The following is a 57,671-nucleotide window of genomic DNA, read 5'->3' as shown; positions in this document are numbered from 1 at the left end:
CCCGCGGCGCGACGTCGGGCCGCCCCTTGCCGAACACCCGCTCGATCGTCTCCCGCGCCTCGTCGAGCCGCTTGCCGCCGGGCGTCGCCGCGGCGTGCGGCCTCCCCGGCGCCCGCTCCGCCGGCGCGCCCCCCTCGGCCTCGCCGGCGCGCGCGCCGCGGCCTTCCTCGCGCAGCTGGAACGCGAGCCGGAAGCGGCGCGGCGCCGGGGCGCCCACCTCGACGCAGGCGAGATCGAGCGTGCCGATCGCGGTGAGCTCCCCCTCGATCTGGACGCGCACCTCCGCCCGCTTGCCGTCTTCAGCGCGCGCGCGCGCCGCGTCCCCGGCGTCGAACGCCACCGCGACCGGCGGCAGGGCCTCGAACCGGTCCTCGTCGAGCGGGACGATATCGCCCGCGCGATCGGCGCGCGCGTCGTCCGACGCGAACAGGTCGAACCGGACCGGGCGGCCCACGACGAGCGCGAACGTCCGCCCAGCCGCGGCGTGCACGCTGCCCTCCTTCGCGCCGCGCGGCACGACGCAGACAGCGGGCCGCGGCCCCCCGCCGGCGGGCGGCTCGAGCCCGACGTAGTAGCCGCGCGCCGCGCCGCCCTCGATGCGCACGCCGCGGCCCGCGAGCGCGAGCCCGTAGGCGACCGCGCCCCGCGCCACGGCGAGGTCGGGATCGGCGTACGGCAGCACGTCGAGCGGCGGGCCGCCCCAGCGCTCGATGGCGCGCGCGAGCCGCTCGGCGACGCGGCGCGCGCGGAAGACGCCGCCGTTCAGGAGCAGCGCGGTCGGCCCGCGCGACCCGGGGGCGTGGCGCGCGAAGAACCAGGCCACGTGCCGGGTGATCGCCACGTCGCGCTCGTACGGCAGGCCGAACGCGACGAGCCCGCCCCGCCCGCGCTGCGGGCGCGCGTCCGCCGGCGCCTCCGGGAAGAAGCCGTCGAGCACGACGCCCTCGACCTCCGCGCGGCCGAGGCGCGTCGTCAGCGCGCCGCCGACGAGCCGCGCGCCGTGCGAGAGCACGGTGACCGGCGCCTCGTCCGGCGGCGCGGGCGCGGCGCCGCCGGCGCTGGTCTCCGCGCCGCCGCCGAGCAGGCGCTCCTTGGCGGCGCGGCAGGCGAGCACGAGCTGCCCGAAGCGCGCCGGGTCGAGCTTCTCGCCGGCGCCCACGAGGCGCGGCTCGCAGAGGTGGGCGAGCGCGAGGTCCATGTTGTCGCCGCCGAGCAGCAGGTGGTGGCCGACGGCGACACGCGCGACCTCGACGGGGGGAGCGCCGGCGGCCCCGGCGCCCCGGGCGACCCGGATGAGCGACAGATCGGTGGTGCCGCCGCCGACGTCGCAGACGAGGACCAGCGCCTCGCCGCCCGAGCGGGCGAGCAGGTCGTCGAGGCCCTGCGCGCCCGCGAGCCGCATGAAGTCGTAGAACGCGGCCTGCGGCTCCTCGAGGAGCCGCGCCGACAGTCCGGCGCGGCGGGCCGCCTCGACGGTGAGCTCGCGCGCGACCTGGTCGAACGAGGCCGGCACGGTGAGCACGACCTCCTGCTCCGCGAGCGGGCGCTCCGGGAAGGCGTCGTCCCAGGTGCGCCGCACGTGGGCGAGGATCCGCGCGCTCGCGTCGAGCGGCGACACGCGCGGCAGGGCGGCCGCGTCGTCGTCCGCGCCCCACGGCAGAATGGGCGCCGTGCGGTCGACGGCGGGGTGGCAGAGCCAGCTCTTGGCCGAGGCGATGAGCCGGCCGGGGACCTCCCCGCCGCGCCGGCGCGCGTGCTCGCCGAGGGCGAAGGGCGCGTCGCCGAAGGGGTCGGCCGGCGCCTCGCCGGGCAGGGGCGCGTAGAGCAGCGAAGGCAGCAGCGGGCGCGCCTCGATCTCGGTGGCGGTCACGAGCTGCGGGATCGGAAAGACGCGGATCGCGCCGGGCTCGGCGTCGCGCTCGGCCCACGCCACGACCGTGTGCGTGGTGCCGAGGTCGACTCCGACGATCAGGCTCGGGTTCTTCGCGAGGGCGGACATGCGTGCGCGCAGCAACGATACTGCATCGTCGCGGCGCCTTCCGCCCGCAGGTCGAGCGCGCCCCGGGCCCCCCGGGCACCAGCGCCCGCGGCGGGCCGCCGCGGGGAGCCTCGCGGGCGCCCGCCGGCGCGGGGCTGGCGTGCCGGCGCATGCCCGCGCGTGCCCGCGCATGCCCGCGCGTGCCGGCGCGTGCCGGCGCGCCGCCAGCGTCCTTTTTCCGGGCGATGCCCCGTGGTAGAGGCGCGAAATGCGAGCGAACCGAGCGATCTGGCTTGTGGTCATGGCCGTCCTTGCGGCGGGGTGCGGGTCGGGGAAGGCCGAGATGTCGTTGGCGGCGAGCGCTGCCCCGCCGCCCCCGCCGCCTCCGCCTGCGCCCGTCCAGCCGGCGGCGCCCGCCGAGGCGGTCATCGAGGGGGATCGCATCAAGATCGCCCGGCCGATCTTCTACGACCTCGACAAGGACGAGATCCGGCCCGAGTCGTTCTCGGTGCTCGACGCGGTGGCGAACATCCTGCGGACGCACCCGGAGATCGTCGCGCTCACGGTCGAGGGGCACACGGACAACCAGGGCACGGTGGAGCACAACATCAAGCTGTCCGAGCGCCGCTCGAACGCGGTGGTCCGCTACCTCGTCCAGCGCGGCGTCACGACGCCGATGACGGCGCCCGGGTACGGCGCCGGCGCGCCGATCTGCTTCACGAACGACGAGGGCTGCCGCGCCATGAACCGGCGCGTCGAGTTCCGCATCAAGACGAAGTGATGCCCGGCGGGCCGGTCCGGCCGCCGCCGCTCCTTCTTCCCCGGTCAACACGTCACCTGCGCTCGCTCCTTCGCCACCGGTGCGTCGGGACAAACAGGCCAGGTTAACACAGCTCCTCCCTCGAAATCGACTGCTTTCCGCCGCCCCGCGCGTCAGCGGGCTGGTCTCGTCGGTCTCGTCGGTCTCGTCGGTCTCGTCGGTCTCGTCCGTCTCGTCGGTTACTTCAGTTACCCCCATCACTTCAGCGCCGCTCGCGCTGGTCACGTTTGGCCGCCTTCGCTGCCCGCGTCGCCTCGGCCGCGCTGTAGTGCGTGCGTGCTGCCGTCCGTGCCCCGCGGCCGGCCGCGGCTGCCATGGCGGCCTGCTTCGCCGCACGGGGCGGACGCCGCGCGAGGATGCCTGTCCGTCTGTGCGTCTGTGGGACAAGGGACTCCCAAAACTCGTTCGTGCTGCAAATTTCTATTGAACGATGTCTCCGGATCGTGGTTAATACATCACGGGAATACGCGCGCTGAGTGCGACGCGCCGGTCCGAACAACTCATTGCAGTGCATGGTGGATCATGGCGAGCGTTCGTCGTTTTCCGTTGGGGATCGCTTGTCTCGTTCTTTCGGGGCTATCGTGGTTGGCGCCGCGGCCCGCCGCCGCGCATGACGCCGATCACCTCAGGTGGGCGGAGAGCCTCGTTGATAACCTCGATCCTGAGAACAACGAGTATTCGACTTCCAGCTTCATGTCCTGGGCTGGCGTGGCCGGCGCGCGGCGTTACGCGAACCGGACGCAGTGCGCCACCTTCTTGACGGAGCTGCTCAAGCGGAGCTACGGGTGGACCGAGACGTCATTCAACGGCTGGCTGGGCAGCCGGAGCCCGACCGCCGCCACGTACTATGACGCCATCGTCGAGGAGAATGGATTCGAGAGGATCCACGACCCTCAGGACGCGCGCGCCGGCGACGTCATCGTCCTCCGTTATCCTGCGGGCGAGTCGTCGACCGGGCACGTCGCGATCCTCCGCCGGGCGCCGAGGGTGAGGCTTCCGCTCAACCCCTTCGTGGTGGGCACGTTCCAGTACGAGGTCAGCGTGGTCGACTCGACGAGCACGCATCACGGCCCGTCCGACTCCAGGATGTCCTCGGGCGGCCGGGGGGACACCGGCGCGGGCTACGGCGTGATGCGCGTCTATACGAACCTGTGGGGCGGCATCGTCGGGCACACCTGGAGCACGGCCACCACCACGACCTACTATCCGACCACGCAGCGCCAGGTCGTCATCGGCAGGCTGGTGCTCGCCGACGACGATCTGTAGCGACGTGACCACGACAGGCAGGGTCGTGTAAAATTCGCGCCATGCTGTAACTGCGTCGCCCGCCGCACACCGGCCACGCCATGGCGTGTCACCGGGGGTGTGACCGAGCGAAGTGACGCATTTCGCCCAGAAAAACGCCGACCTACGCTCCCGCGGGCCCCGTTGACAAGCAGCGGGGCGGGGATCTAGAGTGCCGGCCCTCTGAGCTCCTCGCTCGGAGGCCCCCAGACCCAACAATCATCGGCTCATCCAACCCGGGGCAGCTCTGCCGCTGGGTTTTTTTCTGCCGTTGATGGGAAGAAGCTCTTCGCTTTCGACCCAGCTTCCGACTCCACCGAACCCACGGAGACCGCGCGTCCATGAGCAATCAGTACGGCCACTTCGACGACGAGAGCCGCGAGTACGTCATCACCCGGCCCGACACGCCGCTGCCCTGGCTCAACTACCTGGGTTCGGACGAGATGTTCGGCCTCTGCACCAACACGGCGGGCGGCTACACGTTCTGGAAGGACGCCAAGCTGCGCCGGCTGACGCGCTATCGGTACAACAACGTGCCCATGGACGTCGGCGGGCGCTACCTGTACGTGAACGACGGCGGGGTCGTGTGGAACCCCATGTGGAAGCCGGTCAAGACGGCCCTGGATCGCTACGAGTGCCGCCACGGCCTCGGCTACACGAAGATCACGGGCGAGAAGAACGGCGTCGAGGTGGAGGTGCTCTTCTTCATCGTCCCCGGCGAGAACGTGGAGATCTGGCGCACCCGGGTCACCAACAAGAGCGGCGCGAAGAAGGACATCCAGCTCTTCTCCTTCCAGGAGTTCTGCTTCTTCGAGGCGCTCAATGACATGACCAACTACCAGCGCACCTACTCCATCGGCGAGGTGGAGATCGACGGGAGCGCCATCTACCACAAGACCGAGTTCCGCGAGCGCCGCTCCCATTACACGTTCTTCGCGTGCACGCGGGCCGTCGACGGGTTCGACACGAGCCGCGACGCCTTCTGCGGCAGCGTCCACCACGGCCTCCACGAGGCCCAGGTGCCGGCCAAGGGCAAGGCGACGAACTCCAAGGCGTTCGGCTGGAACCCGATCGGCAGCCACCAGGTGAGCCTCTCGCTCGAGCCCGGCGCGAGCGAGACCCTGAGCTTCGTGCTCTCGTACGTGGACCAGGGGGACCTGCCCAAGTTCAAGGCGCCCTTCGTCCTCAACAAGCAGAAGGGCAAGGAGATCCTGGCCAAGTACTCCGCGCCCGGCGCGGTGGACGGGGCGTTCGCGCAGCTGAAGGAGGACTGGGCCGGGATCCTCTCGAACTTCCAGGCCGACTGCCCGGACGAGCACGCGCGGCGCATGCTCAACACCTGGAACCAGTACCAGTGCATGGCCACCTTCAACCTCTCGCGGTCGGCCAGCATGTACGAGACCGGCATCGGCCGCGGCATGGGCTTCCGCGACTCGAACCAGGATCTCCTGGGCTTCGTGCACCTCATCCCCGAGCGCGCCCGCCAGCGCATCCTCGACATCGCCGCGACCCAGCTCAGCGACGGCACCTGCTACCACCAGTACCAGCCGCTGACGAAGAAGGGGAACGCCGACATCGGCGGCGACTTCTACGACGATCACCTGTGGCTCATCCTCTCCACGTGCGCGTACATCAAGGAGACCGGGGACAAGGACATCCTCAAGGCGGCGGTGGGCTACGCCGACAAGCAGGGCTCCAAGGAGGACCTCCTGCACCACCTGGAGACGTCCATCGCCTACACGATGAAGAAGCGGGGCCCGCACGGCCTGCCGCTCATCGGCCACGCGGACTGGAACGACTGCCTGAACCTGAACTGTTTCAGCACCGAGCCCAACGAGAGCTTCCAGACCGCGGGCGACGTGAAGGACTCGAAGGCCGAGTCCGTGATGATCGCCGGCCTGTTCCTCTACGCCAGCCGCGAGATGGCCGCCCTGTACGACTGGATGGGCCAGAAGTCCGACGCGGACCGCATGCGCGCGCACTACGCGGACATGCTGGCCGTGGTCGAGAAGGAGGCCTGGGACGGCGAGTGGTACCGCCGCGCCTACGACGCCGAGAGCCGGCCGGTCGGCAGCAAGGAGAACGAGGAGGGCAAGATCTTCATCGAGAGCCAGGGCTGGTGCGTGCTCGGCGGCGCCGGCGCGGACAACGGCCGCGCGAGGCAGGCGATGGAGAGCGTGCACAAGCACCTCTACACGAAGAACGGCATCGTGCTGCAGCAGCCGGCGTACTCGACCTACCACCTCGAGCTCGGGGAGGTCACCTCGTACCCGCCGGGCGTGAAGGAGAACGCGGGTATCTTCTGCCACAACAACACCTGGATCCACCTGGGCTGGTGTCTGCTGGGCGAGGGCGAGCGCGCGCTCGAGTACTACCTCTCCATCTGCCCCTCGGCCAAGGAGAGCCAGATCGAGACGTACCGGGCCGAGCCCTACGTCTACGCGCAGATGATCGCGGGCAAGGACGCCCCGGTCTTCGGCGAGGCCAAGAACGCCTGGCTCACCGGCACCGCGGCCTGGACCTTCGTGTCCGTCAGCCAGGGGATCCTGGGCGTGCAGCCCCAGTACGACGGCCTGAAGCTGGACCCCTGCGTCCCCAAGGACTGGAAGAGCTTCTCCATCTCCCGCCGCTTCCGCGGCGCCAGCTACGAGATCAGCGTCAAGAACTCGGGGGTGTGCAAGGGCGTGAAGAAGCTGACCGTGGACGGCAAGCCCGTCGCGGGCAACGTCATCCCGCTGTCCGCCGCCGGCAAGACGGTGCGCGTCGAAGTCGAGATGGGCTGAACGGCCCCCTGTCCGGGCGCATCGCGCGCTGGCGCTTGCCGGCGCGCGCGCCACATCCCACAGACGGCGCAGGTGAGCCGCGCGCGCGGCTCGGTCGCCTCGGCTGGCGCGCATGCGGCCAGTCGCCTCGGCCGGAGCGCGCGCGGCTCGGTCGCCTCGGCTGGCGCGCGCGCGGCTCGGTCGCCTCGGCTGGCGCGCGCGCGGCTCAGTCGCCTCCAGGTGCGGCGACCCAGCGCCCGTTCAACATGACCTGCTTCACGCGGCGCATCGCCCGGATGTCGGCGAGCGGATCGCCCTCGATCAGGACGAGATCGGCGAGCTTGCCCGGCTGGATGCTGCCGAGCCGGTCGTCGATGCCGAGGAACCTGGCGTTCTCCAGCGTGCCGGCGACGAGGACCTCCATGGGCGACAGCCCGCTCTCGACGAGCAGCTCCAGCTCGCGCTGGTAGGCCCACCCTCGCTCGGCGCGCGGCGCCGTGTCGTGAGAGCCGACCACGACCCGCACCCCGGCCCGGCGCGCGGCGCCAGCGGGCCTCCTCCTGTTCTCGAAGCCGAGCACCTGGGCCTCGGTCGCGCCGTCGCCGCCGGCGCGGCGCTCGACGAGGGCGAGGGTGGGGGCGGCCGCGTCGCGCACCCGCATCGCGCTCTCCGGGCGGGCTCGGACCGGGCCGTCGAGCAGCGGACCGGCCAGGAAGAGCCGAGGCACCGGCCCTGGCCTGCGCGCGGCGTCGTACGCCTCGACCCATTGCCCCGGCGCGCGCAGCGAGGTCACGCCGCGCTGCAGGAACAGCCCGGGCAGCCCGTCGTCGCCGTCGAGGTGGAAGTGTGCGTCGATGAGGCCTGGCAGGACCGAGAGCCCGGCGCCGGGAACGACCTCCGCGCCGGCCGGGACGTCCGTGGCGCCGCGCGCGCCCGCGGCGACGACGCGATCGCCGCGGACCACGACGACGGCGTCCCGCACGGGCGGGCCTCCCCGGCCGTCGACGAGCGTGGCGCCGACGATCGCCACGGCGTGCGCGGCGTCCGGCCGCGCGATCGCGTTGATCTCCCGTGCGGGCGGGGGCTCCGGCGACTCTTCCGGAGGAGGCCACTGCACGGGCGCGCTCGCGCAGGCGCAGAGGCCCGCGAGCGTCGCCAACAGACACACGCGCAACCGAAAGCTCATCGTGGCCTCCCCGGTGACCTGAAATGTGCGAACAGTGCGAGAACAGTGCGAGAACAGCGCGAGAACAGCGCGAGAACAATGCGAGAACAATGCGAGAACAGCGCGCGGACAAGGTGAGAACAGCGCGCGGACAACGCGCGAACGTGCGCAGGCAGTGCGCGACCGGCTCTCGGCTAGCCGCGCGCGCCGCGGGAGCTCCGCGGCGCACATGGGGCCGTGTCGCTGGCGCGCAGCGCCGGAAGCCGCAGAGCGATGTCCGGATCTGCGGCCGCGGGCGGCTGCGATGTCGCGCCGTTGATCATAGCATCTCCGGCGTCGCTGGGCCGCTAACACGAGCGCTTTTCAACTTCCACCTTCGCGTTGTCCACCTTCGGGGAGCGCTCCCGGCGAGGTCCGCCCCGATCTCCAGATTCGCTGGTGCCATCCAGGCGGCGTGACGCCGCAAACCGCCGGTCGCGCGCAGGGCCAGTCCGAGCTTCGCCGCGCAGTGTCTCGTGGGGCACAAGAAAGCTTGGAACTCGCGGCTTGCTGGATCCGGGGCGACGCCCCGCGCCCTCCGCGGCCCGCGGCGCATGCGATCGCGGGTGCCCGCACCGCGGCGATGCGCTCGGCTCACGAACGGCGACTGCCGTTCTGCCACGGCGGGACGCCGGCGTAGGGCGATCCCCGAGCCGCGCGGGCCCCGCCGGTCTCTTCCTCGCCGGCGCTCATGTCATGATGCTTTGGTCGCCCGGGGGGGCCAGGCGCCGAAAGTCGATTTCGTGCGCCGCTCGAGATAGTTGAGCGTCACAGCCCGGGTGGAGTAGGGTGCCACCGCCGGCGCGGCGGGGACGCCGTGACGGGCATGCGCCGGTGGGACCGGCTGACAAAGCGACTCTCGAAGACTGGCGCTCGTTCAAGCGCGCTGGAGGACATCATGCGTAGCATCAATCTTCTTAGCATTGGCTCGATGGCTCTCATGCTGGGCGCGACCGCGCTCTCCGCAGGGTGCGGGGACGACGACACGGGCGTCACGGGCGGCACGGGCGGCGGGACCACCGCGAGCAGCAGCACCTCCGCCACGACCGGCACGGGCGGCAGCGACGAGGGCGGCGGCGGCTCGGGCGGCAGCGACGAGGGCGGCGGCGGCTCGGGCGGCGAGGGCGCAGAGTGTGTGACCTGCTCGGCGCCCCTCCTCAGGGGGGCCGACCCGAACGAGCTGTGCGAGTCCTCGGTGGAGAAGTACACCGCGCTCACGGCGTGTATCTGCGAGGCCTGCGGCGCGGCGGAGGGCGACCCCTGCTACACCGCCTGTACCACGGAGGAGGCGGCGGACGACGCGTGTTCGGAGTGCGGCACCACGGCGGCCACCACCGCGGATGGCGCATGTGCGGACGAGGGCACCGCCTGCATCCAGGACATGGGCGAGGAGTGATCTCGACGCGCTGAGGTCTCGCGGCCCGGTCCGCTCGACCTCCGGCGATCCGCACCGCGGCCGCAGGGGCAGGCAGGCGACTGTCTCCCTGCGGCCGTTTTCGCGTCCACCGCCGGCGCTCCTCGGCGCTCCGACGCGCCGTGGCGAGCGCGGGCGAGCCCGCGCAGACGGCTATTCCACCTCGGACACGGTCACGTCGACGGTCATCGTCTCGGTGGCCGGTGTGTAGAGCGTCCCCGCCGTGGGGGGGGCGTCCAGGGTGTTGCGGCCGTAGCTGACGCGCACGTGATCGAGGCTGGCCAGCACGCCGTTCGTCGGGTCGAACCCCTTCCAGCCGATGTTCGGGAGATACAGCTGCACCCACGCGTGCGTCGCATCGGACCTGGCGCGGTTCGTGCTGACATTGCCTGTATAGATGTACCCGCACACATAGCGCGCCGGAATGCCCAGGAGCCGCGCCAGGCAGATGAACAGGTTGGCGAAATCCTGACAGACCCCGCGCCGGTTCACGAAGACGTCGTGAGGGGTGGTCGTCAGGCTGGTCGAGCCCGGCACGTACTGGTATTCGCGAAAGAGCGTCAGGTTGATCGCGAAGAGCGTCTCCAGCAGGTCCGCGTCATTCCGCTCGACGAACGACATCGCATAGTCGAAGAGCTCCTGGCGCTGGGGGTCGGGGAGCTCGACGGGGCGCACGTACGGCGCGATCATCGCCTGCTCCCAGGGCATCCAGACGAGGGGAAACGCGGGCCGGCTCCTCTTCTTCGCGAACGCGAACGGGTCGGCGTCGAGCAACTCCACGGTGGAGTCGGCCGAGATCCTGAGCGCTGTATACGGGGTGGTGACCTCGAAGCGCGTGGCCCAGTTTCCGAAGATGTCTTCGAACTCGACCGTGGGGACCTCGGGGTCGATCGCGAGCGTGTGCGAGAGCACACGCTGGTCCCAGTCGTACATCGGACACAGATGCAGCTTGTGGACGCTGCGCTCTACCGGGTGATTGTAGGTATATGTCGTCGTGTGGACGACACGTAGCTTGCGGCTCGTCACGCCTCGGAGCGCACGGACAGCTCGATCCGCCAGCGCTCGTTCGCCTTCTGCGCCTCGCGGGGGATCGCCTCCAGGAGCAGCGTCCCCACCTCGGTGACCGAGGCGCGCAGCTGCACCGGCACCATGTCCCCCTCGCGACGCCCCTCCGCGGGCAAGGTGACCTCGATGGGCGAGAGCTCCTCGAGCTCGCCGGGCTTCCAGTGCTCGAGCTCGGCCCCGGCCAGGTCGTCCCGGCGCACCGACGAGCTGAAGAAGCGGAAGCGCACCGGCTCGCCGACCACCACCCCGAACTCCTGCGGCGGCAGCGTCGCCTCGGTGCCCTCCTCCATGCCGAACGGCGCGAGGCAGAGCGCCGTGATCGGCGGCTCCAGGCCGGGCACCGCGGGCACGGCCCCCTCGATGCCCACGTAGTAGGCGCGCGCCGTCCCGCCGCGGATCCGGAGCCCTCGGCCCCGCCGCGCCAGGCCGTAGGCAGCGGCCCCGCGCGCGACGGCGAGGTCCAGGTCGTCGATCGGGAGCACCCGCGGCCGCGGCGCGCCGTCCTCCTCGAGCCATGCGCCGAGCGTCGCGACGAGCCGCTCGCGCAGCGCCGCGCTCTTCATGACGCCCCCGTTGAAGAGCACCGCCGTCGGGTGCAGGAGCAGCGGTGCGCGGCCGGACTCGGCGCTCGCCGCCTCCCGCGGGACGAAGCCCTCGAGCCGCGACGTCGCGCCGGCCTGACGGCCAAGGAAGGCCGCGAGGTGGCGGGTGATCGCCGGGTCCTGCGCGTACGGCAGGCCGAGCTGCGTCAGGCCGGCGCGCGCGCGGGTCGCGGGGCGCGCGGAGGAGGGAACCTCGGGGAAGAACCCGTCGACGAGCGTCCGCGTGATCTCGTCGCGCGTGAGCTCTGTCCGGATCGACGCCCCGAGCAGCTTCGACCCGCGGCCCGCGATCACGATCGGCGCCTCGTTCAGCGACGGATCGCCGAGCAGCCGCTCCTTCGCGACGCGCGCCGCGTAGGTGAGGGACGTCATCTGCCAGCGGTCGAGCTCCTTGCCCTCGGCCGCGAGCTTCGCCTTCACCACGTGCGCGAGGGCGAGGTCCATGTTGTCGCCGCCGAGCAGGATGTGATCGCCGACCGCCACGCGGACGAGCTCGAGCGAGCCGTCGCGCGGGACCGCGGCGATGGCGGAGAAATCGGTCGTACCGCCGCCGACGTCGACCACGAGCAGCACGTCGCCCGGCTGGAGGTGCTTGCGCCACGCCTCGCCGGCGGCGTCGATCCACGCGTACACGGCGGCCTGCGGCTCCTCCAGCAGCGTGAGGTCCTCGAAGCCCGCGGCGCTCGCCGCCTCGACCGTGAGCTCGCGCGCGGCGGCGTCGAACGACGCGGGCACCGTGATCACGATCTCCTGCTTCGCGAGGGCGAGCTCCGGGTCGTCCTTCGCGAACAGGTGGTCCCACGCCTCGGTGAGGTGCTCGAGGTAGCGCCACGACGCCTCGACCGGCGAGATCTTCTCGATGTCCTCGGGCGCGCCGACCGGCAGCGTCGGCCCGCGCCGGTCGATGCCGGGGTGGCAGAGCCAGCTCTTCGCGCTCGAGATGAGGCGCGCCGGCGCGTCGACCCCCCGCGCGCGCGCGTGCTCGCCGACGACGAACCGCCGCTCGGCGTCCCACGGCAGCGCCTGGAGACCCTCGCTCTCGTGGGGGATGTACATGAACGAGGGCAGGAGCGGCCGCGCCTCGAGCGTGCCCTGCGCGACGAGCTGCGGGACCGCCAGCACCTCGGGCGAGGGCGTGAGCCGCGGATCGGCGCCTTCCTCGGGCAGGCGCGCGTAGGAGAGCGCGCAGTGCGTCGTGCCGAGATCGATGCCGATGGTGTAGCGCGCGCTCATAGCTCGACCTCCGCGGGGGCGATGATGCTGGCGTCGTGGCCGGCGACCGGCGTCGGCAGCGAGAGCTCGTCGGCGCGCCAGCCCCGGTGGCGCAGCACCCCTCGGTATGGCGCGCTTCCGGACACGTTGCCGATGAGCTTGATCTCGGACGGGTTGTAGCCGGCCTCCAGCGTGACCCTGGCCCCCTCGTCCTCGCGCCGCACGGGCGCGAGCTTCGCGTGGCCGCGCAGCGCCTTGCGGCAGCCCTCGTGGACCATCCTCGCCGCCACGCCGACGTCCGCGTCGCCGAAGGAAGCGATGTCCTGCTCGAGGAAGTCGACCAGCCGCCCCTCGCGCTGGAGCAGCGCGAGCAGCTGGAGCGCCGAGCTCGCGGCGGGCGGCGCGGGCGGCGCGGGCGTGGCGCGCGGCGCGGGGGCGGGCTCCTTCTTCGCGGTCTCCGGGGCCTCAGCGAGCGGCGGCGCGCCGCCTTCACGAGCTCGCTCGAGCTGCTCCGGCTCACGGCGCCCGGCCGGCGGCAGGGCGGCGGCCTCGCGCGCCTGCCAGGCCCGCGCGGCGAACTGGGGATCGAACAGCACGCGGAAGAAGCACGCGAACGCGAACCAGAGCCGCGTGGACCAGGGAAGCGGGGGATCGTGGAGGTCGGCCACGGCGAGAGCCTAACGCCGAGCGTTGCGATCGGTACAGAGACCGGCGAGCGGGGCAGGAGCGCGCCTGTCCGGCGCCGCCGCGCGGGACGCGGCCGGGCGGATCAGAAGGTCGCCCGGAGGACGGGGAAGCGCAGCTCGTGCCCCTGCGTCACGCCGAATTTGAACATTTCGTCCTGCGAGTACAGCGGCCTGAGCGAGAGCGACGGCATGCCGAGCGCGACCCGGCCCGGCGTGATGTCGACGAGGCCGAGCCGGGGCTGCTCCCAGCGGCCTCCCCGGAGGAGCGGCGCCGCGTCCGTCGTGATCTGGACGTTGACGCCCGGCTGGGGGGGCTCCGCGGCCGGCTCGTTGCGGATCGGCTCGCTCTGATCCGTCTCCGGGGGCTTGTACGCGGTGGCGTTCAGGGTGACGACGAGGGTCGGGATGACCAGCGCCATGCCGCCGGCGAGCATGTAGAGCGGCACCTCCGCGGGCGGCTCCGCGGCCTCGATGAAGTAGCCGGCGACGCCGCCGCCCGCCGCGCCGAGCCCGCCGAAGACGAGGTAAGGCCAGGCGCGCTCGACCCCGATCGCGCCCATCGTCAGCATCACGACCTCACCGCCGAGCAGCGCGCCGCCGACGATCCCCTTGCCGGTGACGCTCACCCTGTCGCCCTCGCTCGCTTGCTGGGCGCTCGCGCGCCCGGGCGCGCCGGCGAGCACCGCCGCCGCCATGGACGCCCCTGCCAGACACTGCGCTGCCTTTCGATTCATGCGGTTGACCGGCATCGTGTTTTCCCTGTGTCGATTGTCGCGAAGCCTGCGAGGGCTGGAGCTCTGGACCGCCGCCGGCCGCGCGTCGCGCGACCTGCGCCCGGGCCGGCCGGCCGGCGGTCCCGCCTGGACCGTCGCGCCGTTCTCGAATTGTGAACCGCCGGCGGAGAGCGGGGACGCACGCGCCTCCTCTCTTCTCCAGCGAAGCCGGTCGCGCGAGCCTAGCACGGGTTTCAAGGCTCCGAACCGCTGCATTGCCCGTGCGGAGGATGGGTGGTATGGCTCCACCGGAACCGGGCCGTGGCCCGCCGCCGCCTGCCGCCGAGAGCGCGGCAGCCTTCGAGGGATTACCGCTATGGGCCGCATCGGACCGATGGAAATCGCCCTTCTCATTGGGCTCGCTCTGCTCCTCTTCGGCGCTGGGAGGATCGCTGACGTCGGCAAGGGCATCGGCGAGGGCATCCGGAATTTCAAGAAGGGGCTCAAGGACGACGAGGACGAGGACGCCGCCAAGCAGCTCCCGGCAAAGCCCGACGCCAAGGAAGAGGACACACACAAGCCCGTGTAGTCCTCGCGTCCGGGCGCGGCGCGTCACGTGGACGCGCAGAGGCGCAGAGGCGCGCGCCCGGCGCCGCTAGACGCTGGTCGACGCTCGCTGGCGCGCGTCTATACTCGAGCGCCGTATGCCTCACCGACTCCTGGAGCGCATCGTCAAGGCGCTCGTGGTCTCCGCCGCGTTCCCGCTGGCAGCGTACTTCGTTCTTCAGTTCGGCCCCGGAGGGCTCTGGCGAGGGTTCGAGCCGGCGCTCGCGGTCACCGGGCAGGTGGCCAAAGCGCCGTACGACCTCACCCGCCTCGAGGCCGTGAACGAGACGCTCAAGATGATCCGGGACAAGTACGTCGAGCCGGATCGCGTCAAGCCGAAGGAGATGCTGCTGTCGGCGCTGAACGCCGTGCAGCGCGACGTCGCGCAGGTGATCGTCCTCAACGAGGACCCCAACGAGGTCACCGTCCGCGTCGAGACCAGCGAGAAGAAGTTCCGGATCGACAACATCCAGGGCCCCTGGGACGTCTCCGCGCGCCTGCGCGAGGTCTTCGGCTTCCTGCAGAAGAACCTCAAGGGCACGGAGGTCGATCTCCGCGACGTCGAGTACGCCGCGTGCAACGGCATGCTGCACACGCTCGACCCGCACTCGACGTTCCTGAGCCCCGAGGCGTACAAGGAGATGAACCTCTCCACGTCGGGCGCGTTCGGCGGGCTCGGCGTCGTGATCTCGATCCGCGACCAGATGCTCACGGTCCTGAACCCGATGCCCGACACGCCCGCGGGCAGGGCGGGCCTCAAGCGGCTCGATCGGATCGTGAAGATCAACAACGAGTCGACGCTCAACATGCCGCTCGACGACGCCGTGCGGAGGCTCCGCGGCGATCCCGGCACCCCGGTCACCGTGTGGGTGACCCGCGACGGCGAGGGCGGGTGGCAGGGCCCGAAGGCGTTCGAGCTGACCCGCGAGGTGATCAAGGTCAGGTCCGTCGAGTCGCGCGCCCTCGACGGCGGCGTCGGCTATGTCCGGCTCAAGACGTTCCAGGCGACCTCGACCGCGGAGCTCGACGCGGCGCTCGACGGGCTGCGCGCCAAGGGCCCGCTGAAGGGGCTCGTGCTCGATCTGCGGGGCAACCCGGGCGGCCTGCTCGACCAGGCCGCGCGCATCGCCGACAAGTTCCTCGCCGACGGCGTCATCGTCTCGACGGTCGGCGCCTCCGAGGGGCGCGAGGAGAAGCGCGCCAAGGGCCCCGGCACCGAGCCGCTGTACCCGATCGTGGTGCTCGTGAGCGGCAACAGCGCGAGCGCGAGCGAGATCGTGGCGGGCGCGCTGAAGAACAACGACCGCGCCGTCATCGTCGGCTCGCAGACGTTCGGCAAGGGCAGCGTGCAGCTCGTGTTCCCCGACGTCACGGCGGAGAAGGCGGCCCTCAAGCTGACGATCGCGCAGTACCTGACGCCGGGCGACATCTCGATCCAGGGCGTCGGCGTCACGCCGGACATCGAGCTCGATCCGATGACGGTCGACGAGCTCGAGATGGACCTCACCGTGCAGAAGGACGGCCTCCGGGAGCGCGACCTCTCGGCGCACCTCTCGAACGCGCGGGCGGCGGCGGCGGGCAAGCCGTCCGAGGTGGTCCGCTACCAGCTCACGAGCGCCGACCGCGAGCAGATGCGCGAGCGCGGCGGCGACATCGACGAGGACTTCGCCCTCGACTTCCCGATCCGCTTCGCGCGAGAGCTCGCCGCGCGGATGCCGCAGAACACCCCGAGGCTCCAGCAGCTCCGCGCGGTGCACGATCACATCGAGCAGGTCGGCAAGGAGGAGCTGGGCAAGGTCGCGGCCGAGCTGGCGAAGCTCGGCGTCGACTGGTCCGACGCCCCCGAGGGGGCGACGCCGGCGGCCAGGTCCGAGCTCGACGTGAAGGTCGAGACCGATCGACCGAACGCCGAGGTGACCGCCGGCCAGCCGATGGAGCTCCGGGTCACCGTCAAGAACAACGGAAAGCAGCCGGTCTACCGGCTCCGCGGGACGACGGAGAGCGACAACCTGTACTTCGACAGCAAGGAGCTCATCTTCGGCAAGATCGGCCCCGGCCAGACGAAGTCCGCGAAGGCGCCGCTCGGCTGGTGCGAGGTCGAGGGGCGGAAGGTCGGCTCGACGAAGCCGAGGAAGGCCAACGAGAAGCGCTCCTGCAAGATCCCGATGGACGCCCTGTCGCGGAGCGACGGCCTCAAGGTGAAGTTCGAGGCCGCCGCCGCGCCGGAGCCGCCCCCGGTCGAGATCCGGCCCACGGTGCGCGCGCTCGACCGGCCGCTCTTCCAGTACGCCTACCAGATCGTCGACGACCGCGAGGGCAACGGCGACGGGCTCATCCAGAAGGGCGAGCGGGTCAGCATGTACCTGACCGTCAAGAACGTCGGCAAGGGCCCGTCGTACGAGACCCAGGCGAACATCGCGAACCTCTCGGGCGAGGGGCTCATGCTGCACGCCGGGCGCTTCGACGTCTCGAACATCAAGCCGGGCGACGTGCGCAAGGTGGTCTTCACCTTCGACGTGGAGCCGCAGCTGTCGGAGCCCGAGGCGACCCTCACGCTCTCGGTCGGCGATCGCGATCTCCGCGAGTTCGCCAGCGAGAAGGTGAAGATCCCGATCTCGCCCCGCCTCCAGCTCAAGGGCGGCGGCTCCACCGTGAAGGCCGGGGCGGAGGGGGCGATGCTGCTCCCGACGCCGGAGCCGAGCGCGCGCGGCTTCGGCCGGCTCCCGGCGGGCGCCGTGGTCAAGGTGCTCGGCGAGGCGCCCGGCGGGTTCCTCAAGGCCGATCTCGGCGGAGGCCGCTTCGCGTTCGTCGCGGCGCGGGAGGTGACCCCGGGCGGCGGGCCAGCGCCCGCGGCGGTCGCGTTCGAGGACGTCTACTCGCACGCGCCGCCGACGCTCGACATCGCCGCGGCGGCGCTCGCGACGACCGCCGACACGGTGAAGATCACGGGGACGGCGTCGGACAGCGAGCGGCTCCTCGACACCTTCATCTTCGTCGGCTCGCGGAAGCTCTATTACAAGTCGAACCGCGACGGCGCGGAACCGAAGAAGGCCGAGTTCTCGTTCGAGGCGCCGCTCCGGCCGGGGGTCAACGTGATCACCGTCGTCGCGCGCGAGACGCCCGACACCACCACGCGGCGCACGCTCGTGGTGCGCAAGGACGGGCCCGACGGCTCGATCTTGAAGACCCCGAAGTCCGACAACCCCGTCGACGACTGGATTGCGGAGCGCGGGGGCGAGGACTAAGGCGCCGGGCATGGACGACGGGCGCAAAGAGCGGTGCTTCGCCGGGCGACCCTGCCCGGCGGGGCAGCGCTGCGCCGGGCTGCCCTGCCCGGCGAGGATCTGGTAGCTTCGACGCGTGGGACTCCTCGCCTGGCTGGGCCTGAAGCAGGGGGGCTCGTTCCCGAACCTCGACGCCCTCCTGAAGGAGCTCCGCACGGCGCTCCCGGACGACGAGGCGGTGGTCCTCCGCTACATCGCGACCGTCATCGTCCTGCTCGGCAAGGTCGCCTGCGTCGACGGCCGCTTCTCCGACAAGGAGGACGAGCTGCTCCGCGAGCTGCTCACGCACGTCGACGGGCTCGCGCCGAGCGGCGTCGACGCGGTGTTCAACGCGCTCCAGGGCAAGCTGCCCGCGCTCCAGGAGGGCGAGGTCGATCGCTGCTACCGCGAGCTCAAGTCGCTCTGCAACGCGAGCGAGCGGGTGGAGGTCGTGCGCCTGCTGATCCGGCTCGCGGCGGCGGACGGCGCGCCCACGCCGGCCGAGCGGGCGGAGATCACGGGCATCGCGGAGGAGCTCGGCGTCCCCCTCGCCGAGATCGAGCCGGATCTCTCCGGCGGGGCCGGCGGTCAGGCCGGCTCCCCGGCGGCGCCGGAGGAGCCTGGCGGAGAGACGCGGGGGTGAGCGGGCGGCGCAGCGGCGCTGCTCAGTCGCGCGCGTCTCGCTGCTCGGCGCCGCTCTCAGGGCTCGCGGCGCGGCTCGAGAGGCCGAGCGCGCGGCGCTGCTTCAGCGCCGTGAGCGTCACGAAGAGGACGAACAGGACGGCCCCGAGCACCGCCACGAGCACGCCGAAGTTGAAGAGGTAGTGCGCGCCCTGCGCGCCGCCCACCCCCATCAAGAAGATGCCGAGCAGCGCGATGCCCGCGCCGATGACGGGATCGGGGCCGACGTCGTTCTCCGAGGTCGCATGCGAGAGCCCGCCCCCTTGCACCCCGCCGGCCTCGTTGCTCATCGGATGGCTCACAGGAGGAGCTTAGCAAACTGGTCAACGGCCCGAAACCCGCCAGCGCCTGACCCGGGCTATGCTGCGCGGGTGAGCACGCCCACGCCCCCCCTGAACGACCGTCTTTCCCGTCCCGCGTCGCCCGACTTCGCCGGGCGCCGCGTCATCAGCTTCGAGAGCCGCCGCGCCGCCGAGATGGCGTCGCTGATCCAGCGGTATGGCGGTGTGCCCGTCACGGCGCCGACGCTCCGCGAGGTGCCGATCGAGCGAAATGAGCGCGCGCTCGACTTCGCGCGGCGCCTCGCGGGCGCCGAGTTCGACCTCGTGATCCTGTTGACCGGCGTCGGGACCAGGGCGCTCGTGGCCGAGGCGGCGCCCGCGCTCGAGCCGGGCCAGGGCGACGGCGGGGCGCCGGCTCGGGACGGAGAGACGGACGCCCAGGGCGTATCCCTCATGGCCGCGGCGCTTTCCTCGGTGCAGCTCGTCGTGCGCGGCCCCAAGCCGGCCGCCGCCCTGCGCGAGCTGGGCCTGACCCGCTTCATCACCGTCCCCGAGCCGAACACGTGGCGAGAGATCCTCGACGTCGTCAGCGCGCTCGGCGACCTGAGCGGAAAGCGCATCGCCGTGCAGGAGCACGGGGCGCCGAGCCACGAGCTCTACGCCGGCCTCGAGGCGGCCGGCGCCAGCGTCACGCCGGTGCCGGTGTACCGGTGGGCGCTCCCGGAGGACACCACGGCGCTGCGGCAGGCGCTCCGCCTGCTGGCGGACGGCGGCGCGGCGATCACGCTGTTCACGAGCCGCGCGCAGGTCGAGCACGCGCTGCTCGTGGCGGCCGAGGAAGGGCTCGTCGATCCGCTGCGCGCCGCGCTCGCGCGGGGCGTGGTGGCGTCGATCGGGCCGGTGTGCACGGAGGCGCTCCGCGCCGAGGGGATCGAGCCGGATTTCGAGCCCGAGCACCCGAAGATGGGCCACCTGGTCAAGGCGGCGGCCGCGCGCGCGGGCGAGATCCTCGCCCGCAAGGGGAACCAGGCCGACGCGCCCGCGCCGGCTCAGTCGTCGCCGTCTTCGTAAGCCGACTGCGCCACCGTCGCCGGCCGCGGCTCGGGGCGGGCCGCCGGCGCGGCGGCCGCAGCGCCCGCGCGCTGCTGCGCGTCCGCCGCGTCCGCGTGGCCCCTGTCGACCAGCTCGGCGCGGTAGAGCACGCGCCCGTCCTCGGCGGTGATCTCGCCGCCGACGTCGCCCCAGGCGAAGTCGTCGCTCTGGAGCGTGCGCATCGTCGCCTTCGTCTTGCCGATGCGCACGCGGAAGCTCGTCTTCTGGCAGGCGATGGGGGCGCCGCCGACCTCGACGTTCACCGCCTCGCTGCCGAGCACCTCCTCGTTCTCGTCGGCGGCGAGCGCGGTCTTGGCCATCATCGCGTCGTAGACCGAGAGCGTCGCGGGCCGCTCGGCCCCACCGTCGATCCACGCGGCGCTGAGGATCTCGCCGCGCCGGCTCGGCGCGTCGCTCATGCGGACCCGCAGCGCCTCGGTCTCCTTGTCGCCCTCGAGGGTCACGTCGACCACGAGGACGTCGCCCTCGCGCGCGACCACCCGCTGCGTGAGGAGCAGCGGCGTCTTCCTGAAGCTGCCCGAGAACCGGTAGGCCACGTAATCGCCGGGCCCGCGCGCCGCGGCCGTCTCCTCGGCGCCCGCGGCGCTCTCGCCGGTCGCGCCCTTCGCGCGCTGCGCGACCTCGCGTCGCGCCTCGACCGCCGCCTTGACGGCGGTTCCCTGGGGGCGGCCAGCTCGAGCGTTCGTTCCGATCCCCGCGCCGCAGCCAGCGGCCAGGATCGAGGTGAGGGCGGCGAAGAGGAGCGGTCGGTTCATGCACCCCCGGTACCTGAGGGTGCCCGCCATGGCCCAGTTTCTGGCGACTCCACGGACGCGCCGAGGCCGACGGCGCGCCCGCGGCCCCGCGCGCGAGGCCGCGGACGTCGTGGCGCGCGCTCAGGGCAGCTTGCCGCTCGGGAGGAGATCGTCGAAGGCGGCGTCGAACTCGTCCGCGAGCATCTCGGCGCCGACGGCGCGCGCGGCCGGCTTCGGCAGGTCGATGCGGCGCAGCCGCTCCGCGACGCTGCCGCGCGGATCGCTGTAGCTCGGGCTCATGCGGGCGACCCGCTGGAAGTAGTAGAGCGCCTGCTCGGGGACGCCGCGCATCTCGTAGGCGTTCGCGATCTCGTACGTCAGCGCGAGCTCCTGCTCCACCGTCTTGTGCGAGGCGTGCAGCCCACGGATGAGCGCGTCGATGCCCGCCTCGATGTTGCCCATCTGGAGGTGGGTGACGCCGATCATCGACTGGCAGACGCACTCGCGCCCGGGGTCGCGTGAGGCGAGCTCGAACTCGGCGATGGCGTCCGCGTAGAGGCCCATCTCCTTGTAAGCGACCCCGAGGTCGTAGTGCGTCGACGCGTCGCCCTCGGAGATCTGCGCCGCCACGCCCGCCTTGAACTGCTCGAAGACGCTCTCGACGCTGATCTGTCGAGGATCGTCCTGGACGCCCGTGACCGAGCCCGGCGCTACCTCGAGCTCATCGATCATCTTGAGCGACTCGGCGATGTCGAACGCGCGGTCCTCGTCCGGCCGCTCGCTGCCGCGCGGGACGACCCGCGTGCCGCTCTGGTTGTCGGTGGCCGCGCGCGTCTGCGACGCGAGCTCGGTGACCTCGCGCAGCCGCTCCATGAGGAGCGGGTGGTTCGGCAGGCGCGCGAGCTGCTCCTCGAGGATGTTCCGCGCCTCCTCGAACATCCCGTGCTGCGCGAAGAACTCGACCTCCTCGAGCGCGTCCTCGTCGAGCGCGTCCGCGCGCCGCGACCCCGGCGGCACGGAGCGGCCCGAGGCCGGCCGAGCGGACGCCGGCCGAGCGGACGGCGGCCGGGACGACGCCGGGCTGTACAGGGCCGGCGGCGCCGCGAGCACGGGAGGCGGGGGCATGGAGGACGGGGAAGGCGCCGGCGGCGCCTGAGAAGCCGCGACGGCCAGGGGGTGCCCGGGCGAGCGGCTCGGGTGGACCGACGCCGTCTCCTCGTCGTCGTCCTCGACGTCCTCGACGTCCTCGACCTCTTCGAGCTCCTCGACGTCGTCGATCGGGAAGCTCGGCAGCGGCGGCTCGTTCGCGAACGGGTCGTCGAGGTGCGTGACGAGCTGCGGACGCCGGGGGAGCGCCTCGACGACGCCGTCCTCGTCGAGCGTGTACGCGGGCAGCGGCGCGTCGGGATCGTAGAGGTCCTGGCTCGGCACCTCGGACGCGTACGCGTCGTTCTCGCCGGCCGCCGGCGAGACCTCCGGCCCTGTGTGCTCCTCGTCGGCGAGCTCGTCCTCCTGCGGCACGGCGTAGCCGAGCAGGTTGAGCATCTCCGTGGCCTGCGCGTTGCCCGGGTCGAGGAGCAGCACCTCGTCGAGGAGCCGCGCCGCGTCGTCGACGGCGCCCTCGCCGGAGAGCTGCTCCGCGAACTCGAGCATCTGCTCGACCGCGCCGTCCTGGTCTCCCGCCTCGATCAGGATGTCGCAGAGCTTCTCGCGCAGCTCCCGCGCGGAAGGCAGCCGGGCGACGCCGCCCTTGAGGAGGGTGATCGCTTTGTCGTACTGGTGGTCGCGCCGGAGGTTCTCCGCGTGCGCGACGAGCTGCCGCGGGCTCGCGACCGGGGCGGTCGTGGGCTGGGACGCGCGCAGCGGGATCGGCGCCGCGGACGAGGGCTCGGCGTCCTCGACCTCGAGCTCCTCCGCGTCGGCGTCCTCGTCCTCTTCGAGCTCGACGTCGATCGACGCGCGCGTGTTCCTCGCGTTGGGCGCGAGCTGGGCGGCGAGCTGGCGGACGCCCTCGTCGTTCGGGGCGCGCGCGACGAGGGCGGCGACGAGGGTGGCGAACTGGTCGACCCGGCCCGCCTCCTTGGCGATGCGCGCCGACTCCTTCTGCACCTCGATCGCCTTGGCCGGCTGCCCGAGCAGGTCGAAGGCGCGGGCGAGGAGCGCGAGGGTCTCCAGGTCCCGTGGGTTCTCCTTGAACGCGATCTGCAGCTTGGTGAGGGCCGACATCCCGTCGCTCGGGTCGCCGCGGTCGAGGTAGATCTCGGCGGCCATGCGGGCGAAGCGGGCGTCCGGGCGGTGCTGCAGCAGGCGCTCGACGACCTTCAGCGCGTCGTCGCGGCGCCCGAGCTTGAGGAGCAGCTCGGCCGCCGTCCCGAAGCGCTGGATCGCGGCGTCGTAGTCGCGGACGCGGATCAGCGCCTCCGCGAGGCGGAGATACGCAAGCGGGTTGTTCGGGTCGAGGTCGACGACCCTCTTGAAGATGTCGATCGCGTCGCGGTCGCGCCCCGCGCGGAGCAGGCGCGTCGCGACCTCGTCGTAGGCCGTGAGCGCGTCGCTCGTGAGCCCGAGCTGCGTGTAGATCTCCGCGAGGCGCGGGACGATGTGGCCGAAGCGGTCCTCGTACTGCGGGACGTGCTTGTGGATGATCTCGCGGATCTGCTTGTAAACGGCGATCGCTTTGAGCGCGAAGCCCTGAAGGGAGTAGAACTGGCCGACGCGCTCGTAGGTGGTGATCGCCTCGACGTACTCCTCCGTCCTCAGGTAGAGGTCGCCGATCTTGAGCAGCGTCCGAACGTCCTTCGGATCCTCCGCGACCAGCTTCTGGTACTCGGCGATGGCCTTGTCGAAGCGCTTCCGCTCGACAAACTTCTGCGCGGTCTGGAGTACCTTGTCGCGATCGACCGCCACGGCGATGGGAATCTCCTACTGAGGACAGGGAGGCGTTGCTCGGGCGCCCCGTCGGCATCCCTCACCTCGCCTAAAAACACCTAGCCAATCCCGCTACCACGTACAAGCACGCGGCATCGGAAGTTGGGGAAGCTACCGCCAAGGTGCTTGTTTGCAGCATGCGCTCCCCGCGGGTCCATGTGGGGAGCGCGGGGAGCGCGGCGACCGCCTGGCACGGTGGCCTTGGCCCCGCCCCGGTCGGACGCTAGGCAGGTCCGGTCGAGGCGCGTCAAGAGCGCGCCAGGGCGCGCCGATCAGCCGGGAAATGTGAAGATCGCGGAGAAGCCGGCCAGCGCCGCCATCAACGCGAAGACAGCTCGAAGCATAGCAGTCGAGCGGCCTTCTTGCACATTTCTGCACACATGTCGGCAGCTCGCCCCCTGCGGCCGCGCCGGTGACGCGGGTGACGCGGGTGACGCGGGTGGCGCGGGTGACGCGGGTGACGCGGGTGACCACTGCGCGCCTGACCCGACGGCGCGCGCGACGGATGGCGGGGATTCAGGTCGCGAGCTCTGCTGTCATCTGTCGCTCACGTCGCCCGCGTCGCTGGCGGGCCGCCCCGAAGTGGGTCCCTGCGCACGGCTGCGAGCGCTCGAACAGGTGGTCGGAGGTGTTCAGCGTGTTCAGCGTGTTCAGCGTTCCTCGCCGGAGGGCGGGCCGGCGGGCGAGGCGCCGCGCAGGCGGGGCCGTGCGCAACGATTGCGCGCAGGGGGCGGCGGGGCGGCGGGGCGGCGAGGCGCGGAAGGGGTACCCGAACCGGTGAGCGCTTCTCGACCGCCCCGGTGAATGGACCTAGAGTTGGCCACCATGTCGCGCAGCCAGGCCTACCGCGCCCCGTTCGCTCCTGGAGAGGAAAATGCCGTCGACGCAGCGCTCTGCGAGCGCCTCCTCTCGGTCGCCCTGTCCAAGGGAGGCGATTACGCCGACCTCTTCTTCGAGTACCGGGCGGGGGGCGGGTTCACCTTCGACGAGGGCATCCTCAAGGCGGCGTCGCGCGGGGTGTCGATGGGGGTCGGCGTCCGCGTCCAGCGCGGGGACGCGACAGGCTACGCGTACACGGAGGACCTCACCTGGGACGCGATGAAGCGCGCGGCCGAGACGGCGGCGCAGATCGCGACGGGCTCCGGCGGCACGGAGAAGATCGAGCTCCGGCGCCGCGCGCTGCCGAGCCGCTACGAGCTGCCCGTCCTCTCGCTCGACGTCCCCGGCCTCGAGAAGCGCGCGCTGCTCGAGCGCGCGAGCGCCGCGGCGCTCGCCTTCGACCCCAGCATCGTCAAGGTCGAGGCCAGCTTCGCCGAGGAGGTGCGCGAGGTGCTCGTGGCCACGAGCGACGGGCGGATGGCGCACGACGTCCAGCCGCTCCTCCGCTTCGGCGTGCGGGCGCTCGCCGAGCGCAGCGGCAAGCGCCAGGAAGGCTCGAGCGGCGGCGGCGGGCGCATGACGACGGCCTACTTCGAGGGCAAGTCGCCGGAGTGGCACGCCGAGGAGGCGGCGCGGCAGGCGGTCGCGATGCTCGACGCGCGCGACGCGCCCGCCGGCGAGATGAACGTCGTGCTCGCCCCGGGCGACAGCGGCATCCTGCTCCACGAGGCCGTGGGGCACGGGCTCGAGGCGGACTTCAACCGCAAGGGGACCAGCAACTACTCCGGACAGATCGGGAAGGATGTGGCGAGCCCGCTCTGCACGGTGGTCGACGACGCGACCCTCCTCCAGTCGCGCGGCACGATCAACGTGGACGACGAGGGCCACGAGCCCGAGCGCAGCACGCTCATCGAGAACGGCAAGCTCGTCGGGTACATGCACGACCGGCTCTCGGCCAAGCACTACGGGCTCACGCCGACCGGCAACGGGCGGCGCGAGAGCTTCGCCGCCGCGCCGATGCCCCGCATGACGAACACCATCCTGCTCGCCGGCCCGCACGATCCCGAGGAGATCGTGCGGTCCGTGAAGCGAGGGGTCTTCGCGAAGAAGTTCGGCGGCGGCCAGGTCGACATCTCGAACGGCGACTTCGTCTTCTCGTTGACCGAGAGCTACCTCATCGAGGACGGCAAGCTGACCGCGCCGCTCAAGGGCGTGAACCTCATCGGCAACGGCCCCGAGGTGCTCCGGCGCGTCACGATGCTCGGCCACGACGTCGCCACCTCCGACGGCATCTGGACTTGCGGCAAGGACGGACAGAGCGTCCCGGTCGGTGTGGGCTGCCCCACAATCAAGATCGATCTCATCACGGTCGGCGGAACGCGGATCGGCTGATTTTCAAGGCTGGAGCGGCGGGGGGAAGGTAAGCCCGGTAGCGGCATGGGTGGGTTTAGCGCGGTGCGTCTTGCCGGCCAGACGCCGCACCCGTATACGGGGCGGACATGGCGCGTCGTTCGTTCATAGCCATCGTCGGACACGGACCGGACCTGGAGCGCGATGAGGGCGCGGCGTCGGTCTTGCGCTCGCTGGGCGCTGATGTGCGGACCCTCGACCTCTGGGATGATCCGCCGCGGCTCTTCCTCGATGACGAGAGCAAGGCCCGCGCGATCGTCGTCGAGGCGCTCGATCGGCCGGACCTGGCCGCCGCAGCGCTGCGCGCCCTGCGCCGCGAGCCGCGCCTCGAGGAGGTCGGCGCGCTCGTCGCGGTGAGCGTGGCGCAGATCGCGCGCATCGAGCCGTCCAGCGGCTTCGATGACTTCCTGCTGGTGCCGTACGTACCAGCCGAGCTCTACGCTCGCGTGCGCCTGGTCGAATGGCGCCGCAGCGAGTTCGCGACCGAGGAGCGGGTGAAGGTGGGCGCGATCGTCATCGACCGCGCGGCCCACGACGTCTCGGTCGGCGGCATGCACGTGCCGCTCACCGCGAAGGAGTTCGCGCTGCTCTCGTACGTGTGCGAGCGGCGCGGGAAGGTTGTGTCGCGGACAGAGTTGCTCCGGCGCGTCTGGGGGAGCCAGTACGAGGGCGGCGCGCGGACCGTCGACATCCACGTGCGGCGCCTCCGGGCGAAGCTCGGCGCGGCGCTGCCGCTCGTCACGCTGCGCGGGGCCGGGTACCGGCTCGAGTCGCCCGTCCCCGGCTCCGGCGGGCCCGAGGGGGCCGACGCGGGCAGGGCGCTCCAGCGGGGCGGAGCCGGCGCGGAGTCCCACGGCGAGGAGCGCGGCGAGCCGCGCGACGAGGACGAGGACGAGGACGAGGAAGGCGACGACGAGGGCGACGAGGAAGGCGACGAGGACGAGGAAGGCGACGACGAGGGCGAGGCGAGCGCGCGAGGGGATCGGCGCTCGGGGACGTCGGAGTCCACCTCCACGACGACCGGCCGCGAGCGGCGCGTCACGCGATGAAGTCGCCTGACCGCCGCGCGCCGCGCGCCGCCGCTGGCGCCGGCGCGGTGCGCGGCGGAGGCCGCTCGCGCCGCGCCGCGCCGCCGGTCGTCGCGATCAGCGTCGGGTGTCCGAGCGGGGTGGGCCCCGAGGTGGCGGTGGCCGGCGCTGCGTCCGTCGAGAACGTGCGCTGCGTGCTCGTCGGCGACGAGGCGATCCTCCGGCGCGCCGCGCGGCTCGTCCGGGTCGCCGCTCGCCGGCTCGTCGTGGTCGACGGGAGCGCCGCCATCGAGCAGCTCGCGCCCGGCGAGGTGGGCGTCTGGGCGGGCAGCATGCGGCTCTCGCGGCCGAGCGCGTTCGGCCGGCCCGAGGCCGAGGAGGGGGCGGCGCAGCTCGCGTGGATCGACGCGGCGACGGACCTGGTGCGCGAGGGCGTCGCGGCGGCGCTCGTCACGGGGCCTGCGTCGAAGCACGCGATCGCCACGAGCGGCGCGCCGGGGTCGGCGGACTTCCTCGGGCACACCGAGCACCTGGGCCGGCGGCTCCGCGCGCGCGAGGTCACGATGGCCTTCGCCTCGGGCAAGCTCGTGACCGCGCTCGTGACGACGCACGTGCCGCTGCGCGAGGTGCCCGAGGCGGTGAGCCCGCGCGAGGTGGCGCGCGCCGCGGTGTGGCTCGCGCGGCTGCTGTCGGATCTCGGCCGCGAGAAGCCGCGCGTGGCCGTGGCCGCGCTGAACCCGCACGCCGGCGAGGGCGGCCTCCTCGGCGACGAGGAGCAGCGGCAGATCGCGCCGGGCATCCGCCTCGCGTCGCGGCGGCTCGCGCGCTCGGGGCAGCTGGCGGAGCTCACGGGGCCCGTCGGCGCGGAGACGGCCTTCCGGCTCGCGGCGCGGGGCGCGCTCGACGGCGTCGTCGCGATGTACCACGACCAGGCCACGATCCCGAGCAAGCTCCTCGGCTTCGGCGAGGCGGTGAACGTCACGCTGGGCCTGCCGATCGTGCGCACGAGCGTCGACCACGGCACCGCATACGACCTCGCGGGCACGGGGCGCGCCGACCCGCGCGGCATGCGCGAGGCGATCGCGCTCGCGGCGCAGCTCGCGGCCGCGCGCTGACGCGCGGATCCTCGCTGGCGACCGCGCGCTGACGCGCCGGACGGCGCGTCAGCGCGTCTGAGCGCGTTCCTCGATCATGGCCATCAGCCGCTCGAGCGACGGCAAGCTCACGCCGCGCTCACGACCGAGCGCGACGATCGTGGCGCCCATCGCGAGGTGCTGCTCGCGGAGCTTCGGGCCGAAGTGGACGTCGAGGAAGCGCAGCGCCTCGGGGGCCAGGAGGCGCGCGAGCGCGGCGCCAGGCTTCAGCGTGAGCGGTCCGATGGCGCTGGTCAGGAGCTTCGTCCAGGGGGCCACCTTGCCCAGCCGCTCCGCGAGCGCCACGCACTCCTTCGTGGCGTGCAGCGCAGTGCTGAGCACCTCCTCGTTCGCGACGAGGGCCCCGGTGCCGCCGCCCGCGTCGATGGCGGCGATCAGCGGGAAGAACGCGGTCGTGGTGGCGACGTTCTGCGCGCCGACGTCGCGATCGAGCTGCGCGGGGAGATCGGCGCTCGTGAGGCGGCGCGCGAGCTCGTCCAGCAGCGGGCGCTCCGCGGGGAAGCCGCCCTCCTCGTCGATGAGCGTCGAGGCGAACCCGACGATCCAGTAGCGGACCACGCCGCGCTCATCGAGGTAGCCCGAGACGCTCGGCATCGCGGGGGTGATGCGGCGCACGGCCGCCTCCTCGAGCGCCGTGCGCTCCGGGGGCATGAGCGGCGTGAGCACAACGACGGGGACGGCTGGACCGCCGCGGAGGAGATCCGCGACCGTCCTGCGCCCGGCCTCGCGCGGCGCGGCGCCGCCGGGGTCAGCCCGGGGAGCGAGCTGATCGAAGCGGACGGCGACGAGGACGACCTCGGTGTCGGCCGGGATGTCGGCCGCGAGGCGCGGGCGCTCGAGCGTGTCGCGGCGATCGGCGCTGTTCACCTGCTCGATGACGAACGGCCGTACGTCCGCGACCCGCTCGGGACGGACCACGAACGTGACGTCGTCTCCCTGGGTGGCGAGGCGCACGCCGTAGACTCGCCCGAGCGCGCCAGCGCCCACGATGCTGATCCGCATGGCTGCCCTCGGTAGCCTGCGCGGCGCCGGGCGGGAAGAGGCCGCCGCCGGCGCGCAGCGGAACGGGCGGCTCAGAACGTGCGCTTCGAGTCGATGAGGATGGTGACCGGTCCGTCGTTCTCGACGAACACGCGCATGTCGGCGCGGAAGCGGCCGGTGGCCACCTCGAGGCCGCGCGCCCGCAGGGCGGCGACGAAGCGGTCGTACAGCGCCTCGGCGCCCACGGGCTCCATCGCGCCGTCGAAGCTCGGCCTGAGGCCGCGGCGGACGTCCCCGAAGAGCGTGAACTGGCTGATCGCGAGCACCCCGCCGCGCACGTCCGCGAGCGCTCGCGACATCTTGCCGGCCTCGTCGCTGAACACCCGCAGGCCCGCGACCTTGTTCGCGACGTGGTCGGCGTCCGCTTCGTCGTCGTCCCGGGCGGCGCCGACGAAGGCCACGAGGCCGCGCTCGATCGCGCCGACCACCTGACCGTCGACCTCGACGCGCGCGGCGAGCGCGCGCTGCACGACCGCGCGCACGGCTAGCGGTGGGCTGCGCGCGGGGCGGCGGCGGGCTCGGCCCCGCTGCCCGCGCTGAGCCCGAGCTCGCGCATCAGCTTGGCGGTGAGCTTGAAGTAGGTGCTGCGATCGTAGGGCTGGTTGAGGATGTGGAAGTCCTTGCGCACGAGGCCGACGCAGCCGAAGCAGTAGGTGCAGCCGGTGCAGTCGACCGAGCGCACGAGGTACGACGACTGCGTGCACCGCTCGGACGCGACGCAGTGGCTGCACGCGATGAGGTCGCGGCAGCCGCGGCAGTGCGTGCTGTCCGAGCAGCGCTGCGCGTCGACGCAGAAGTGGCACCGCTGCAGCGCCTTCGAGTTGCGGCAGAACGTGCAGTCCACGCAGCGCTCGCACGCGACGCACTCGACGCACCGCTCGTTGCCGGTGCCCGTCTCGAACCCCTGGATCAGCTTGCGGAGCTCGGCCTCGAATTCCGCGCGCGTCATTCCGCCTCGCCGCTCGCTGCGGAGATGCCGCCGTCCACGGCCGCGCCGGGCGCGATGGCCTGGGGGCTGGACGGCCGCGCCTGGAAGCCGGGATCGGCGGACGCGCCGCCCGCGCTCGGGGCCTCGGGCCTGCCGCTCACCTGGCGCCGCAGCCGCTCGGCGGCCTCGCGCGTCGCGGGCTCCTCCGCGAACTCCTCGATGCGCCGCAGCCGCGACTCGAGCACGGTCTTCCGCTTCGGCAGCTCGCCGACGAGGATGCCCGAGAGCTCGTCGATCGCCTGCTGGATGCGCTGCTCGTCGCTGTGCTCGAGCAGCTGCAGGTACACGTCCTGCTCCGCGGGGAAGGTGTGGCCGGCGCGGAGGAAATCGTTCGCGGCCTTGGAGATGTTGGGCCGGCCCGACGCGCAGAGCAGCTTCGACAGGAGCCGCTGGCGCTCGACGGCCTTCGGGTCGCTCTGCGGAGGCGGCGCGAGGACGATGCGCCCCGGCGTCTTGGACGCGGAGTCGCGCCCGGACTTGATGCGCCCGCCCTTGCCGTCGTCCGCCTCCGGCTCCTTGCGCGGGGAGAACAGCGCCTCGAGCGCGGCGCGGTGTTGCTTCGCCGCCTTCCGGTCCTCGCCGGTCTGTGTTGGGCGCGGCAGGCCCGCGCTGTTCGGCTGACCCCGGCCATAGGCGGTGTGGAGCTCGGGATTGTGCCAGACCTTGGTTGCGTCTCTACGAATTCGGCGCATGTCGTGCCCCTGCTGACCTCGGAGCGATCATGGACGCGCCACCGGGTTCGGCTTCCGCATCCCGCGTGTGGCGCCCCGCTTGCATCGATGGTGTGGTGAATGAGGCTGGTGCGTGTTGGACCGGGCTTCCCCCCGCGATCCGCGATGGCCCGGACGATGGTTGCTAGGGACGCGACGCCTGTGTCTCCGCCGATGGTGTCGATCGAGGAGGACGGGCCGCGCCGCAGTGCGCCGAGAGGTACCCGGCCGCGGACCGCGTGATGAGGGGCTCTGCCCCCATGCACCCCGGATCCGCGCTCACGACCCGACCGCAGTCGCGAGGCAGCTGGTTCCTACCACAGCCTCTGGTCAGCGCCGCAGAAAATTGGGCCGCCCTCCGCACTTCATGACAATCCGGTCCTCAGAGGTCCTCGATCCCCTTCTGAATTCTGAGCTTCCGCGAGGGGCGTCCTGGAGACGCTGTGTCGAGGTCGCTGACCTCGTCCCAGGTCGATTCAAGAAGCGGACCGCCGACTGCCTTTCCCAATTCCCCATCGCACGGGCGGGCGGCGACGCCATGTCTGGGAGATCCGATCCCAGGGTGGATGACATTCGCACCCGGCCCGACTGGAGCTTTCCATGATGAGCCTTCGATCCGTGAGCAGTGCGGGCGCGGCGCCGCGGGCCGCAGGGGAGGCCATGCGCAACGCGGAGCCGCGGGCGCGCCTCACGCGTGCTCGCGCTGCCGTGCTGGCAGCGCTGGTGAGCATCGCGGTGCCGGCCGTCCCGGCGGGGCCGCTGCACGCGGAGCCGCTGCCCAGGGCGCACGCCGCCGGCAAGGCCGGAGAAGGAGAAGACGCCGGCGCGGGTAAACAGGCCCGTCGCGAGCGTTCGCCGGCGAGCCCCGCTGGGGAGGAAGCGGAGCACGCGCGCCGGACAGAGACGCGGGCGAGGGCTCGCCGCGGCGACGGCGGGGACGAGAAGAAGACGAGCGGCGCGGCGAGCCGGAAGGGCCGCGCCCGCGAGAAAGCGCCGCACGCGGCGGAGAGCGCGGCCGGGAAGGAGACCGGCTCGGCGAAGGCGGGCAAGGCGAAGCGGAAGGAGAAGAAGAGGGCGGCGCGCACGGTCGAGAGCAAGCGGCGCGCGACGAAGAAGGGGGTGAGCAGGGAGGCGCCTCCGAAGCCGTGCCTCGGGCCGACGCTCTCGATCGATCGCAGCGGGATCGAGCCCGAGCGCCTCGAGCTGGTCGACTGCGCGGGGAAGCCGCGCGAGGCGGCCCGGCGCGCCCTCTCCTTGCTCGCTCGACCGTGGGGCACGCCACGGCCGGTGCTGCCCGACGAGCGCGCGTCGGCGCGGAAGACAGAGGCGGTCAGCCACAAGCGGCGGACGGCGCGGACGACGCCGACGACGCCCACGACCGCCGACAGGCGGGAGGCGGCCAGAGACAGGCCAGCAGGGGCGCAGGCCGGAGAGGTCGCGCCCGGCGTGCGGCTGCTCGATCCGGGGCTGCTCTCCCGCATCGACGCGCTCGCGCGGCAGCACCCGGGGCGGCTCGTGTCGCTCGTGAGCGGATACCGCCCGCAGAGCCAGGGCAGCCTGCACCAGACGGGGCGGGCGCTCGACCTGCGCATCGCGGGGGTGCGCAACGACGAGCTCGCGGCCGCCTGCCGCAAGCTCGCGGATACGGGGTGCGGGTACTATCCGAACAGCTCGTTCGTGCACGTCGACGTGCGCGCGCCGGGGACAGGGAGCGTCTCCTGGATCGATGCGTCCGGGCCCGGCGAGGTTCCCCGCTACGTCACCTCGTGGCCGCCGCCCCAGGAGGAGCAGCGGGCGGCGACGAACGGCGTGTCCAGCGAGGACGCCGAGGAGGTGCTCCGGCGGGAGCGCCGCGAGCAATCCGCGACGGCGGAGAAGGCGGCGCCGGAGAGGGCGGCGGGCGCGGCGCCGGAGAAGGTGGCGAGCGCGGCGCCGGTGACAGCAGCGAACGCCGTGCTGGAGAAGGTCGCGAGCGCGGTGCCGGAGAAGGCGGCGAGCGCGGTACCGGAGAAGGCGACGGGCGTGGCGCCGGAGAAGACGACAGGCGCTGCACCGGAGAAGGCGGCGAGCGCTGCACCGGAGAAGGCGGCGAGCGCTGCACCGGAGAAGGCGGCGAGCGCTGTACCGGAGAAGGCGGCGAGCGCGGCGCCGGAGAAGGCGACGGGCGCGGCGCCGGAGAAGGCGACGGGCGCGGCGCCGAAGAAGACGACGGGCGGCGCCCTGTAGTATCAAGGTGCGATGGGCATCACGATCCCTCGCCGGCACGCCTCCGCGGTCGCCGGCAGCTTCGGTCCGCTGGCGGTACATCGTCACGAGGTCGTGGCCGCGGGCGCCTCCTATACCGCCTTCACGCTGGAGCTCGCCGACTGGATCTCGGTGGCGGCGATCACCGATGCAGGGGAGTTCGTCCTGGTGCGGCAGCACCGGCACGGCGTCGACGCGGTGACCATCGAGACGGCAGGCGGCCTCGTCGATCCCGGGGAGGAGGCGGCCGTCGCGGCGCCGCGCGAGCTCCTGGAAGAGACGGGATATGCCGCGGCGTCGCTCGAGCCGCTCGGGTGGGTGCACCCGAATCCGGCGCTCCAGGCGAATCGCTGCTTCCTCTACCTGGCGCGAGGGGCGCGGCGGATCGGCGAGCCCGCGGGCGACGAGCACGAGAGCACCGAAGCGGTCTTGATGAGCGCAGAAGAGGTGACCGCAGCGATGCAGGACGGCCGGATCAGCCACTCGATCGCGGTGATCACCCTGCTGCGCGCGCTCGCCGCCACGACGGCAGCTCCGCGCTGACCGCGGCGCCTTCGAGGCGGGCAGCCGGTGCGGCTGGGTGGCGGTGGGAACCGCTCCCGAGGTCCAGAGATCGAATCTTCAGGGTGGCAGAACGGGATCGGCGCTCTGCAGAGCGAGATTTCGAGTCGCTTGAACGAAATCTCGGGTCGCGGTTCCAGGAAAATGCCTCCGGTGCACGGGATCGGAGGTCTCGAGGTCGCGCGGCGGGGTCGAGGCATATCTCCAGACCCGGCGCGCGGTTCTCGAGAGCCAGGATTTCGTTCTCGAGAGCCACGATTTCGTTCCAGAGACCCCCCTCGGCGGACCTCGAGACCCCGCTTTCCGTTCTCGAGACCCCCCTCCGCGGACCTCGGGACCCTGCTTTCCGTTCTCGAGACCCCCCTCCGCGGACCTCGGGACCCTGCTTTCCGTTCTCGAGACCCCCGCCGGAGGTTCGCGAGAGCGGATTTTACGCTCGCTCGACCGCCGGCGCCGTTCAACGGACCGAAGTTTCCGAGCGCCGGCGTGAGCGAGGAGCGCGCGCCGGCTGAGCTGGGAGCGCGCGCCGGCTGAGCTGGGAAGTGTCGGTACGGCCAGGGCGATGGTCCCCCCGCCCCGAGCCGATCGCCCCGAGCCGATGCCGGAGCGCTCGGTGAGTATTGCCCCGGGAAGCCGCTCGATGCCTCCGGATGACTCGCAACCCTGTGCCCGCAGCTGCACGAGCAGCCCGAGCGTCATCCGACGGATGCGATAGCGAAGGAACAGTGACCCGATGATCTTTTTGAGCGCTGATCGACGTACGTAGAGAATTCATGGGTCGATGTCGCAATGCTGATGGGCCGGCGTGGATCTCCGCATGACCGCTTGTCGCGCCGGAATTGCCTGGATAGGGTGTCCGGCCGCTGAGAATGGCGTCGTCATGCATCGTCCGGATGCCGGCGCCGGGCGCGCTATCGAGCACCGCAACGCGCCCTGCTCGCGTGCCCGCCCTCTCTGCATGGAGGCTCAGGAGACAAGATCATGCGACGCCTGCTCTACAGCCCGCTCCTCGCGCTTGTTCTGCTGCTGGAGTGTCCGATCTCAGCGGCGGCGGAGCCGCCGCTCCCACGGCGCCCGGCGCCGACCAAGGCGGAGCAAGACCTGCAGGAGCAGGCCAGGCGCCTGGTCAACGAGGGCCGGATCGCGGACGCGCGAGACGTTCACCTGACGCTGTGGCGGCTCACCGGGAGCGCCTCGGACGCGTTCAACGTCGGCATGCTGTCGTTCCGGCTCCACGAGTTCCCGACGGCGGCGGAGTTCCTCACGATCTACTTCGACAGGGTCGGCACGCCCGAGGCGCCCAAGATCTGGGTCCCGCCGGGCTTCAAGGACAACTACGAGCTCGCGCGGGCCAACTTCGCCGAGGCGCGCCGGCACATCGGCGCGCTCGAGGTACGCGTGAGCGAGCCCGGCGCCGACGTGCTCGTCGACGGACGACAGGTCGGCGTGTCGCCGCTGACGTCTCCCGTCTTCGTCGCTCCCGGCCAGCATCGCGTCAGCGCGCAGCTCGCCGGCATCCATGTCGAGCAGCCGATCGCGGTGGAGGCCGGCAGCGAGCGGACCGTCTGGCTGGTGCTGGACACCCGGGCCAAGGCTTCAGGCGCCGCGGCGACGGCTCCCGCCGGCCCTCGATCGAGCAAGACGGGGAGCTTACCGGGCAGCACGGTGGCGCGGCGTTTCAGGACAGAGCCCGCGGTGCGCTGGTGGACCGTGGGGGCGCTGGCCGCCACCTCCGCGGCCCTGGGAGTTGTCGGGGGCGTCGCGGTCGTCAAGGCCAACGCGGCGGCCGATGAGCGCCAACACGCGCATCGACGCGTGCTCGCCATGAGCTCGGGCGGGTGTCCGGGGGGTGGCCCGGCCTGCGACGCGTTCACGGCCGCCGACGGGGATGTCAAGACCATGACGGGCCTGGCCGTGGGCGCCTTCATCGGCGCCGGCCTGGCCGCTGCCGGCGCGGGGGTGGCGGCCTACGTGCTCGGCCCGGAGGCGTCGGTCCAGGTCGGGAGCGCGCCGGGGGCGCTGGTGACCGTCTCCTGGTAAGGCGCTTGGTCATCGCGCGCGAGGAGCGATGATAAATTTACTGCGCTCATGGGAATGAGTGTGGCGTAACAGGATGTCTCGAGGACTCCACCCCCCGCTCTCTCGGTCTGGTAGGCTCTTGCGCCATGTGGAAGGAGCTTGGCGCGAGCGGGGTGCTGCTTGTCATCGGAGCCCTGTGGGGCGCGTGTGCCGGCGAGACGCACGTGGACGTCGAGGTGAACGGCGAGATGGCCTGCGACGACCAGGCGGACTGCGACGCGTGGGGCTTCGGCTGGGAGTGCGCGGGGGGAGCCTGCTGGTGTCCCGAAGGCACGGCGTGGTGCTGCGCGCAGGAGCCAGGCTCGGATTCTTGCAATAGAGCGTGCCACTCGCCCGGCGCGTGTACCGATGAGCATCACGTGGACGCGCCGGCGAGCTGCGAGATCCCCGAGGACTGCCCGGGGCCGGCGTCCCCGCGGTGCGGCAGGCCGACATGCGTCGCGAACGTTTGTGGTCTTGCTCTGGCGCCGGAGGCCGCGACGCAGCGCGCGGGCGACTGCGTCGTGGTCAAGTGCAGCGAGAAGGGCGAGGCGTTCGACGCGCCGGATCCCGGCGACGTCTTCAACGATGGCAACGAGTGCACGATCGACCGGTGCGACGAGGTCAGGATGAGCATCGTGAACGAGCCGTACCCTAGGGGAACGGCGCCGGAGAGCTCGGGGTACTGCGACGGCCAGGGCCACTGGGTGGGATGTTTGCTGAACGCGGACTGCGGCCATCCAGAGCTGATCTGCTCACGAGGCGGGTCATGCATCCTGAGACATTGCGAGGACGGGATCCTGAGCACCTTGCAAGGGGAGACGGCGATCGACTGCGGCGGTCCATGCGATCCCTGTCCCTCGGGGCAGCCATGCAACCAGGGCACGGATTGCATCGAGGGCGTCTGCAGCGACAATCGATGCGCCCGGGCCGCCTGCGACGATGAGGTCCGCAACGGCTCCGAGGGCGATGTCGACTGCGGTGGGCCTTCATGCGTGCCGTGCGGCCGCAAGAAGAGGTGCGCCGTGCACGACGACTGCGCGAGCGGCGTGTGCTCGCTCGGCCAATGCCAGGAGCAGACCTGCGGCGACGGTGTCAAGAATGGCACCGAGTCAGACGTCGACTGCGGCGGCGTATGCCCGCCGTGCGGCACCCACGCGGCGCGGAGCGAGACCTCGGCGAGCGGCGAGGGGACGTGATGAAACGCCTGTGCGCTGCCTCCGCGGTGCTCGCCCTCGTGGCGAGCTGGGTCGCATGCTCCGGGGACGGTCCCGGAAACGGCGCATCGGCCTCGGGATCGAGCTCCGGCTCCTGGGACAAGTGCCACGATCCAGGTGGGCCGTGCAGGACCGCCGAGGACTGTTGCCTGCTCTGGGATCGACGGTGTGGGGACAAGATCTGCGACCAAGGGGTCTGCGCGATCGACCTGGCGCGTGAGCCCGAAAGCCAGGCGCGCGGCGACTGTATCCTGGTGATGTGCGACGCGTCAGGGATAACGTACAACGTGCCGGCACCTGATGATCCCGACGACAACGACGATCCCTGCATCGTGGATTACTGCGACGGCATGCGGCCAACGTTCCGCATGGTGCCCAAGGGCCCGGCGACCGACGGATCCGGCTTTTGCGATGGGGACGGCCATCTCGTCGAGTGCGCCGAGACGTCCGATTGCAACGACCCGTCGCTCAAGTGCTCGGCGCGTTTCAAGTGCGTTCCGCCGCACTGCGACAACCTGGAGCATGATTCGTCCCTCGGCGAGTCCGACGTGGACTGCGGCGGCCCGTGCGATCCATGCCGCCGCGGCTACGCGTGCAACCACGACGAGGACTGCACGATGCTCTCATGCGGGCCCGACCACACGTGCATGCGGGCCACCTGCGACGACGGCAGGAAGAACGGCGACGAAACGGACATCGATTGCGGCTTCGACGCCTGCGGCGTCCCGTGCCCGGAGGGGGCGAGGTGCGCGATCGATGCGGATTGCACGACCTCGTCCTGCTTCGGCGGCACGTGCCTGCCACGCACCTGCGAGGACGGCAAGAGGAACGGCGACGAGGACAACATCGACTGCGGGGGGAGCGACTGCCCGCTCTGCCGGTAGGCAACGCCAATCGGCGGGTGGGCCCGCAGCGAGATCGGCTCTTTCCACCGCGGCTGCGTGGGGCAAAGGTAGGCTTGATACGGCGGAGCTGCCCCCGGGCATGACGGCGCGCCGGCGAGCTGTCGCTCCCCGGCGCGCCACCTAGCCAGCCTGGCTTTCTCCGGGGCGGCCCTGCATCGGGCTACTCGTCGTCGTCGAGCTCCTCATCCTCCTCGCTGAGCTCCTCCTCGTCGCCAGTGTCCTCTTCCCCGCCGGTTTCCTCCTCGTCGCTGCTTTCCTCGTCGTCGCCGAGCTCCTCCGCCTCGCTGGCATCCTCCTCCTTCTTGTCCGTCGAGCTGCGCTTCGCGGTGGTGAGGCCGAGCTTGAGTTGCGCCTTGACGCCGAACACCTGCCGGAAGGTCGTGGCCCAGTCGTTGAACCAGTCGCGGAGATCGTCGAGGCCTTCACGCTGCGCCTTGTGCGCCTTCGCGAGCTCGGCGACCGGCACCTTGCGCTGCGGCAGCGGTCCCCCGCCGACCTCTAGCTTGCCGAGCATGTCGCGGACGTCCTTCAGCTTCTCCTCGGTCAGGCCGCGCTTGACGAGCGTCTTGCGGACCTCCTTCGCGTCGGCATCGTTGCTCTGGGAGAGGCCGTCGAGGCGGGAGAGGAAGGTGCGGACGGACACGATGACCGCCGGCCCGAGGGGCTGCTGCTCGAGGTTCTTGAAGAAGGCGGCCTCGAACGCCTCGCGGCGGTCACGGGGGACGACACGGCGAATGACGACCCGGGTGCGCGGGAACCACGTGTTTTCGAAGGTGTCGACGTCCTGGAGCAGGCGGAGCCGCTCCGCGCCTTCCACGACCCCGCCATTCGCGACCTCGTCGAAGAGGTGCTCGAGCGGCTTCGCCTCGCCCGAGGCGAGCCGGAGGAGCCGCCATCCTTCGCGATGCTCGTCGGCGGTGTAGCCCTCGCGCCGGGCGCGAGCGCTGAAGGGTGCTGTCTGTATATTGACCAGCAGCTTGAGGGAGCGCTCGAGCAGATCCTGCTCCGCGGCAGTGAGGACGAGCGGTTGCGGCGTCTCCTCGGCGGTGTCGGCCGGCGCCGACTTGGCAGATGTTTTCTTCGGGGACTTGGGCTTGGCCATGAGATGATCCTCCGTTGCTGGCGACGGTAACGGAGGTTCCCGCGGGGGACACAACCGCCTGTGGGCGGCCGGATTGTGCTTGCTCGCAGGATCGTCGGGCGGGGCCGGGTCGGGGTGAGGGGGATCACGGTCGGCCTTGACGAGGCGCGACCTTTTCCTGTAGGACGAGTATGGCTCGACTTGAATCCCGCATCGTGCTGCCGCTGGGGCAGAGCGGAGATCTGTCGGCGCGTGAGCGGGAGGTTGGGCGATGGCGAGGGATCGGGGTATCTCGCTGGAGGAGTTCGCGCGCGTGCGAGCCCTGCTCGACGCGGGTCAGCCGAAGCGCGAAGCGCTGGCGACTCTCGGGCTCGACGCGAGCCGCTGGAACGAGGTCGAGGAGGAATGGCTCGCATCTCTCGCGGACGAGGTGGAGCGAGGTGAGTCCTTGAGCTTGCGGACGTTCGAGGGGGCTTACCGCGTAGCATGGGGGCAGCTGGGTTTGCGCGACCCGGGACCCGCGACCGCGCTGGACGACGCGCCGGGAGAGGAGCCCGAGAGCGAATCCTATGCGACGTCGACTGCGCTGCTGAACGCTTCTACATTCGCTCCGAAAGAGGCGCTTCCCTTCCACGCGGCTAGAGAGGCGCAGCAGCCCGGCGCGTTCGAGAAGACGAGCGCCGGTGCTCACGCGCCGGAGTTTGGCGACACGGCAGATCCTGGCGCCACGCAGCTACTTCCCGCGAGCGCCCGGCCGCTCCCCGAAGAAGAGACGCTGCCGCTCTCCGGGGCGACGTTGCTGCCGGCCGCTGCCGTGCCGTTCCGGCGCACGCCGTAGCTTCCAGGCGGGAGCGTCGTGGTGTGGCGGGGCGCGACGTCGAGCTTGGGAGAGCTCCCGGAGAGGTTTGACAATGATCGCAGCGAAGTGGGGTGATCCCGTCCTCGGCATCGACATTCACATGGTGATGGTGCCGACGCCCGCCGGGCCTGTGCCGACGCCGCTGCCGCACCCGTTCATCGGTGTGGTGTTCGATCCGATGGGCGCGGCGATGAGCGCCGTGATGGGGGCTGTCTTCGGCGGAGGGGGCGCGGTGCGCGTCAATGGCATGCCCGTCGGGAACACGGGCACCGAGGTGAAGGGAGTGCCGCATTTCCCCACGCCGCCGGGCGTGTCCTTCGCGCCGAACGATATCCCTGGCAACGACGGGACTTTGATCACGGGCTCCAAGACGGTCGACTTCGAGGGCTCGAGCCAGAGCCGGACGACGTCCATCGTGATGAGCTGTAACTTCCCGATCAACCTGCCGACGAGCGTGTGCCTCGCGGTGCCGATGGGGGCGCCGGTGGTGATCGGCGGACCCGAGGCGGTGGACTTCGCGGCGGCGGCGACGCAGGCGATCCGGACGAAGTGGGTGTCGAACAAGCTGCACGCGCTCACCGGGGCGACGAAGGGCTCGTGGCGCAGCAAGGTGATCTGTTTTTTGACAGGGCACCCGGTGGACGTGATGACCGGCGAGCTCATCGCGGAGGCAGTGGATTTCGAGCTGCCGGGGATGATCCCGATCGTGTGGGAGCGCAACTACCGGAGCCGGCAGACCGACGAGGGGACGCTCGGCGCCGGATGGAGCCACCCGTTCGAGGAGAGCGTGGAGGAGACGGCGAGCGGGGTGGTGCTGCGGCTCGCAGACGGGCGGCCGAAGGAGCACCCGCCGCTGCGCGTGGGGGCCTCGGACTGGGACGGCGAGGACCGGTACACGCTGACGCGCACGGACGGCGGGTACGAGAAGCGCGGCGCGGACGGGTTGCGCGCGGTGTACACGAAGCCCGCGGGGTCGCGGCGGTTCGTGCTGTCGCGGCTCGTTGACCGGTCGGGGAATGCGGTCGTGCTGAAGTACGAGCGCGGGTTCCTGCGGGAGGTGGTGGACACGGCGGGCCGCGTGCTCGAGGTGCGGTGGACGCGGGAAGGGCGCATGGAGGGGGTGTACTTCGAGGGCGAGCCGCTCGTCCGCTACAGCTTCGACGCGGAAGGTCGGTTGTCGGCAGCGACGGATCCGCTCGGGCACGCGCTGCGGTACGAGTACCGCGGCGGGGTGATGGTCAAGGAGACCCGCAAGGGCGGGCTCTCCTTCCACTTCGCGTGGAACTGGTACCACCCGGAGGGGTGGTGCGTGCGCACCTGGGGGGACGGGGGCATCTACGATCGCCGCATCACCTACGACGAGCACCGGCACTTCACGTCGGTGGAGGACGGGCGCGGCGGGATCACGCAGTACTGGGGGAACGCGCTGGGGCTCGTCGACAGGATGGTGGATCCAATGGGCGCCGTGACCGAGTACGCGTGGGATGCGTACTGCCGGAAGACGTCGGAGACCGATGGGCTCGGGAACTGGAGCGCATGGGAGTACGACGCGCGGGGGAACTGCGTGCTGCACCGCGATCCGCTCGGGCACGAGACGCGGATGGAGTACGACCGAGAGGACCAGCTCGTGCGGCTCGTCGATGCGGCGGGCGGAGAGTGGGCAGCTGCGTACGACGCGCGTGGCAAGCCGGTGTGGGCGCGCAACCCGGCGGGGGCTGTCACATGGTACGCACACGACGAGCAAGGGCGGCTGGCGGGCCTGGACGACTCGGCGGGGCGGCGGGCACGGATGCGCTGGACGTCGCGGCACGACCTCGCCGAGATGACCGACGGCGAGGCGCGGACGACGCGCTTCGAGCACGACGCGCGGGGGCGGCTCGTGAAGGTGGTCGACGCGGGCGGGCGGGTATCGCGCGCGGCGCGAGACAAGCTGGGGCGCATCACGCACCTGGAGCGCGCGGACGGCGAGCGGCTGTCGATGGCGCGGGACGCCGAGGGCAACGTCGTCGAGGAGGTGGACGCGCTGGGGCGGCGGGTGGTGATGCGGTACGCCGGCATGAACCGGCTCGTGGAGCACACCGATCCGATGAAGTACACGGTGCGGTTGCACTACGACAAGGAAGAGGACCTCGTCGCGGTGGAGAACCAGCACGGCGAGCAGTACCGGTTCGAGCTGGATCGAGCGGGGCGCGTCGAGGCGGAGATCGGCTTCGACGGGCGCAGGCACCGGTACCTGTACGACAAGGCCGGGCGGACGCTGCGCGTGCTGGGGCCGGACTACAGCGTGACGCAGATCGAGCGCGACGCGCTCGGGAGGATCACGAGGAGGACGCTGAGCGCGCCGCTCGGCGGGGACGCGCCGCTGGAGGAGACGTTCGCGTACAGCGCGCTGGGCGAGCTCGTGGAGGCGCGGTCGGGCGACGTGAACGTAGTGCTGGAGCGCGACGGGGTGGGGCAGGTGGTCCGCGAGCGGCGAGAGGTTGGCGAGGCGCGCTACGAGGTGGAGAGCCGGTACAACGATGCGGGCTTGCGGGTCGAGCGGCAGACCGATCTGGGACATCGCGCCGAGTACGCGTGGAACAAGGCGGGGGAGCTGGCCGGCGTGCGGGCAGGGCCGAGCTCGCGACTGCTGTCGCCGGCGATCGTGAGCTTGAAGCTGCCGCTGCTGGAGATGTCGGACTGGGAGATGAGGATCGAGCGCGACCCGCTCGGGCTGGAGCTCGCGCGGCGGCTCCCGGGAGGGGTGGTCGCGGCGTGGAAGCGCGACGCGTTCGGGAGGCCGGCGCTGCAGCACGTGCTCACCGGGGCGAAGGCGTCGAGCGCGGGGACCGACGTGATGCGCGTGGGGTACCAGTGGGAAGGGCCGGAGCAGATCGCGGCGCTCATCGATACGCAGAAGGGTGCGACGCGGTTCACGCACGATCCGCGGGGGCACCTGATCGCGGCGCTGTTCCCGGACGGGACGACGCAGCACCGGCAGAGCGACGCGGTGAGCAACCTGTTCCGGAGCGCGGACCGGAAGGATCGGGTCTACGGGCGCGGGGGCGTGCTGCTGCGGGCGGGAGGGACCGAGTACCGGCATGACGGGGCGGGGAACCTGATCGAGAAGCGGCTCGCGGATGGGAGCCGGTGGACGTACCGGTGGGATCCGGCAGGGCGGCTGCGGGAGGTTGAGCGGCCGGACGGCAAGAGGGTGGCGTTCGCGTACGACGCGCTGGGGCGGCGCGTGCGGAAGGAGTTCGATGGGGCTGCCACCGAGTACGTCTGGGATGGGGACGACCTCGTGCACGAGCGCGTCCGGAGGGCGGATGGGACGCTGGAGCCGCTGGTGACGTGGATCTTCGAGCCAGGGGCGTTCGCGCCGGTCGCGAAGTTTGAGGGGAGAAAGCGGTACAGCGTAGTCATCGACCACCTCGGCACCACAGCGATGCTCATGACCGAGGCGGGGCAGGTGGCGTGGAAGGCGCAGCTCGACCTGTACGGGGTGCCACGGGAGGAGCTCGCCGCGAAGGCGACGGAGTGTCCGTGGAGGTATCCGGGGCAGTATGAGGATGCGGAGACGGGGCTGTATTACAACAGGTTCAGGTACTACGATCCAGAGTGCGGGAGGTATATCAGTCAGGACCCAGTCAGGCTCAATGGAGGTGTGGCGCAGTACGGTTATGTAAAAGATGTGCTGGCGTGGCTGGATCCTCTAGGGCTCACGTCGTGCTCTGATGTGGCACGTAAGCTGGCAGCGCGTATCTCCTCGAAGGTAAAGGTCTATGGAAAGTGCTTTGAATTTGCTGCGCGACTGCAGAAATCGCTTCAGAATAAGGGAATTTCTGGAAGCTTGATCGAAATACAGGTGCCGCCTCGAATGCTAGTCTATTCGGATGCTGTTGGCCGTCTCGGTGATATTGGGCAGCCGCATCGGGCTATTCGTGTAGGGGATATGGTCTTCGACAATTTGAGGCCACAAGGGATTTCGTATCAGGAATTTATCAAAGATTTGGGCGGGGACCTGTTGTTCGGTAAGCCTGGTGTTGGTATCACAGAGACAGTGTTCTGAATCTGGAGGGAGTATGCCGTTCAAGGTTGATGAGCCGTGGCTGTTGCCGTTTCTTCGGTGTGTGCGCCAGCGTCCGGGTATGTATCTCGGAAACAATTCGGTTAGAACGCTGGAGACTTATATTTTGGGGTACACGCAGGCTCGGATCGACTTGGGTATTCCGGAGTTTGGGGCTGGCGAGTCGGCGCTGCTTGAGTCGTTCGGGAAGTGGCTCGCAAGTGCGTCAACGAGTCGAATGAATCTTGGTTGGGCAGGGTATGTTGAGTTTGTCGATCCGTCGTGTGATAATGTGCACACTTTTTTTAAGAAGTTCGATGAATTTTTGAGAGAGCAAGGTATGTCGCTGGATGAGGGGATGGCAGATGCATGGCCTCCAGATGGCTGGACTACGAAGGGCTAGCCATCGCCGAATTTCCCTCCATGAGGCGGTGGTCCGGTCGCTGATGCTGCATCGGGGGGGCATTGCGCGCTGTAGCTCGATACGTTGAAAATTGTGGTGGCTGCCACAAGGAAGATTCGAACGAACGATGCTGCAACAAATAGATTTCACGTTCCACTGGGACGGCGGCGGCCCGTCATGGAACCACCTCCACGTCGTCGGCTTCGTCATCGAAGACGCCCTGAGCACGCCGTACCAGGCGCGGATCACCCTGCAGGCTCGCGGGCAGGACGATGAGGTCGACCCGGCCGACCTCGCCGGCAAGCTCGCGACCCTGCGCATCCTGACTGGCGCCGAGCCGCCGCTCCGCTTCGTCCACGGGCTCATCGTCGAGGCGGTCGAGCTGGGGCCCTCGGTCCTCGGCATGACCTACGAGGTCGTGCTCATGCCGCCGCTCGTCCGCGCCATGCACCGCCGCCGGAGCCGCATCTTCCTGAACAAGACGACACGCCAGATCCTCCAGGCGGTCCTCAGTGGCGATTCGCGGATGCAGCCCGGAGATCCGCCACAAGGCGCAGCAGAACCAGCCGACCCGTTCGTGACGCCCGGCGAGACGTTCGCCTTTCGCATGCGCGACCCGGGGCGGCTCGACGACCCCAACACGCGGCCCTATTGCGTGCAGTACGAAGAGAGCGACTTCGACTTCATCGCCCGCCTGCTCGAAGAGGACGGCATCTCGTATCATTTCGAGCACACGGACCGCTCCGTCGTGCTGGTGCTGTCCGACAGCGATCAAGGCCGCTTCAAGCTCTCGCCGTTCGACCCGCTCACGCCCCACACGATCGGACGCCACCTGGACAACGTCCGTCTCGGCAGCCGCCTGCGCCCGACGCGGGTCAGGCTGACGGATTACAACTGGGAGAAGCCGAACCTCGACATGGCGGCCGAGGCGAGCGCCGGTGACGGCGACCTCTTCGTGGCGGAGTACCCCGGCCGGTACGCCGACGCGCCCAAACAAGGCAAGCCGATCGCGCGGGCGCTGCTCGAGCGGCTCCAGACCGAGGCGCGCTTCGCCACGGCCGAAGGGGCCTGCCGGCTCCTCGGCGCGGGCACCCTCTTCGCGCTGGATCACCCGGTGGACCGCTACGACGGCGAGTACCTCGTCACCCGCGCCGAGCTTCGCGGCGCCGCCGAGGGGGAGCTCGCGGGCGGCTTCGGCGTGCGAAGGGACCCCGGTACCCCGGATGGCGCGCCGTTCTGGGCGCGCGTGGAGTGCGCGCGCCGCGGCACCGCCGGGCGCGTGGAGGAGTCGAGGTTCCGGCCCGCGCGGCGCACCCAGAAGCCGCGGATCCACGGCTCCCAGACGGCGCTCGTCGTGGACGAGCCGAGCGCGCGCGGCGCCGAGATCCACGTCGGAGGGCCCGCGGGCAACGAGAACGGGTGCGTGCGGCTCAAGTTCCATTGGGACACCGAGGTGGAACGGCACCGGAAAGAGCCCGCGAGCTGCTGGGTCCGCGTCAGCCAGAGCTTCGCCGGCGCGGGCGGCGGCGCGGTCTTCCACCCGCGCGTGGGGACCGAGGTCGTCGTCGAGTTCATCGACGGCGATCCGGATCGACCCCTCGTCACGGGGCGCGTCTACAACGGGGTGCAGAAGCCGCCCGCCGCCGGCAAGGGCGCGGCGACCGTGAGCACCTTCAAGTCGATGTCGAGCCCGGGCGGCAAGACGCACAACGAGCTGTCCTTCGACGACACCGCCGGCAAGGAGCAGATCAAGCTCTCGGCCGGCAAGGACATGAACACCGACGTCGGCAACAACCGCAGCGAGACGGTGACCAACGACTCGACCTCGACCGTGAAAGTGAACCGCTCCGAGGAGACGGGCTCGAACCGGAAGGCCCACGTGGGGGGCAAGAACGAGGAATCCGTGGACGGGGACGAGCGCATCACCGTCGGCGGGCGCCAGACCCTCACGATCACGAGCGGACAGGAGATGACCGTGACCGCGGACCGCAAGGTCACGGTGACCGGCCCGCACGAGGTGAGCACCGGCCCGGAGACGTACACGGTGAATGGGCCACAAACGGTCACCGTGACCGCCGCAAAGACGGAGACGGTCGGTGCGACCCTGGACCTCTCGGTGACGTCCCCGATGACCGTGAACGCGGCGGCCCGGCACACGCTGAACACGCCGGTGGAGACGGTCAATGCGACGATGATGACCATCAACAGCACGGTCACCACGATCAACGCGACCACCGTGGCGGGGATCAACTCCACCGTGCTGAGCGCCGTGGCGACCGGACCGGTCACCCTGCAGGGCGCGATCATCACAGCGACAGCGGCAGGCGAGATCGTGCTCTCGGGCGGGGGCAGCGCCATCAAGATCTCCGCGGGGGGCGTCGAGATCACCGGCGGCGCCATCAAGATCGCCGGGGGCACCGTGGACATCACGGGCAGCGTCGTGAAGGTGAACTGAGGTCGCCGCCGTGGACCCGATCACGCTCGCGGCGCACCGCTTCCGGAGAGAGTGGCAGGCGTTCTGGTCTCCGCCGCCCGGTCACGAGCGGAGCGGGCCGAACGCGCTGCGCGTCAGGACAGGCCCGGCAGATCGGAGAGACTGGCTGAAGACGCTCCGGTGGATGGAGTGGCAGCCGGACAACCGGCACCCCTTCGTGGTGGTCGAGGCGCCCTTCACCGGGGAAGCGGCTTACGTCGAGGCGATCGCCGAGCGGCTCGACCGAGACCTCGCCACGCTTCGAGAGGGGCTCGCGGAAGATGGGGTGGTGCTCCCGCCGCTCGCTCCGTCGACGGGGCCCATCGACGTAGGCGCGCTGCGGCGGCGCCTCGTGGAAGCCGGGCGGACCGCAGCCGGCGTGCTCGCCGGCCTCGTCGTGGTGCTCGCGCCCGCCCGCGTCGACCATGCAGCGGCGTACCGCGATCTGATCGCGCGCCTCGTGGCGGTGTCGAACGGAACCACGCTGCGCCTCGCCGTGCTCGACGTGCCCGGCAGCGATATCGACGCGCTGCTCCCCGGCAGCGCCAGGTTCGAGATCGATCAGGCGGCGCTGCTCGATTCCTTGAAGCAGATCGGGGGCGGTGGCGCGCCACCGTCCGCGGAACGCCAGCCGAAGCTGGCTCCCCAGCAGAAGGACGCGGTGGAGCGGGCCCTCGGCCGGAAGATCGCCTCGGAAGACGCTGGCGCTTCCTTGCGCCGGCTGCTGCTCGACGGTGGCAAGGCGATGCAGGACGGCGCCTTCAAGCTGGCGGTGCGCAAGCTGCGGGCCGCGCGCATGCTCTGCCATCTGAGCGGCCTCGGGCAGGAGGAAGCCGCAGCATCGATCGCGCTGGGCAGCGCCGCGACCGCGGCGGGTGACCCGCGCGCCGCGCTCGCCGCCTTTCGCCAGGGCAAGGCGCTAGCGCTCGCCGCCGGGCACCGGCTGCTCGGGGCTCACGCGGCGCTGGGAGAGGCGGGCGTCCTCCTCGCAGCAAAACGCCTGGCCGAAGCGCGCGAAGCGTATGCGGAGGTCGCGCGCCTGGGCGAGGAGGCGCCGGCGCTCGTGCTCGAGGCGATGCGCATGCACGGCGAGTGCTCGCGCCTGGAAGGTCAGCCCGCGCTGGCGAAGCGGACGTGGGAGGACGCGCTCGCGTTCGCCGAGTCGCTCGACCCCGGCGTGCGGAGGACGACCTCGTACGCTGCCGTGGGGGTCGCGCTTGCAGAGCTCCTGCGGAAGGTCGGGAGGCCGGTGGAAGCGCTCGCCACGGAGCAGCGTGTGCTGCGGCTCGGCACGACGGTCAAGGAAGCCTCGGCGTGAGAGCGAGAGCGCTCTCATCGAGGTGAGGCTCCCGAGAGCGGTACGGGTTCCTGGGAGTGCGAAGACCTCATCGGCATCCTTGAGTCGAAGGCTGAAGTAGCGCGGCCTACTGCGCCAGAGCCGATCATGGCTGGCTTCACTGGCAATCGTGTAGCGGAGAGCACTCCCGCCGTGCGCGCAGGTTGACACGGTCGGATCTCTCGCGTCTTGATGCGCGCCCTTCGCCGATCCGCCCCGGGGGCCTCTCGGGAGCAGCGCGGCGGAGCGCAGCAGTGATCCTCGTGGGGGGAACCATGGAGATCTGATCGATGAGCCGTGTTCTTCGGCGGACCGCACTCCTTGCTTGCGCCGGCGTCGTTCTGCTCACCGGGTGTAGCAGCGCCTCCCCCGCGCCGGCCGACCGCGTGACCGATGCGCACGGCAACAGCGGCGGGAGCGATGGAGTCGGGGGCGCTGGGCCCGGCGGCGCAGACGGCGCTGGCGGCGCTGGCGACGCGCCCGCCCCCAGCTGCGACGAGCTCTCGGCCACGCTCCAGGGCGCGCTCGACGGGGCCATGGAAGCCCAGCGACTCCCCGGCGTGGCCGCCGCCGTCCACGTCGGCGGGTGCAGCTGGCTCGGCGCCGCCGGCGTGGCCGACGCAGAGGCCGATCTGGCGATGCAGCCGGGTGATCTCTTCCGCGTCGGGAGCATCACCAAGACCTTCGTCGCCGCCCTGGCGCTGATGCTCCGCGCGGAAGGACGGCTGTCGCTCGACGACGCTGTCTCCAGGTACGTGGACGGCGTCCCCCGCGGCGAGCAGATCTCCGTGCGGCAGATCTTGAACCACACGAGCGGGCTCTTCGACTTCACCGAGAGCGACGCGTTCTGGGCCGCGGCCCTCGAGGACCCGACGCGCACGTGGACGCCCGCGGAGCTCATCGAGATCGTCGCGTCGAAGCCGCCGTATTTCGAGCCGGGGCAGGGGTTCGCCTACTCGAATACGAATTACATCATCGCTGGCCTGCTCATCGAGGCGGCCTCGGGGGAGCCCGTCGGCGAGCTGCTCCGCAAGCGCGTCCTCGAGCCGGCGGAGCTCGCGCACACCTACCTCGACGGCGCCGAGCCGGCCCTGCCCGGCCTCGTGCACGGCTACGGGCGGAGCCGAGGGGAGCTCGTCGACACGACCTCCGCGGTCGACCCGTCCGCGGCCGGCACGGCGGGCGCGCTCGTCTCGACCACGAGCGATCTCACGAGCTTCTACCGCAAGCTGCTCGACGGCACGCTCCTCGGCCCCGCCGAGCTCGCAGAGATGACCACGTGGGTGGACGCGCCGCTCGGCGAGGTCAACGGATACGGCCTCGGCCTGTCGCGCCGTGAATCATCGCTCGGCGTCCAGTACGGACACGACGGCAGCATCTGGGGCTTCACGTCGTCGTCTTATTACGCAATCGACAGCGACGCTTCTATCACCGTGCTCGTCAACCTCGAGAGCGGCGACGCCGGCACGATTGTCGATGATCTGTCGAACGTCCTGATAATGCCCTGAACCGCGCGGGGCCGGTCGCCTCGATTCCGACACGAGCGCGCGCTCACGAAAACACCGCGAGGGCCGCGCGCTGTCCACCGCCTGCACACGCGATGCGGCGCTGGCAGGGCGCGCCGCGGATCCGGGGTTTATCGGGAATCGACGCCCGCGCGCGCAGCACCGTCGGTGCGCTGCGAACGGCCTCTCGATTGCATCACCAGGGACGCAGCCTGCGGGATGAAACCCGGCAGGCCGCTCGCATCGCGAAAGGAGTCCGTGATGAAGCTGGTGAAAGCGCTCGGTGCGCTGGCGCTGTTCGGGATGGCCATCGGCACCGCGCAGCTCGCCGCAGCAGAGACCACAACACCGATCCAGGAACTCGTGATCGTCGAGGAAACAACGAGCTCGGCCCTCGCCGACGCCCGGATCCCCCCTGACGATATCCCGTATCATGGGCACTTCCGGCCGTATGGACACTTCCAGCCGTTCAGGCCCTACCGGCCGTATGGGCACTTCCGGCCCTTCAGGCCGTTCAGGCCCTACGGGCCCTTCAACCCGTACGGCCCTTACGACGGCCATCGGAGCTCCGAGGCCACGCCGAGAGGGGACCTCCCCATGCCGCTCGTGAGCCTCGCCGACCATCGCTGACCTTGAACTGGGAGCGGCGCCGGGGGCGGGGCGGGCCTCCGCTCCTCGCGCCGCCCGCGATGGTCAGACCTCCACGGAGCGGCCAGCGGAGGGAGCCTCATGGGTGAAAGGGGGCGACGTCGAGCCCTCGCGCCCGGCGCAGCACCCCGGGGCCCGCGCCTCACCGGCGGGTGAGGCCCGCGCGCCGCCGAGCTCGCCGGCGACGCGCCGCGCTCGGGACGCGGCGGCGCCAGGCGGATGAAGTACCCTGCGCCCGATGCGCTCCCCCGACGCAGCCCGCCCCGGCGCCCCGCAGGCTCTTCCCCTCTCGCCTGCCGAGCTCTTCCAGCGCGTCTTCGAGCTCCTCGCGGCCATGGAGGAGGCGCAGCGGGCCAAGGTCATCGACCTCGCGCGGCGCCTCCTCCCCACCCTCACGGCCGAGGACATCCGCAACCCGCACGACTTCCCCGACCTCGACGACCCCGACTGGCACTTCGAGGACGGGCAGCTCGCCGGCATCGAGGCCGTCCGGTTTGCGCTCCGCGGTCTCGCGAGCGATGTTCTGGGGGATGGCGAAGAGCGCGAAGCGCGAACGAGACCCGAGAGCGGCGCAGAGCCCCGCGAAGGCGGCGGCACGCAAGGCGAGTGAGGCGTTCTACCAGCCGTTCTCCGCGCTCCGGCAGCTGACCAAGCCCAAGCCCAAGGCCGGCGCGCCCGCCGCGGCGCCCGAGGGGAAGGCGAAGGCGACCGCGACAGCGACCGGAGGAAAGGCGAGCGCGAAGGCGCCCCCGGTCGCCAGCGCGAGCGCGAAGGCGCCCCCGGGCGCCAGCGCGGCGCGGGCGAGCGTCGAGCCGGCGCCGCGGCCCGTCGACCCCGAGACCTTCGCCATCTACATGGCGGGCGTCCGCGTGCTCGAGGACCGCGTGAACCGGATCCCGGTCACCGCGAGCCGCGTCGAGCGGGCCGCCCTGCCGACGATCGCGTCCGATCCGGACGAGGACGCGCGCTCGCGCATGCGCTCGCTCGTCATCGACGGGATCAAGTTCGAGATCACGGACGACAGCGAGCGCATCGAGGGCAGGCGGCTCGACGTCGACCCGCGCGAGCTCAGGCGGCTCCGCCGCGCCCGCTACGCCGTCGACGGCACCCTCGATCTGCACGGCCTGCGGCTCGAGGCGGCGCGCGAGGCCGTCGAGGCGTTCGTCTGCAAGCGCCAGCGCGACGGCGACCGCGTCGTCGCCATCATTCACGGCAAGGGCAGCCACTCGCCCGGCGGCCACGCCGTGCTCCGCGGCGAGATCGCCGCGTGGCTCAGCCACGGCCGCGTCGCCCGCCACGTCGCCGCGTTCGCGACGGCCCCGGACGGCGAGGGCGGCGCCGGCGCCCTGCTCGTGCTGCTCGCGCGATGAAGCCGTCGACGCGCGCCGATCTCGCCGGGGCGCCCGGGCGCGCGCGGCGCCCGGCCACGCCCGCGAAGCGCCTCGTCCGCTGGCCCGCCCTCGCGCTGCTCGCCCTGCTGCCCGCGTGCGCGCCGTCCCCCGCCGCGCCGCCCCCGCCGCCCCCGACGGCGGCCCCGCCCGCGCCGCCGCCGTCCACGCTCGGCGAGGGCCAGCGCGGCGAGTACCGCTCGGAGCGCTTCGATCTCCGGCTCCCGCTGCCCGACGCGCGCGGCTTCCGCGTCGAGGACGGCGAGGGCCCCTGGCTCGTCGCGACCCACGCCGCATCGTCGACGTCGCTGCTCGTGCGCACGTGGCGAGAGGACGGCCGCGCGAGCCGGGCCGCGTGCGAGGCGCGCGCGCGGCTCTGGCGCGACCTGCCGCGCCCGGATCGCAGCCTCACCGCCGTGGAGCGCCGGATCGACGTGCCCGAGGGCTTCGACACCATCGTGGAGATCGGCGTCGCCGACGCCCCGCCGGGCGCGCCCATCGAGGGCTTCGCGGTCGCCTTCGGCGGCTCCGGCCGGCGCTGCTTCGCCTTCATCGCCGAGACGCGCGCCGCGGGGCCCTCCGCCGAGCGGCTCGTCGCCGAGCGGCTCGCCGCGGTGGTCGAGATCTCGCTCGCCGGCGTCCGCCTGGAGCGCGAGGTCGCGCCAGCCATCCCGCGCGAGCCGCTGCCCTGAACGCGGCAGCGCCGCTGCCCTGCTGCGCAGGCTCAGCGGTAGACGCCGCTCCGCGCGCGCGACTCGAGCGCGGCGGCGAGCTCCTCCTCGCCGATCGACCACGCCTCCGCCGACAGCTCGCGCGCGTCGGCGGGCCTGAGCGCCTCCAGCGCGTGGGGCACGAGGCGCAGGCGCGACAGCGACAGGAGGCGCTCCAGCGCCTCGGACGTCACGCCGGCCTGGAGCTCCCTCCGCCACGCGCGATCGATCGCCTCGAGCCGCGCAGGGCTCTTCCAGGCGTCGGCGAGCACCACCCGGCCGAGCCGCGCGTCGATGGCGTCGATCCCCGTCGGCAGCGCGACGATCGCCTGCTGCGCGGCGCGCGCCGGATCGCCGAGGCCGAGCGAGAGCAGCGCCCGCGCCGCGTCGAGCAGCCGCACCTCGTCGGGCCGGAGCGCGCCCCGGTCGACGTACGGGAGGCGCTCCAGCGCGATCGCGTAGCGCTCGCGGCGCGCGGCGTCGATCACGTCGGCCAGCGCGCGCAGGACCCTCGCCGTCGGCGGCGAGAACCACGAATCGGCGCGCTCGCCCGGCCGCTGCGCGGGATCCTCGAGGTCGAGGGCGGCGGCGCGCCACACCGCCGCGCGCGCGTCGAGGACGGCGCGCGACGCCTGCACCGAGAGCGCGAAGAGCGCGATCGCGGGGAGCAGGCCCCGCGCGCCCCAGACGCCGCGGAGGACGAGGCTCGCCGTGACGACCAGCGAGAGCGCGAGGAAGACCTGCAGGCGGCGCCGGCGCCGCGCGCCGCCCGCGGAGCCGGCAGCCCCGTCCGTCGCGCCGACGACCTCGGCGCACCGCTCGAGCAGCCACGTCCAGGCAGATCCCACGTCCGGGGATCAGGATGCCCCCGGCTACGCCTCCGCGCGAGGCCTTTCGATCGCCGCGCAGAGCGCCCGCGTGAAGTCGTCGGTGCTCGCGGCGCCGCCCAGGTCGCGCGTGCGCACCTGCCCCGACCGGTAGACCTCCGTCAGCGCGCGCTCGATCCGATCGCCCGCCTCGTGCTCGCCGAGGTGCCGCAGCATCATCACCGCGCTCTGCACGAGCGCCGTCGGGTTCGCGTAGCCCTTGCCCGCGATGTCCGGCGCCGACCCGTGCACCGCCTCGAAGACCGCCGCCTCGTCGCCGATGTTCGCGCCGGGCACGATGCCGAGCCCGCCGACCAGGCCCGCGCCCAGGTCCGAGAGGATGTCGCCGTACAGGTTCTCCGTGACGAGCACGCCGAGCTTGTTCGGGTCGCGGACCATGGTCATGGCCGCCGCGTCGACGATCATCTCGCCGAGGTGGACCTCGGGGTGCCGCACGGCGACGCGCCGCGCGCAGTCGAGCGCGAGCCCGTCCGACAGCTTCATGATGTTCGCCTTGTGGACGATCGTCACCTTGCTCCGGCCGTGCTGCTTCGCGTACCGGAACGCGAACTCGGCGATGCGCGTCGAGCTGCGCTCGGTCGTGAGCTTGATGCTCTGGGCCACGCCGGGCAGGATCATGAGCTCGAGCCCGGCGTAGAGCCCCTCGGTGTTCTCGCGCACGATGACCATGTCGACGTCGAACCGCGGCTCGACGTTGGGCAGGCTGCGGATCGGCCGCACGTTCGCGTAGAGGTCGAGCGTCTGGCGGAGCGTGACGTTGACCGAGCGGAACCCGCCGCCGATCGGGGTGGTGACCGGGCCCTTCAGGGCGACCCGGTTCTTTCGCACGGCCTCGATGACCGGGAGCGGGAGCGGCGAGCCGGTCAGCTTCGCGACCTCGATCCCCGCATGGTGGATCTCCCAGTCGACCGCGACGCCAGCCGCGGAGATCACGTCCTGAGTCGCCGTCACGACCTCCGGTCCGATGCCGTCGCCCGGGATCAGCGTGATGCGATAGGCCATGGTCGCTCCCATAGCAGGTGTGCGACGGCGCGAACAACGGCAAGCGAGCCCGCCGCGCGCGAACAGGCGCCCACCGCAGCGGGCGCGAGGCGGACGGCGCGCAGGGGGGCGGGTGGGGGCGGGTGATCAATGCGGCTTTTACAATCGGGCGCGACCTCGCTACGGTACGCCTCCGCACGGCCTGACGGGCCGCTGTCACCTGGAACCGGGCGCAGGTCGAGCCCATCGACCCGGCCCATGTTCACCCACTGGAAGTGAAGGAGCGTGCTCATGCACCCTCGTGTCTTGAAAGGTCGCCTCTCCGCTTTCGCGGCCTTCTTGCCTGCCGTGATCGCGTCGTTCTCGCTGCTGGGGTGCGGGTACTCCGAGGAGGAGTGGAAGGCCCAGCTCGACAAGTACAACCGCCTTCAGAGCCAGCAGCAGTCGACGGAGAGCCGCCTCGCCGAGACCCAGAAGGCGCTCGAGGTGGAGCAGGCGAAGGTCGCGGAGCTGACGAAGCAGCTCGAGGCGGCCGGCGTCGACATCAGCAAGCTGAACGAGAACCTGCAGGCGACGAGCACGCAGGTGTCGCAGCTGAGCTCGACGCTGGAGGAGCGCGAGAAGGCGCTCGCGGAGTTCAAGGCGCGCGCCCGCCAGCTGGAGCAGATCAAGGCGCGCTTCGAGACGCTCCGGAAGAAGCTGGACGAGCTCACGAAGCTCGGCCTGGCGGTGAACATCCGGAACAACCGGATGGTCATCTCGCTGCCGGGCGACGTCCTCTTCGACTCCGGGCGCGAGACGCTGAAGAAGGAGGGGAAGGATATCCTGCTCAAGGTGGCGACGGTCGTCCGGAACGACCCGTCGCTGCTCCAGCGCTACTACCAGGTCGCCGGCCACACCGACAACAAGCCGCTCGCGGGCGGCCAGTTCCGCGACAACTGGGGCCTGTCGCTGATGCGCGCCCGCGAGGTGCTGCTGTTCCTGGTCAGCCCGGCCGACGTCAAGGGCGGCGGGGGCGCGCTCCCGGTCGCGAAGTGGAGCGCCGCGGGCTTCGCGGAGACCGACCCGGTCGCGACGAACGACACCGACGACGGCCGCCGCAAGAACCGCCGGTGCGACCTCATCGTGGTCCCGAGCGTCGAGGAGATGCTCGACCTCAAGGCGATCGCGCAGTAACCCCGCCGGGCGCGGCGCTCGCCCCGAGAGCGGCGCGCGCCGCGGGCCGGACCCGAGCCCGCCGCGGGGCTGCGCCCGCGCCGCCAGGCAGGCTCAGGCCATCTCCCCCTTCATCGCTGGTCATCGCTGGTCATCGCTCGTCGTCGCCCGGCGTGGATCCAGCGGCCCGGCGGAACTCGCTCGGCGTCTGGCCGGTCACGGCGCGGAACGCGGCGGCGAACGCGCCGAGGCTCTGAAAGCCGACGTCGAGCGCGACGCGCGTGACGCTGGCGCCCGGGCTGGTGAGCAGATCGATCGCCCGGAGCACGCGCGCGCGCGTGATGAAGGCGCGCCACGTGACGCCGGTCTCCTCGCGGAACCGCCGCCGCAAGGTCCGCTCGGTCGCCCCGGCGAACGCCGCGGCCTGCGAGAGATCGGCGCTGGCGACGTCGCGGAGCGCGCACTCGATCGCCCGCTGCACGGGCCGCGTCCTGCCGCGAGGCAGCCGGTAGGTGGCGCCGCGATCGAGGAGCGGCGCGAGGATGTCCGCCATCGCCGCGAAGAACGTGTTGGCCGTGGCGTCGTCCGGGCGGCGCGCGACGGGCCACCGCCGCGCGTAGATCACCATCTCGCGCAGGAGCGCGGGGATCTCGAAGATCCTCACCGCCGCGACGCTGCAGGGGAACGCCACGGGGTCGAAGTAGATCGAGATGACCGACGCGTCGCGACAGCTGGTCGCGTGCCGCTCGCCCGCGGGGATGAGCGCGGCGCGCTGCGGGGGGAGCAGGAAGGAGGCGTCGTCGACGTCGAGGCGCGCCGTGCCGACGAGGGGATAGAGCAGCTGGTGACGCTCGTGCGTGTGCCAGGCGTAGGCGGCTCCCCGCAGATCGTCCTCGTAGGCGAACGCGCGCGCCCGAGACTGATCGAGCCCGAGCAGCACGAGGCGATCGGCGGTCTCCGCCGGGGTCAGGGCGCGGGGGTGCACGGGATGGCCTCTCGGCGACGATCTTTGTCCTTCCGTCGGCAGCCGTCCAGCCCGAGCTCGTCCACCCTCGAGCCCATGACCCAGCACAATCCCACCGAGCACGATGCGCTCATACAGGAACAGTTCACCCGCCAGGCGAGGCCGTTCGCCGAGGTGCGGGCCCATTCGGCGGCGGCCGCGATGGAGCTCTTGCTCGACGCGCTCTCCCCGGCGCCGGGCGACACGGCCCTCGACGTCGCGTGCGGGCCGGGCATCGTCGCGTGCGCGCTGGCGCCGCGCGTGGCGAGCGTGCGGGGGCTCGACATCGTCCCTGCGATGCTGGACGAGGCGCGCGAGCGGCAGGCGAAGCTCGGCCTCTCCAACGTCGCGTGGGAGCTCGGCGACGCGAGCCGCCTGCCCTACCCGGACGAGAGCTATCGCCTCGTCACGACGCGCTACAGCTTCCATCACCTGCTGGATCCGCTCGTGACGCTGCGCGAGATGGCCCGCGTGTGCCAGAAGAGCGGGCGAGTCGCCGTGATCGACGTGGCCCCCGCGGAGGACAAGCGGGACGCGTACGACCGCGCGGAGAAGATCCGCGACCCGTCCCATGCGCGCGCGGTCACCGAGCGCGAGCTCGTCGCCCTGTTCGACGCGGCGGGCCTCGAGATCGAGAGGACCGTGCGCTACCGGCTCGAGGTGGAGCTCGAGACGGCGCTCCAGGCCTCCTTCCCGGAGCCCGGCGGGGCGGACCGGCTGCGGGCGCTCTACCGCGCTGACGTGGGCGTCGACGCGCTCGGCGTGGGCGCAGAGCTCCGGGGGGACGAGCTCCACTTCGCGTATCCGATCGTCATCGTGGTGGGGCGCAAGCGAGGCTGAGCGCGCGCTCCGGATCAGGGGACCGGTGCGGCCGGGCAGGAGGTGTCGGTCGTCACCTCGACGTCGTCGACGTACAGCGTCTCGTTGTCGAGCGGATCGTCACAGACGCCGCTGGCTCCGATCTTGAAGGAGAGGTGCTGCGGCCTGCCCGCCGTGCGCGGATCCAGGCAGATCGTCCGCTGGGTCCAGCGCTCGCTGGGCGGCAGGGCGGCGCCGGGCATGGAGGAGGCGGTCGCCGCGGTCAGGGCGCTCGTGCGGTACCAGAACTTCAGCGCCGGGCCGGCCGCTCCGTCGGGCTCGGGGACCGTGAACACGGTGGAGGCCGTGGGCTCCCGGCACGGCTTCCGCACGGACAGCGAGAGCGAGACCTCGCCGGAGCGCGCGACCGCCGGATCGACGGCGAGCGCGGCGGTGCCGCCCGTGGCGTCGTCCTCGTTCAGGACCCATGTCGGCGCGAGGCTCGCGTCAGAGCTGGCGTTCTCGAAGCCGGGATCGAAGAGCGGCGCGTCCTCGGGACAGCGCTCCTCGGAGACGAACGCGAGGTCGTCCACCGCGAAGTCCCTCTTGTTCTCGCCCGTGCACGGCTGGCTGCCCCGGTTGCGGTAGGCGAACACGAGCCGGTGCGCCATGCCGAGCGCCCACCGGGGCAAGCAGAGGTGCGAGACCTGCGCCTCGCCCGTGCCCTTCAGGGTCGTGAGCTGGTGTGTGCTCAACATCACGTTGACGATCGCGCCCGGGCTGCCCTGGCTCCAGACGCGGAGCGCCGGGCGCGGCAGCGCGGCGGAGGGCAAGGGCGCCGAGACCGTGCCCTCG

At 71.7% G+C, this 57,671-nt stretch carries 46 protein-coding genes (2 of these 46 cut by a window edge); 28 read left to right on the top strand and 18 right to left on the bottom strand.

Going from position 1 to position 57,671, the window contains the following annotated elements; genetic code table 11:
* On the bottom strand, nt 1–2,014 hold the 5' portion of the coding sequence (locus WME85_RS38915) for an Hsp70 family protein (RefSeq protein ID WP_437828404.1). It extends 869 nt beyond the left edge of the window; 2,014 of the gene's 2,883 nt are visible here — the first part of the coding sequence; its start codon is at nt 2,012–2,014; the stop codon falls past the left edge of the window.
* Nucleotides 2,015–2,246: 232 nt separating this feature from the next.
* Here WME85_RS38915 and WME85_RS38910 point away from each other — a divergent pair, with 232 nt between their 5' ends.
* The 3 genes from WME85_RS38910 to WME85_RS38900 all read left to right on the top strand — a co-directional run bounded on the left by WME85_RS38910 (nt 2,247) and on the right by WME85_RS38900 (nt 6,865).
* Complete coding sequence (locus WME85_RS38910) at nt 2,247–2,759, top strand: OmpA family protein (RefSeq protein ID WP_437828403.1); 513 nt, start codon at nt 2,247–2,249, stop codon at nt 2,757–2,759.
* Nucleotides 2,760–3,491: 732 nt separating this feature from the next.
* Nucleotides 3,492–4,064, top strand: coding sequence for a hypothetical protein (locus WME85_RS38905; RefSeq protein WP_437828401.1), 573 nt, complete (start codon nt 3,492–3,494; stop codon nt 4,062–4,064).
* Nucleotides 4,065–4,423: 359 nt separating this feature from the next.
* Nucleotides 4,424–6,865, top strand: a complete 2,442-nt coding sequence (locus WME85_RS38900) for a GH36-type glycosyl hydrolase domain-containing protein (protein ID WP_437828399.1) — start codon at nt 4,424–4,426, stop codon at nt 6,863–6,865.
* Nucleotides 6,866–7,070: 205 nt separating this feature from the next.
* On the opposite strand, the gene WME85_RS38895 is transcribed toward WME85_RS38900, so the two are convergent.
* Nucleotides 7,071–8,030 carry an amidohydrolase family protein gene (locus tag WME85_RS38895; RefSeq protein WP_437828397.1) on the bottom strand — a complete coding sequence of 320 codons (960 nt, stop codon included), beginning with the start codon at nt 8,028–8,030 and terminating at the stop codon, nt 7,071–7,073.
* A gap of 949 nt (nt 8,031–8,979) precedes the next feature.
* On the opposite strand from WME85_RS38895, the gene WME85_RS38890 reads away from it, so the two are divergent.
* Nucleotides 8,980–9,444, top strand: coding sequence for a hypothetical protein (locus tag WME85_RS38890; protein ID WP_437828394.1), 465 nt, complete (start codon nt 8,980–8,982; stop codon nt 9,442–9,444).
* A gap of 171 nt (nt 9,445–9,615) precedes the next feature.
* Here the strand turns inward: WME85_RS38890 and WME85_RS38885 are convergent, their stop codons facing one another.
* The 4 genes from WME85_RS38885 to WME85_RS38870 all read right to left on the bottom strand — a co-directional run bounded on the left by WME85_RS38885 (nt 9,616) and on the right by WME85_RS38870 (nt 13,761).
* Nucleotides 9,616–10,488 carry a transglutaminase family protein gene (locus tag WME85_RS38885; protein WP_437828391.1) on the bottom strand — a complete coding sequence of 291 codons (873 nt, stop codon included), beginning with the start codon at nt 10,486–10,488 and terminating at the stop codon, nt 9,616–9,618.
* Nucleotides 10,485–12,362, bottom strand: coding sequence for an Hsp70 family protein (locus WME85_RS38880; protein WP_437828389.1), 1,878 nt, complete (start codon nt 12,360–12,362; stop codon nt 10,485–10,487). The genes WME85_RS38885 and WME85_RS38880 overlap by 4 nt, the downstream gene beginning before the upstream one ends.
* A complete protein-coding gene (locus WME85_RS38875; RefSeq protein ID WP_437828386.1) occupies nt 12,359–13,009 on the bottom strand; it encodes a DUF2760 domain-containing protein in 651 nt (216 codons plus the stop codon). Before WME85_RS38875 ends, WME85_RS38880 begins: the two co-directional genes overlap by 4 nt.
* Before the next feature lie 101 nt (nt 13,010–13,110).
* Nucleotides 13,111–13,761, bottom strand: a complete 651-nt coding sequence (locus tag WME85_RS38870; RefSeq protein WP_437828384.1) for a hypothetical protein — start codon at nt 13,759–13,761, stop codon at nt 13,111–13,113.
* Between the two features lie 373 nt (nt 13,762–14,134).
* Here WME85_RS38870 and WME85_RS38865 point away from each other — a divergent pair, with 373 nt between their 5' ends.
* The 3 genes from WME85_RS38865 (at nt 14,135) to WME85_RS38855 (ending at nt 18,252) form a co-directional block, all read left to right on the top strand.
* Nucleotides 14,135–14,329 carry a twin-arginine translocase TatA/TatE family subunit gene (locus WME85_RS38865; protein WP_437304092.1) on the top strand — a complete coding sequence of 65 codons (195 nt, stop codon included), beginning with the start codon at nt 14,135–14,137 and terminating at the stop codon, nt 14,327–14,329.
* A gap of 115 nt (nt 14,330–14,444) precedes the next feature.
* Nucleotides 14,445–17,591 (top strand): MXAN_5808 family serine peptidase, encoded by a 3,147-nt coding sequence (locus tag WME85_RS38860; protein ID WP_437828381.1) that lies wholly within the window; start codon nt 14,445–14,447, stop codon nt 17,589–17,591.
* A gap of 115 nt (nt 17,592–17,706) precedes the next feature.
* Nucleotides 17,707–18,252 carry a TerB family tellurite resistance protein gene (locus WME85_RS38855; protein WP_437828378.1) on the top strand — a complete coding sequence of 182 codons (546 nt, stop codon included), beginning with the start codon at nt 17,707–17,709 and terminating at the stop codon, nt 18,250–18,252.
* A gap of 22 nt (nt 18,253–18,274) precedes the next feature.
* On the opposite strand, the gene WME85_RS38850 is transcribed toward WME85_RS38855, so the two are convergent.
* Entirely contained in the window at nt 18,275–18,580 is a 306-nt protein-coding gene (locus WME85_RS38850; protein WP_437304089.1) for a hypothetical protein, read from the bottom strand.
* Between the two features lie 81 nt (nt 18,581–18,661).
* Between WME85_RS38850 and WME85_RS38845 the strand changes: the two genes are divergently transcribed.
* Entirely contained in the window at nt 18,662–19,642 is a 981-nt protein-coding gene (locus WME85_RS38845; protein ID WP_437828376.1) for a uroporphyrinogen-III synthase, read from the top strand.
* On the opposite strand, the gene WME85_RS38840 is transcribed toward WME85_RS38845, so the two are convergent.
* Complete coding sequence (locus WME85_RS38840; RefSeq protein WP_437828373.1) at nt 19,621–20,439, bottom strand: hypothetical protein; 819 nt, start codon at nt 20,437–20,439, stop codon at nt 19,621–19,623. The genes WME85_RS38845 and WME85_RS38840 overlap by 22 nt on opposite strands.
* A gap of 120 nt (nt 20,440–20,559) precedes the next feature.
* Nucleotides 20,560–23,325, bottom strand: a complete 2,766-nt coding sequence (locus WME85_RS38835; protein ID WP_437828372.1) for a tetratricopeptide repeat protein — start codon at nt 23,323–23,325, stop codon at nt 20,560–20,562.
* Nucleotides 23,326–24,171: 846 nt separating this feature from the next.
* Here WME85_RS38835 and WME85_RS38830 point away from each other — a divergent pair.
* From WME85_RS38830 to pdxA, 3 genes are all read left to right on the top strand, one after another.
* Nucleotides 24,172–25,617 carry a TldD/PmbA family protein gene (locus tag WME85_RS38830; RefSeq protein WP_437619957.1) on the top strand — a complete coding sequence of 482 codons (1,446 nt, stop codon included), beginning with the start codon at nt 24,172–24,174 and terminating at the stop codon, nt 25,615–25,617.
* Nucleotides 25,618–25,724: 107 nt separating this feature from the next.
* On the top strand, nt 25,725–26,684 hold the full coding sequence (locus WME85_RS38825; RefSeq protein WP_437828370.1) for a winged helix-turn-helix domain-containing protein: 960 nt from the start codon (nt 25,725–25,727) through the stop codon (nt 26,682–26,684).
* Nucleotides 26,681–27,778: a 4-hydroxythreonine-4-phosphate dehydrogenase PdxA gene (pdxA, locus tag WME85_RS38820; RefSeq protein WP_437828368.1), complete on the top strand. Its 1,098-nt coding sequence runs from the start codon at nt 26,681–26,683 to the stop codon at nt 27,776–27,778. Before WME85_RS38825 ends, pdxA begins: the two co-directional genes overlap by 4 nt.
* A 48-nt stretch (nt 27,779–27,826) precedes the next feature.
* Here pdxA and WME85_RS38815 read toward each other — a convergent pair whose 3' ends face one another.
* From WME85_RS38815 to WME85_RS38800, 4 genes are all read right to left on the bottom strand, one after another.
* On the bottom strand, nt 27,827–28,819 hold the full coding sequence (locus WME85_RS38815) for a ketopantoate reductase family protein (protein ID WP_437828365.1): 993 nt from the start codon (nt 28,817–28,819) through the stop codon (nt 27,827–27,829).
* Between the two features lie 71 nt (nt 28,820–28,890).
* On the bottom strand, nt 28,891–29,340 hold the full coding sequence (gene dtd / locus WME85_RS38810; RefSeq protein ID WP_437828364.1) for a D-aminoacyl-tRNA deacylase: 450 nt from the start codon (nt 29,338–29,340) through the stop codon (nt 28,891–28,893).
* A gap of 2 nt (nt 29,341–29,342) precedes the next feature.
* Nucleotides 29,343–29,807, bottom strand: a complete 465-nt coding sequence (locus tag WME85_RS38805) for a hypothetical protein (RefSeq protein WP_436621478.1) — start codon at nt 29,805–29,807, stop codon at nt 29,343–29,345.
* A complete protein-coding gene (locus WME85_RS38800) occupies nt 29,804–30,538 on the bottom strand; it encodes a hypothetical protein (RefSeq protein ID WP_437828361.1) in 735 nt (244 codons plus the stop codon). The genes WME85_RS38805 and WME85_RS38800 overlap by 4 nt, the downstream gene beginning before the upstream one ends.
* A 618-nt stretch (nt 30,539–31,156) precedes the next feature.
* On the opposite strand from WME85_RS38800, the gene WME85_RS38795 reads away from it, so the two are divergent.
* From WME85_RS38795 to WME85_RS38775, 5 genes are all read left to right on the top strand, one after another.
* Nucleotides 31,157–32,782, top strand: a complete 1,626-nt coding sequence (locus WME85_RS38795; protein ID WP_437828358.1) for a YcbK family protein — start codon at nt 31,157–31,159, stop codon at nt 32,780–32,782.
* 12 nt (nt 32,783–32,794) lie between these two features.
* The gene (locus tag WME85_RS38790) at nt 32,795–33,343 is read left to right on the top strand and encodes an NUDIX hydrolase (protein WP_437828356.1); all 549 of its coding nucleotides are present in this window, start codon (nt 32,795–32,797) and stop codon (nt 33,341–33,343) included.
* A 999-nt stretch (nt 33,344–34,342) separates the two neighbouring features.
* The gene (locus WME85_RS38785; protein WP_437828353.1) at nt 34,343–35,401 is read left to right on the top strand and encodes a hypothetical protein; all 1,059 of its coding nucleotides are present in this window, start codon (nt 34,343–34,345) and stop codon (nt 35,399–35,401) included.
* 125 nt (nt 35,402–35,526) lie between these two features.
* On the top strand, nt 35,527–36,618 hold the full coding sequence (locus tag WME85_RS38780; RefSeq protein WP_437828350.1) for a hypothetical protein: 1,092 nt from the start codon (nt 35,527–35,529) through the stop codon (nt 36,616–36,618).
* Nucleotides 36,618–37,520, top strand: coding sequence for a hypothetical protein (locus WME85_RS38775; RefSeq protein WP_437828348.1), 903 nt, complete (start codon nt 36,618–36,620; stop codon nt 37,518–37,520). The genes WME85_RS38780 and WME85_RS38775 overlap by 1 nt, the downstream gene beginning before the upstream one ends.
* Nucleotides 37,521–37,701: 181 nt before the next feature.
* Here the strand turns inward: WME85_RS38775 and WME85_RS38770 are convergent, their stop codons facing one another.
* Nucleotides 37,702–38,643 (bottom strand): hypothetical protein, encoded by a 942-nt coding sequence (locus WME85_RS38770; protein ID WP_437828346.1) that lies wholly within the window; start codon nt 38,641–38,643, stop codon nt 37,702–37,704.
* Nucleotides 38,644–38,893: 250 nt separating this feature from the next.
* On the opposite strand from WME85_RS38770, the gene WME85_RS38765 reads away from it, so the two are divergent.
* The 10 genes from WME85_RS38765 to WME85_RS38720 all read left to right on the top strand — a co-directional run bounded on the left by WME85_RS38765 (nt 38,894) and on the right by WME85_RS38720 (nt 51,974).
* Complete coding sequence (locus WME85_RS38765) at nt 38,894–39,460, top strand: hypothetical protein (protein WP_437828345.1); 567 nt, start codon at nt 38,894–38,896, stop codon at nt 39,458–39,460.
* Nucleotides 39,461–39,533: 73 nt separating this feature from the next.
* Nucleotides 39,534–43,532, top strand: coding sequence for a DUF6531 domain-containing protein (locus WME85_RS38760; RefSeq protein ID WP_437828343.1), 3,999 nt, complete (start codon nt 39,534–39,536; stop codon nt 43,530–43,532).
* A 13-nt stretch (nt 43,533–43,545) separates the two neighbouring features.
* On the top strand, nt 43,546–43,932 hold the full coding sequence (locus WME85_RS38755) for a hypothetical protein (protein ID WP_437828341.1): 387 nt from the start codon (nt 43,546–43,548) through the stop codon (nt 43,930–43,932).
* Nucleotides 43,933–44,059: 127 nt separating this feature from the next.
* Nucleotides 44,060–46,387 carry a type VI secretion system Vgr family protein gene (locus tag WME85_RS38750; protein WP_437828339.1) on the top strand — a complete coding sequence of 776 codons (2,328 nt, stop codon included), beginning with the start codon at nt 44,060–44,062 and terminating at the stop codon, nt 46,385–46,387.
* Nucleotides 46,388–46,397: 10 nt separating this feature from the next.
* On the top strand, nt 46,398–47,723 hold the full coding sequence (locus WME85_RS38745; protein WP_437828337.1) for a hypothetical protein: 1,326 nt from the start codon (nt 46,398–46,400) through the stop codon (nt 47,721–47,723).
* 308 nt (nt 47,724–48,031) lie between these two features.
* Nucleotides 48,032–49,249, top strand: a complete 1,218-nt coding sequence (locus WME85_RS38740; protein WP_437828335.1) for a serine hydrolase domain-containing protein — start codon at nt 48,032–48,034, stop codon at nt 49,247–49,249.
* Nucleotides 49,250–49,507: 258 nt separating this feature from the next.
* Nucleotides 49,508–49,876, top strand: a complete 369-nt coding sequence (locus WME85_RS38735; RefSeq protein ID WP_437828333.1) for a hypothetical protein — start codon at nt 49,508–49,510, stop codon at nt 49,874–49,876.
* 256 nt (nt 49,877–50,132) lie between these two features.
* Nucleotides 50,133–50,504, top strand: a complete 372-nt coding sequence (locus tag WME85_RS38730; RefSeq protein WP_437828331.1) for a hypothetical protein — start codon at nt 50,133–50,135, stop codon at nt 50,502–50,504.
* On the top strand, nt 50,425–51,264 hold the full coding sequence (locus WME85_RS38725; protein WP_437828329.1) for a Smr/MutS family protein: 840 nt from the start codon (nt 50,425–50,427) through the stop codon (nt 51,262–51,264). The genes WME85_RS38730 and WME85_RS38725 overlap by 80 nt, the downstream gene beginning before the upstream one ends.
* Nucleotides 51,261–51,974: a hypothetical protein gene (locus WME85_RS38720; protein WP_437828326.1), complete on the top strand. Its 714-nt coding sequence runs from the start codon at nt 51,261–51,263 to the stop codon at nt 51,972–51,974. Before WME85_RS38725 ends, WME85_RS38720 begins: the two co-directional genes overlap by 4 nt.
* A 32-nt stretch (nt 51,975–52,006) precedes the next feature.
* Here the strand turns inward: WME85_RS38720 and WME85_RS38715 are convergent, their stop codons facing one another.
* Nucleotides 52,007–52,840 (bottom strand): hypothetical protein, encoded by an 834-nt coding sequence (locus tag WME85_RS38715; RefSeq protein ID WP_437828325.1) that lies wholly within the window; start codon nt 52,838–52,840, stop codon nt 52,007–52,009.
* Between the two features lie 24 nt (nt 52,841–52,864).
* Nucleotides 52,865–53,881: an isocitrate/isopropylmalate dehydrogenase family protein gene (locus WME85_RS38710; RefSeq protein WP_437828323.1), complete on the bottom strand. Its 1,017-nt coding sequence runs from the start codon at nt 53,879–53,881 to the stop codon at nt 52,865–52,867.
* 270 nt (nt 53,882–54,151) lie between these two features.
* Between WME85_RS38710 and WME85_RS38705 the strand changes: the two genes are divergently transcribed.
* Nucleotides 54,152–55,036: an OmpA family protein gene (locus tag WME85_RS38705; RefSeq protein ID WP_437828320.1), complete on the top strand. Its 885-nt coding sequence runs from the start codon at nt 54,152–54,154 to the stop codon at nt 55,034–55,036.
* A gap of 130 nt (nt 55,037–55,166) precedes the next feature.
* On the opposite strand, the gene WME85_RS38700 is transcribed toward WME85_RS38705, so the two are convergent.
* Nucleotides 55,167–56,000: an AraC family transcriptional regulator gene (locus WME85_RS38700; protein WP_437828317.1), complete on the bottom strand. Its 834-nt coding sequence runs from the start codon at nt 55,998–56,000 to the stop codon at nt 55,167–55,169.
* A 75-nt stretch (nt 56,001–56,075) separates the two neighbouring features.
* Here WME85_RS38700 and WME85_RS38695 point away from each other — a divergent pair, with 75 nt between their 5' ends.
* Nucleotides 56,076–56,858: a class I SAM-dependent methyltransferase gene (locus WME85_RS38695; RefSeq protein ID WP_437828314.1), complete on the top strand. Its 783-nt coding sequence runs from the start codon at nt 56,076–56,078 to the stop codon at nt 56,856–56,858.
* Between the two features lie 14 nt (nt 56,859–56,872).
* Here the strand turns inward: WME85_RS38695 and WME85_RS38690 are convergent, their stop codons facing one another.
* Nucleotides 56,873–57,671, bottom strand: partial view of a hypothetical protein gene (locus WME85_RS38690; RefSeq protein WP_437828312.1) — the 3' end only. 1,034 nt of this gene lie beyond the right edge of the window; the window shows 799 of its 1,833 coding nt (coding positions 1,035–1,833); the start codon falls outside the window, past its right edge; its stop codon occupies nt 56,873–56,875.

It is taken from the genome of Sorangium sp. So ce1153 (genome assembly GCF_051521595.1).
Classification (GTDB): Bacteria; Myxococcota_A; Polyangia; order Polyangiales; family Polyangiaceae; genus Sorangium.
Note: the sequence above shows the minus strand (reverse complement) of the source record. Positions and strands in the feature narration are given on the sequence as shown.

Coding starts and splice junctions, on each gene's coding strand:
- WME85_RS38910 (WP_437828403.1), top strand. CDS start 2,247: ATGCGAGCGAACCGAGCGATCTGGCTTGTGGTCATGGCCGTCCTTGCG.
- WME85_RS38905 (WP_437828401.1), top strand. CDS start 3,492: ATGTCCTGGGCTGGCGTGGCCGGCGCGCGGCGTTACGCGAACCGGACG.
- WME85_RS38900 (WP_437828399.1), top strand. CDS start 4,424: ATGAGCAATCAGTACGGCCACTTCGACGACGAGAGCCGCGAGTACGTC.
- WME85_RS38895 (WP_437828397.1), bottom strand. CDS start 8,030: ATGAGCTTTCGGTTGCGCGTGTGTCTGTTGGCGACGCTCGCGGGCCTC.
- WME85_RS38890 (WP_437828394.1), top strand. CDS start 8,980: ATGGCTCTCATGCTGGGCGCGACCGCGCTCTCCGCAGGGTGCGGGGAC.
- WME85_RS38880 (WP_437828389.1), bottom strand. CDS start 12,362: ATGAGCGCGCGCTACACCATCGGCATCGATCTCGGCACGACGCACTGC.
- WME85_RS38870 (WP_437828384.1), bottom strand. CDS start 13,761: ATGAATCGAAAGGCAGCGCAGTGTCTGGCAGGGGCGTCCATGGCGGCG.
- WME85_RS38865 (WP_437304092.1), top strand. CDS start 14,135: ATGGAAATCGCCCTTCTCATTGGGCTCGCTCTGCTCCTCTTCGGCGCT.
- WME85_RS38860 (WP_437828381.1), top strand. CDS start 14,445: ATGCCTCACCGACTCCTGGAGCGCATCGTCAAGGCGCTCGTGGTCTCC.
- WME85_RS38850 (WP_437304089.1), bottom strand. CDS start 18,580: ATGAGCAACGAGGCCGGCGGGGTGCAAGGGGGCGGGCTCTCGCATGCG.
- WME85_RS38840 (WP_437828373.1), bottom strand. CDS start 20,439: ATGAACCGACCGCTCCTCTTCGCCGCCCTCACCTCGATCCTGGCCGCT.
- WME85_RS38830 (WP_437619957.1), top strand. CDS start 24,172: ATGTCGCGCAGCCAGGCCTACCGCGCCCCGTTCGCTCCTGGAGAGGAA.
- WME85_RS38825 (WP_437828370.1), top strand. CDS start 25,725: ATGGCGCGTCGTTCGTTCATAGCCATCGTCGGACACGGACCGGACCTG.
- pdxA (WP_437828368.1), top strand. CDS start 26,681: ATGAAGTCGCCTGACCGCCGCGCGCCGCGCGCCGCCGCTGGCGCCGGC.
- WME85_RS38815 (WP_437828365.1), bottom strand. CDS start 28,819: ATGCGGATCAGCATCGTGGGCGCTGGCGCGCTCGGGCGAGTCTACGGC.
- WME85_RS38805 (WP_436621478.1), bottom strand. CDS start 29,807: ATGACGCGCGCGGAATTCGAGGCCGAGCTCCGCAAGCTGATCCAGGGG.
- WME85_RS38800 (WP_437828361.1), bottom strand. CDS start 30,538: ATGCGCCGAATTCGTAGAGACGCAACCAAGGTCTGGCACAATCCCGAG.
- WME85_RS38795 (WP_437828358.1), top strand. CDS start 31,157: ATGATGAGCCTTCGATCCGTGAGCAGTGCGGGCGCGGCGCCGCGGGCC.
- WME85_RS38790 (WP_437828356.1), top strand. CDS start 32,795: ATGGGCATCACGATCCCTCGCCGGCACGCCTCCGCGGTCGCCGGCAGC.
- WME85_RS38785 (WP_437828353.1), top strand. CDS start 34,343: ATGCGACGCCTGCTCTACAGCCCGCTCCTCGCGCTTGTTCTGCTGCTG.
- WME85_RS38780 (WP_437828350.1), top strand. CDS start 35,527: ATGTGGAAGGAGCTTGGCGCGAGCGGGGTGCTGCTTGTCATCGGAGCC.
- WME85_RS38775 (WP_437828348.1), top strand. CDS start 36,618: ATGAAACGCCTGTGCGCTGCCTCCGCGGTGCTCGCCCTCGTGGCGAGC.
- WME85_RS38770 (WP_437828346.1), bottom strand. CDS start 38,643: ATGGCCAAGCCCAAGTCCCCGAAGAAAACATCTGCCAAGTCGGCGCCG.
- WME85_RS38765 (WP_437828345.1), top strand. CDS start 38,894: ATGGCGAGGGATCGGGGTATCTCGCTGGAGGAGTTCGCGCGCGTGCGA.
- WME85_RS38760 (WP_437828343.1), top strand. CDS start 39,534: ATGATCGCAGCGAAGTGGGGTGATCCCGTCCTCGGCATCGACATTCAC.
- WME85_RS38755 (WP_437828341.1), top strand. CDS start 43,546: ATGCCGTTCAAGGTTGATGAGCCGTGGCTGTTGCCGTTTCTTCGGTGT.
- WME85_RS38750 (WP_437828339.1), top strand. CDS start 44,060: ATGCTGCAACAAATAGATTTCACGTTCCACTGGGACGGCGGCGGCCCG.
- WME85_RS38740 (WP_437828335.1), top strand. CDS start 48,032: ATGAGCCGTGTTCTTCGGCGGACCGCACTCCTTGCTTGCGCCGGCGTC.
- WME85_RS38735 (WP_437828333.1), top strand. CDS start 49,508: ATGAAGCTGGTGAAAGCGCTCGGTGCGCTGGCGCTGTTCGGGATGGCC.
- WME85_RS38730 (WP_437828331.1), top strand. CDS start 50,133: ATGCGCTCCCCCGACGCAGCCCGCCCCGGCGCCCCGCAGGCTCTTCCC.
- WME85_RS38725 (WP_437828329.1), top strand. CDS start 50,425: ATGGCGAAGAGCGCGAAGCGCGAACGAGACCCGAGAGCGGCGCAGAGC.
- WME85_RS38720 (WP_437828326.1), top strand. CDS start 51,261: ATGAAGCCGTCGACGCGCGCCGATCTCGCCGGGGCGCCCGGGCGCGCG.
- WME85_RS38710 (WP_437828323.1), bottom strand. CDS start 53,881: ATGGCCTATCGCATCACGCTGATCCCGGGCGACGGCATCGGACCGGAG.
- WME85_RS38705 (WP_437828320.1), top strand. CDS start 54,152: ATGCACCCTCGTGTCTTGAAAGGTCGCCTCTCCGCTTTCGCGGCCTTC.
- WME85_RS38695 (WP_437828314.1), top strand. CDS start 56,076: ATGACCCAGCACAATCCCACCGAGCACGATGCGCTCATACAGGAACAG.